This is a genomic window from Nocardia mikamii NBRC 108933 (genome assembly GCF_001613505.1).
GTDB lineage: Bacteria > Actinomycetota > Actinomycetes > Mycobacteriales > Mycobacteriaceae > Nocardia > Nocardia mikamii.
Window position 1 is genome coordinate 228,720 of sequence record NZ_BDCM01000014.1, and the last position, 57,671, is coordinate 286,390.

Annotated in this window: 52 protein-coding genes, 1 pseudogene and 1 riboswitch (2 of these 54 cut by a window edge); of the genes and pseudogenes, 22 read left to right on the plus strand and 31 right to left on the minus strand. The window is 68.3% G+C overall.

All coding sequences use genetic code 11. The features are described from left to right. Both smc and NMI01S_RS22610 read right to left on the minus strand, forming a co-directional pair. Positions 1–2,793, minus strand: partial view of a chromosome segregation protein SMC gene (smc, locus tag NMI01S_RS22605; RefSeq protein WP_063000269.1) — the 5' portion only. The gene continues 816 nt to the left of window position 1, outside the view; the window shows 2,793 of its 3,609 coding nt (coding positions 1–2,793); its start codon is at positions 2,791–2,793; its stop codon lies beyond the left edge, outside the window. Between the two features lie 192 nt (positions 2,794–2,985). Next, positions 2,986–3,225 carry a hypothetical protein gene (locus tag NMI01S_RS22610; RefSeq protein WP_157126312.1) on the minus strand — a complete coding sequence of 80 codons (240 nt, stop codon included), beginning with the start codon at positions 3,223–3,225 and terminating at the stop codon, positions 2,986–2,988. A 210-nt stretch (positions 3,226–3,435) separates the two neighbouring features. Here NMI01S_RS22610 and NMI01S_RS22615 point away from each other — a divergent pair, with 210 nt between their 5' ends. Together NMI01S_RS22615 and NMI01S_RS22620 are read left to right on the plus strand one after the other, a co-directional pair. After that, positions 3,436–4,668 (plus strand): acyl-CoA dehydrogenase family protein, encoded by a 1,233-nt coding sequence (locus tag NMI01S_RS22615; RefSeq protein ID WP_063000273.1) that lies wholly within the window; start codon positions 3,436–3,438, stop codon positions 4,666–4,668. A gap of 3 nt (positions 4,669–4,671) precedes the next feature. After that, a complete protein-coding gene (locus NMI01S_RS22620) occupies positions 4,672–5,796 on the plus strand; it encodes an acyl-CoA dehydrogenase family protein (RefSeq protein WP_063000275.1) in 1,125 nt (374 codons plus the stop codon). A gap of 177 nt (positions 5,797–5,973) precedes the next feature. Here NMI01S_RS22620 and thpD read toward each other — a convergent pair whose 3' ends face one another. The 6 genes from thpD to NMI01S_RS22650 form a co-directional block, all read right to left on the minus strand. After that, entirely contained in the window at positions 5,974–6,855 is an 882-nt protein-coding gene (gene thpD / locus NMI01S_RS22625) for an ectoine hydroxylase (protein WP_063000278.1), read from the minus strand. 27 nt (positions 6,856–6,882) lie between these two features. After that, complete coding sequence (locus tag NMI01S_RS22630) at positions 6,883–7,275, minus strand: ectoine synthase (RefSeq protein WP_030513045.1); 393 nt, start codon at positions 7,273–7,275, stop codon at positions 6,883–6,885. 2 nt (positions 7,276–7,277) lie between these two features. Continuing rightward, on the minus strand, positions 7,278–8,540 hold the full coding sequence (gene ectB, locus NMI01S_RS22635) for a diaminobutyrate--2-oxoglutarate transaminase (RefSeq protein ID WP_063000280.1): 1,263 nt from the start codon (positions 8,538–8,540) through the stop codon (positions 7,278–7,280). Positions 8,541–8,552: 12 nt separating this feature from the next. Then, positions 8,553–9,002 carry a diaminobutyrate acetyltransferase gene (gene ectA, locus NMI01S_RS22640; RefSeq protein WP_063065010.1) on the minus strand — a complete coding sequence of 150 codons (450 nt, stop codon included), beginning with the start codon at positions 9,000–9,002 and terminating at the stop codon, positions 8,553–8,555. Between the two features lie 169 nt (positions 9,003–9,171). Continuing rightward, a complete protein-coding gene (locus tag NMI01S_RS22645; RefSeq protein ID WP_245716980.1) occupies positions 9,172–10,155 on the minus strand; it encodes a HAMP domain-containing sensor histidine kinase in 984 nt (327 codons plus the stop codon). Positions 10,156–10,195: 40 nt separating this feature from the next. Next, on the minus strand, positions 10,196–10,906 hold the full coding sequence (locus NMI01S_RS22650) for a response regulator transcription factor (RefSeq protein WP_036503729.1): 711 nt from the start codon (positions 10,904–10,906) through the stop codon (positions 10,196–10,198). A 355-nt stretch (positions 10,907–11,261) separates the two neighbouring features. Here NMI01S_RS22650 and NMI01S_RS22655 point away from each other — a divergent pair, with 355 nt between their 5' ends. Continuing rightward, positions 11,262–12,494, plus strand: coding sequence for a L,D-transpeptidase (locus NMI01S_RS22655; RefSeq protein ID WP_063000284.1), 1,233 nt, complete (start codon positions 11,262–11,264; stop codon positions 12,492–12,494). A gap of 49 nt (positions 12,495–12,543) precedes the next feature. On the opposite strand, the gene NMI01S_RS22660 is transcribed toward NMI01S_RS22655, so the two are convergent. From NMI01S_RS22660 to NMI01S_RS34330, 4 genes are read right to left on the minus strand one after another with little or no spacing between them, the layout of a single operon-like run. After that, entirely contained in the window at positions 12,544–13,452 is a 909-nt protein-coding gene (locus NMI01S_RS22660) for a potassium-transporting ATPase subunit C (RefSeq protein WP_063000957.1), read from the minus strand. A gap of 16 nt (positions 13,453–13,468) precedes the next feature. Continuing rightward, positions 13,469–15,622, minus strand: a complete 2,154-nt coding sequence (gene kdpB / locus NMI01S_RS22665) for a potassium-transporting ATPase subunit KdpB (protein ID WP_063000285.1) — start codon at positions 15,620–15,622, stop codon at positions 13,469–13,471. Position 15,623: 1 nt separating this feature from the next. Further along, the gene (gene kdpA, locus NMI01S_RS22670; RefSeq protein ID WP_063000287.1) at positions 15,624–17,294 is read right to left on the minus strand and encodes a potassium-transporting ATPase subunit KdpA; all 1,671 of its coding nucleotides are present in this window, start codon (positions 17,292–17,294) and stop codon (positions 15,624–15,626) included. Next, positions 17,295–17,468, minus strand: coding sequence for a potassium-transporting ATPase subunit F (locus NMI01S_RS34330; protein ID WP_084513179.1), 174 nt, complete (start codon positions 17,466–17,468; stop codon positions 17,295–17,297). Positions 17,469–17,753: 285 nt separating this feature from the next. On the opposite strand from NMI01S_RS34330, the gene NMI01S_RS35005 reads away from it, so the two are divergent. The 8 genes from NMI01S_RS35005 to NMI01S_RS22705 all read left to right on the plus strand — a co-directional run bounded on the left by NMI01S_RS35005 (position 17,754) and on the right by NMI01S_RS22705 (position 24,772). Continuing rightward, entirely contained in the window at positions 17,754–17,900 is a 147-nt protein-coding gene (locus NMI01S_RS35005) for a hypothetical protein (protein WP_157126313.1), read from the plus strand. After that, a complete protein-coding gene (locus NMI01S_RS22675) occupies positions 17,897–20,419 on the plus strand; it encodes a DUF4118 domain-containing protein (RefSeq protein WP_063000289.1) in 2,523 nt (840 codons plus the stop codon). The genes NMI01S_RS35005 and NMI01S_RS22675 overlap by 4 nt, the downstream gene beginning before the upstream one ends. Before the next feature lie 67 nt (positions 20,420–20,486). Next, positions 20,487–21,194: a response regulator gene (locus tag NMI01S_RS22680; protein ID WP_063000291.1), complete on the plus strand. Its 708-nt coding sequence runs from the start codon at positions 20,487–20,489 to the stop codon at positions 21,192–21,194. A 117-nt stretch (positions 21,195–21,311) separates the two neighbouring features. Further along, positions 21,312–21,830 (plus strand): OsmC family protein, encoded by a 519-nt coding sequence (locus NMI01S_RS22685; RefSeq protein ID WP_084513180.1) that lies wholly within the window; start codon positions 21,312–21,314, stop codon positions 21,828–21,830. Then, positions 21,827–22,108: an acylphosphatase gene (locus tag NMI01S_RS22690; RefSeq protein ID WP_063000293.1), complete on the plus strand. Its 282-nt coding sequence runs from the start codon at positions 21,827–21,829 to the stop codon at positions 22,106–22,108. The genes NMI01S_RS22685 and NMI01S_RS22690 overlap by 4 nt, the downstream gene beginning before the upstream one ends. 24 nt (positions 22,109–22,132) lie before the next feature. Continuing rightward, positions 22,133–23,116: a hypothetical protein gene (locus NMI01S_RS22695; protein ID WP_245716981.1), complete on the plus strand. Its 984-nt coding sequence runs from the start codon at positions 22,133–22,135 to the stop codon at positions 23,114–23,116. After that, entirely contained in the window at positions 23,117–24,283 is a 1,167-nt protein-coding gene (locus tag NMI01S_RS22700; protein WP_039779855.1) for a glutathionylspermidine synthase family protein, read from the plus strand. 36 nt (positions 24,284–24,319) lie between these two features. Continuing rightward, the gene (locus NMI01S_RS22705) at positions 24,320–24,772 is read left to right on the plus strand and encodes a DUF350 domain-containing protein (protein WP_063000295.1); all 453 of its coding nucleotides are present in this window, start codon (positions 24,320–24,322) and stop codon (positions 24,770–24,772) included. Between the two features lie 12 nt (positions 24,773–24,784). Here NMI01S_RS22705 and NMI01S_RS22710 read toward each other — a convergent pair. From NMI01S_RS22710 to NMI01S_RS22740, 7 genes and pseudogenes are all read right to left on the minus strand, one after another. After that, a pseudogene (locus NMI01S_RS22710) lies at positions 24,785–25,810 on the minus strand (PHP domain-containing protein). Beyond that, positions 25,810–26,391: a dihydrofolate reductase family protein gene (locus NMI01S_RS35660; protein WP_063000961.1), complete on the minus strand. Its 582-nt coding sequence runs from the start codon at positions 26,389–26,391 to the stop codon at positions 25,810–25,812. The pseudogene NMI01S_RS22710 and the gene NMI01S_RS35660 overlap by 1 nt, the downstream one beginning before the upstream one ends. Before the next feature lie 63 nt (positions 26,392–26,454). Then, positions 26,455–27,312, minus strand: coding sequence for a bifunctional DNA-formamidopyrimidine glycosylase/DNA-(apurinic or apyrimidinic site) lyase (mutM, locus tag NMI01S_RS22720; RefSeq protein ID WP_063000296.1), 858 nt, complete (start codon positions 27,310–27,312; stop codon positions 26,455–26,457). Next, positions 27,312–28,067, minus strand: a complete 756-nt coding sequence (gene rnc / locus NMI01S_RS22725; protein ID WP_063000297.1) for a ribonuclease III — start codon at positions 28,065–28,067, stop codon at positions 27,312–27,314. The genes mutM and rnc overlap by 1 nt, the downstream gene beginning before the upstream one ends. 23 nt (positions 28,068–28,090) lie before the next feature. Next, the gene (gene rpmF, locus NMI01S_RS22730; RefSeq protein ID WP_030513024.1) at positions 28,091–28,273 is read right to left on the minus strand and encodes a 50S ribosomal protein L32; all 183 of its coding nucleotides are present in this window, start codon (positions 28,271–28,273) and stop codon (positions 28,091–28,093) included. A gap of 2 nt (positions 28,274–28,275) precedes the next feature. Continuing rightward, a complete protein-coding gene (locus NMI01S_RS22735) occupies positions 28,276–28,935 on the minus strand; it encodes a YceD family protein (protein WP_063000298.1) in 660 nt (219 codons plus the stop codon). A gap of 94 nt (positions 28,936–29,029) precedes the next feature. After that, positions 29,030–29,776 carry a DivIVA domain-containing protein gene (locus NMI01S_RS22740; RefSeq protein WP_063000299.1) on the minus strand — a complete coding sequence of 249 codons (747 nt, stop codon included), beginning with the start codon at positions 29,774–29,776 and terminating at the stop codon, positions 29,030–29,032. 258 nt (positions 29,777–30,034) lie between these two features. Between NMI01S_RS22740 and NMI01S_RS22745 the strand changes: the two genes are divergently transcribed. The 3 genes from NMI01S_RS22745 to coaD all read left to right on the plus strand — a co-directional run bounded on the left by NMI01S_RS22745 (position 30,035) and on the right by coaD (position 32,359). Next, positions 30,035–30,544 (plus strand): GtrA family protein, encoded by a 510-nt coding sequence (locus tag NMI01S_RS22745; RefSeq protein ID WP_369689929.1) that lies wholly within the window; start codon positions 30,035–30,037, stop codon positions 30,542–30,544. A 273-nt stretch (positions 30,545–30,817) separates the two neighbouring features. Beyond that, complete coding sequence (locus tag NMI01S_RS22750) at positions 30,818–31,828, plus strand: PDDEXK family nuclease (protein WP_245716982.1); 1,011 nt, start codon at positions 30,818–30,820, stop codon at positions 31,826–31,828. A 45-nt stretch (positions 31,829–31,873) separates the two neighbouring features. Then, positions 31,874–32,359 carry a pantetheine-phosphate adenylyltransferase gene (gene coaD / locus NMI01S_RS22755; RefSeq protein WP_030513019.1) on the plus strand — a complete coding sequence of 162 codons (486 nt, stop codon included), beginning with the start codon at positions 31,874–31,876 and terminating at the stop codon, positions 32,357–32,359. 36 nt (positions 32,360–32,395) lie between these two features. On the opposite strand, the gene rsmD is transcribed toward coaD, so the two are convergent. Both rsmD and NMI01S_RS22765 read right to left on the minus strand, forming a co-directional pair. Then, positions 32,396–32,953 carry a 16S rRNA (guanine(966)-N(2))-methyltransferase RsmD gene (gene rsmD, locus NMI01S_RS22760; protein WP_063000300.1) on the minus strand — a complete coding sequence of 186 codons (558 nt, stop codon included), beginning with the start codon at positions 32,951–32,953 and terminating at the stop codon, positions 32,396–32,398. 168 nt (positions 32,954–33,121) lie between these two features. Next, positions 33,122–36,526 carry a pyruvate carboxylase gene (locus tag NMI01S_RS22765; protein WP_063000302.1) on the minus strand — a complete coding sequence of 1,135 codons (3,405 nt, stop codon included), beginning with the start codon at positions 36,524–36,526 and terminating at the stop codon, positions 33,122–33,124. Between the two features lie 213 nt (positions 36,527–36,739). Then, positions 36,740–36,957: riboswitch (cobalamin riboswitch) on the plus strand. A gap of 136 nt (positions 36,958–37,093) precedes the next feature. Between NMI01S_RS22765 and metE the strand changes: the two genes are divergently transcribed. Both metE and NMI01S_RS22775 read left to right on the plus strand, forming a co-directional pair. Continuing rightward, positions 37,094–39,364, plus strand: a complete 2,271-nt coding sequence (gene metE, locus NMI01S_RS22770) for a 5-methyltetrahydropteroyltriglutamate--homocysteine S-methyltransferase (protein ID WP_174554562.1) — start codon at positions 37,094–37,096, stop codon at positions 39,362–39,364. Positions 39,365–39,649: 285 nt separating this feature from the next. Then, positions 39,650–41,071 (plus strand): short-chain fatty acyl-CoA regulator family protein, encoded by a 1,422-nt coding sequence (locus tag NMI01S_RS22775; protein ID WP_174554563.1) that lies wholly within the window; start codon positions 39,650–39,652, stop codon positions 41,069–41,071. On the opposite strand, the gene recG is transcribed toward NMI01S_RS22775, so the two are convergent. Both recG and NMI01S_RS22785 read right to left on the minus strand, forming a co-directional pair. Next, entirely contained in the window at positions 41,072–43,363 is a 2,292-nt protein-coding gene (gene recG, locus NMI01S_RS22780; protein WP_063000304.1) for an ATP-dependent DNA helicase RecG, read from the minus strand. Beyond that, a complete protein-coding gene (locus NMI01S_RS22785; RefSeq protein ID WP_063920820.1) occupies positions 43,364–45,244 on the minus strand; it encodes a DAK2 domain-containing protein in 1,881 nt (626 codons plus the stop codon). It abuts the gene before it with no gap. Between the two features lie 323 nt (positions 45,245–45,567). On the opposite strand from NMI01S_RS22785, the gene rpmB reads away from it, so the two are divergent. Both rpmB and NMI01S_RS22795 read left to right on the plus strand, forming a co-directional pair. After that, a complete protein-coding gene (gene rpmB / locus NMI01S_RS22790; protein WP_011210730.1) occupies positions 45,568–45,759 on the plus strand; it encodes a 50S ribosomal protein L28 in 192 nt (63 codons plus the stop codon). Positions 45,760–45,850: 91 nt separating this feature from the next. Beyond that, positions 45,851–46,405, plus strand: coding sequence for a GNAT family N-acetyltransferase (locus tag NMI01S_RS22795; RefSeq protein ID WP_063000973.1), 555 nt, complete (start codon positions 45,851–45,853; stop codon positions 46,403–46,405). Here the strand turns inward: NMI01S_RS22795 and NMI01S_RS22800 are convergent. The 3 genes from NMI01S_RS22800 to NMI01S_RS22810 form a co-directional block, all read right to left on the minus strand. After that, on the minus strand, positions 46,389–46,667 hold the full coding sequence (locus NMI01S_RS22800) for a hypothetical protein (RefSeq protein WP_063000306.1): 279 nt from the start codon (positions 46,665–46,667) through the stop codon (positions 46,389–46,391). The two genes, NMI01S_RS22795 and NMI01S_RS22800, sit on opposite strands and share 17 nt — an antisense overlap. Positions 46,668–46,705: 38 nt before the next feature. After that, complete coding sequence (locus tag NMI01S_RS22805) at positions 46,706–47,383, minus strand: uracil-DNA glycosylase (RefSeq protein ID WP_036503772.1); 678 nt, start codon at positions 47,381–47,383, stop codon at positions 46,706–46,708. A gap of 74 nt (positions 47,384–47,457) precedes the next feature. Then, positions 47,458–48,414 (minus strand): thiamine-phosphate kinase, encoded by a 957-nt coding sequence (locus tag NMI01S_RS22810; RefSeq protein ID WP_084513183.1) that lies wholly within the window; start codon positions 48,412–48,414, stop codon positions 47,458–47,460. A 238-nt stretch (positions 48,415–48,652) separates the two neighbouring features. Here NMI01S_RS22810 and NMI01S_RS22815 point away from each other — a divergent pair, with 238 nt between their 5' ends. Beyond that, positions 48,653–49,420, plus strand: a complete 768-nt coding sequence (locus tag NMI01S_RS22815) for a DUF3515 domain-containing protein (RefSeq protein WP_063000310.1) — start codon at positions 48,653–48,655, stop codon at positions 49,418–49,420. Between the two features lie 198 nt (positions 49,421–49,618). Here the strand turns inward: NMI01S_RS22815 and NMI01S_RS22820 are convergent, their stop codons facing one another. Next, on the minus strand, positions 49,619–50,737 hold the full coding sequence (locus NMI01S_RS22820) for a D-alanine--D-alanine ligase family protein (RefSeq protein ID WP_063000312.1): 1,119 nt from the start codon (positions 50,735–50,737) through the stop codon (positions 49,619–49,621). 34 nt (positions 50,738–50,771) lie between these two features. Beyond that, on the minus strand, positions 50,772–51,767 hold the full coding sequence (locus NMI01S_RS22825; RefSeq protein WP_063000314.1) for an NAD(P)H-dependent glycerol-3-phosphate dehydrogenase: 996 nt from the start codon (positions 51,765–51,767) through the stop codon (positions 50,772–50,774). Between the two features lie 137 nt (positions 51,768–51,904). On the opposite strand from NMI01S_RS22825, the gene cofC reads away from it, so the two are divergent. The 3 genes from cofC (at position 51,905) to NMI01S_RS22840 (ending at position 56,018) form a co-directional block, all read left to right on the plus strand. After that, the gene (gene cofC / locus NMI01S_RS22830; RefSeq protein WP_063000316.1) at positions 51,905–52,684 is read left to right on the plus strand and encodes a 2-phospho-L-lactate guanylyltransferase; all 780 of its coding nucleotides are present in this window, start codon (positions 51,905–51,907) and stop codon (positions 52,682–52,684) included. Positions 52,685–52,755: 71 nt separating this feature from the next. Continuing rightward, positions 52,756–54,972: an RNA degradosome polyphosphate kinase gene (locus NMI01S_RS22835; protein ID WP_063000318.1), complete on the plus strand. Its 2,217-nt coding sequence runs from the start codon at positions 52,756–52,758 to the stop codon at positions 54,970–54,972. A gap of 83 nt (positions 54,973–55,055) precedes the next feature. After that, the gene (locus NMI01S_RS22840) at positions 55,056–56,018 is read left to right on the plus strand and encodes an NUDIX hydrolase (protein ID WP_084513220.1); all 963 of its coding nucleotides are present in this window, start codon (positions 55,056–55,058) and stop codon (positions 56,016–56,018) included. Positions 56,019–56,115: 97 nt separating this feature from the next. Here NMI01S_RS22840 and NMI01S_RS22845 read toward each other — a convergent pair whose 3' ends face one another. From NMI01S_RS22845 to leuC, 3 genes are all read right to left on the minus strand, one after another. Next, the gene (locus NMI01S_RS22845) at positions 56,116–56,766 is read right to left on the minus strand and encodes an HU family DNA-binding protein (protein WP_063000320.1); all 651 of its coding nucleotides are present in this window, start codon (positions 56,764–56,766) and stop codon (positions 56,116–56,118) included. Between the two features lie 156 nt (positions 56,767–56,922). After that, the gene (gene leuD, locus NMI01S_RS22850) at positions 56,923–57,531 is read right to left on the minus strand and encodes a 3-isopropylmalate dehydratase small subunit (protein ID WP_063000322.1); all 609 of its coding nucleotides are present in this window, start codon (positions 57,529–57,531) and stop codon (positions 56,923–56,925) included. Between the two features lie 36 nt (positions 57,532–57,567). Beyond that, on the minus strand, positions 57,568–57,671 hold the final stretch of the coding sequence (gene leuC / locus NMI01S_RS22855; protein ID WP_063000324.1) for a 3-isopropylmalate dehydratase large subunit. 1,321 nt of this gene lie beyond the right edge of the window; the window shows 104 of its 1,425 coding nt (coding positions 1,322–1,425); its start codon lies off the right edge, out of view — the gene reads right to left on this strand; the stop codon is at positions 57,568–57,570.

A 57,671-nucleotide genomic window follows, 5' to 3' on the forward strand; every position in this document is an offset into this window, starting at 1 on the left:
CTCGGCGATGGTGGTTTCCAATTGCTCGATGCGCAGCGCGGATTGGGCTCGCGCGACCTCGTCGCGATGCACGGCGTCGGTCAGCTGTGTGAGTTGCGTGCTCAGCGCCCGCACCCGCTCCTTGATCTGATCCACCTGGCCGGCGCATTCGGTCCGCCGCCGGACCAGCTCGTCGCGCCGCGCGGCCGCCTCACCCACCACGGTTTCCAGTTCGGCGGCGATCCGCTCGGCCGATTCGGCGACCACCGCCGCCACCTCGGCGGCACGGCGGCGGGCGGCCTGGGCCCGTTCGGCGCGGGCGCGGGTCTCGCGTTCGGCGCGTGCCGCCCGGCGCAGCGAATCCGCTCTACCCCGGACCGATTCCGCGCGCTCCTCGGCGGTGCGCACCGACAGCCGGGCCTCCACCTCCATGGCGCGCGCCTCGGCCAGCGCCGCGGCGGCCTGTTCGCGCTCCTGCCCGGCGGTATCGGTGCCCGCGTCGGCGTCGGAATCCAGATCGGACTGTTCGGATTCGGCATGACGCAGCCGGCCCTCGAGTTCGGCCAGGGCCGTCAGGTTCTCGTCGCGCGCGGATTCGGCCTCGGCGCGCTGGGCCAGCAGCCGCTCGTATTCGGAATGGGCGCTGCGCGCGGTCGCACCGAGGCGGCCCAGCCGATCGTAGATCGCGACCAGCGCCTGATCGGATTCGTGCAATGCCAGCAACGCCTGGTCGACGGCCTGTTTGCGATCATTCTGCTCGGCGAGCGCGCCCGACAGCGCGGCCTCGACCTCCTCGGCCTGCCGCTGCCACGACACCAGTTCCGCCGCGGCGGCATCGATGTCGGCCTGCACCTCGATCTGGCTGGGCGCCCGGTCCGAACCGCCGAGCACCCAGCCCGAACCGCTCAGATCGCCGTCGCGAGTCACCACCCGCAGTTCCGGTCGGCCGGAAAGGATGTCGGCCGCCTGCGTCAGATCGTCGACGACCACGGTGCCGGCGGACAGCGCCGCGACCGCACCACGCAGCGGGTCCGGGCAATCGATCACCTCCGCGAGCGGGCGCACCCCCGCGGGCAGGTCACCGATCTCGCTGCGGGGCTGCGCCGCACCGCCGTAGACGACGGCCGCGCGGCCGCCGTCGGCGTCCTTGAGCGCCCGCACCGCCGCCTGCGCGGTCGGGTGCGCATCCGCGGCGATGGCGTCGGCCAGCGGACCGAGCGCGGCGGCCACGGCGGCCTCGAATCCGCTGTGTACCCGCACCATTCCCGAGAGCCGGCCCTGTAATCCGTCGGCGCGGTTGTCCAGCAGCCAGGCGCCGCCGTCCTTGCGGGCCAGGCCCATGGTCAGCGCTTCGATGCGAGCGGTCAGCGAGGCGACCTTCTTCCCGGCCTCGCGGTCGCCTTCGCGCAGTTCGGTCACCCGCGCGTCGGCCAGTTCCAGAGCCTGGGCGGCGTGTTCGTAGGCAGCGTCGAGACCTTCCTCACCGGCGTCGAGTTCGCTCAATTCGCTTTGCACGGACTCGAATTCGGCCTCGGCGGCATCACCGCGCTGCCGGGCCGCGGCCAGCGCCTCCGACAGGCGGGCGATATCGCCGTCGGCCGATTGGGCGCGGTGGCGCAGGGTATCGACCTGCCCTGCGAGGCGGGCCAGGCCCTCGCGCCGATCGGCGATGGCGCGCACCGCGGCAAGGTGGGCCTGTTCGGCGGCCTTGGCGGCCTGCTCGCGGTCGAGCAATTGATCGCGGGCGGCCTCCAGCGTCGCCGTGGCCACCTCGACCGCCTCGAGCAGTTCGGCCTCCTCGGCCTGCACCCGGTCCGCCTCGGCCTCGAGTTGTTCGGGGTCGCGGCCGGTACCGGTGGGCTGTTCGATGGTGAGGTTGCGGGCCCGATCCCGGGCGATTCGAATGGTCGCGTTGACCCGCTCCACCAGCGCCGACAGCTGGAACCAGGTCTGCGCGGCCGCCTCGGCGCCGGGCGTGAGCCGCGAGAGCTGGAATTCCTGCTGCGCCAGCGCCGCATTGGCGGCATCCAATTCGGCCTGCACGGTGATCTGCTGTTCGCGGGCGAAGGCTTCCTTGCTCTGCTGACTTTCCAGTTCGCGCCGGCGCGCCACCAGATCGTCGGCGGCCAATCGCAGCCGGGCATCGCGCAGTTCGGATTGGACGGTGGCCGCGCGCCGGGCCACCTCGGCCTGGCGGCCCAGCGGTTTGAGCTGGCGGCGCAATTCGGTGGTGAGGTCGGTCAGGCGAGCCAGATTGGCCTGCATCGCATCGAGTTTGCGCACCGCTTTCTCTTTGCGCTTGCGATGTTTGAGCACACCCGCGGCCTCTTCGATGAAGGCGCGGCGGTCCTCGGGTCGCGATTCCAGAATCGCCGAGAGCTGGCCCTGGCCGACGATGACGTGCATTTCCCGGCCGATACCGGAGTCGGACAGCAGTTCCTGGACATCCATCAACCGGCAGGAGTTGCCGTTGATCTCGTATTCACCGGCGCCGTCGCGGAACATCCGGCGGGTGATCGAGACCTCGGAGTAGTCGATGGGCAGCGCGCCGTCGGAATTGTCGATGGTCAGTGTGACTTCGGCGCGGCCCAGCGGCGCCCGCCCGGCGGTACCGGCGAAGATGACGTCCTGCATCTTCCCGCCCCGCAGCGCCTTGGCGCCCTGCTCCCCCATCACCCAGGTCAGCGCGTCGACGACGTTCGATTTGCCGGACCCGTTCGGCCCCACCACACAGGTGATGCCGGGCTCGAGCCGCAGCGTCGTCGCGGACGCGAAGGATTTGAATCCCTTCAGCGTCAGACTCTTCAGGTGCACAGTCGGTCAGGCTACCCGGTCGGGGTGCGTTGCCGGTCGGATGCCGGGCGAACGTGTTCGCCCGGCATCCGCCGAATAGGGCCCGGAATCAGGCGGCGGTGACGCGGCGTGCGGGAGTCGGCCGCGACCGGACTTCCGATCAGCGGTGCCACGGTCACCGGGCCGCGCCGTTGTTCGAGGTGATGTCGACGATCAGCTTCTGCCCTGAACCGATCCGATGGAGTAACCGGCGATCTTGTTCGCCACCACGGACCCCTGGCCGGTGACGGTGTTCTGCCCGGGCGCGATCGCCAGTCTCGTGACACCACCGGTGTCGATCGACGGCAGCGGCATCGGAGCTGCCGAGGCGACGCCGCCGGCGACCGCGAAGGTGGCGGCGGCGAGCAACGCGACCAGCACGGCCGGTATCACCCGGACGAACACACGAAGCACTCGAGATGCGTACATGAGGGTCCATCTTTCCGCACACGAGGCTCCGAAACGCAAGTCCCCGCATGTATTTCGGGTACCCACGGGCCCGGCCGCTCGTGCGGCGGACCGTCTCGGCACACTGCCCGCTATCTCGATAAGTTAACGACCATTTGCGCTCGACCCGGAGTAAATGAGAAGGTAGAGGCCCGTTTATCGCACAAGGAGTTCTTCGTGAATCTGGACTGGTCGCCCACCGATCTGGCGTTTCGCGACGAGGTGCGGCGCTTCCTGGACGAGAATTTGACCCCGGAACTACGTCGCGCCGGTCAGCTCGCCACCAGCGTGTACCCGGATCACGAGGCCAGCATGCAGTGGCAGCACATCCTGCACGCCCGCGGCTGGGCGGCGCCGGCCTGGCCGGTCGCCCACGGCGGCTGTGACTGGAGCATGACGCAGCACTACATCTTCGATCGTGAATCCACCCTCGCGGGCGCGCCCGCACTCTCGCCGATGGGTATCCGGATGGTCGCGCACGCGATCATCGCCTTCGGCACCCCGGAGCAGAAGGACTACTTCCTGCCGCGCATCCTCACCGGCGAGGTGTTCTTCTGCCAGGGCTATTCCGAACCCGAGGCGGGCTCCGATCTGGCCTCGCTGACCATGGCCGCGGTCTCCGACGGCGACGATCTGGTCTGCACCGGTTCCAAGATCTGGACCACCCACGCCACCGAGGCCAACTGGATCTTCGCCCTGGTCCGCACCTCGAAACTGGAACGCAAACAGCAGGGCATCACCTTCGTGCTGATCCCGATGGACACTCCCGGCATCGAGATCCGCCCCCTGGTCATGACCTCCGGCGAGCAGGTGCAGAACCAGGTGTTCTTCGATGGTGTCCGGGTGTCGAAGACCAACGTCATCGGCCGCATCGACGAGGGCTGGACGGTCGCCAAACACCTGCTGAACTTCGAGCGCGGCGGTTCGGCCTACGGCCCGGCGCTGCAGGTGCTGGCCGAATCGCTGGCCGAGCACGCGGCCGGACAGCCCGGTTTCGCCGGCGGCAGCCTGCTCGACGAGCCCGCCTTCGCGGCGAAACTGGCCGACGCGCGGATCCGGGCCGATGTCCTCGAGATCCTGGAGTACCGCACCATGTCGGCCATTTCGCGCGGTAAGGATCCGGGTCCGGCCGCGTCCACGATCAAGATCCTGGGGACCGAATTGAGCCAGCGGCTCACCGAATTGGCCTTCGAAGCCGCCGGCCCGCGCGGGCGCGCCTATCAACCGCACGCCGCCATGCCGGGTGGTCCGGTCGCCGACTTCGTCGCGCCCGCCGACGGATATCTCAGCGGCGAACCGTGGCAGGCCGTCGCGCCGCTGCGGTACTTCAACGACCGCGCGGGCTCGATCTACGCGGGCAGCAACGAGATTCAGCGCAACATCATCGCCAAGGCAACCCTGGGACTGTGAGAGATGGACTTCGAATTCACTGCCGAACAGCAACTGCTCCGTGACACGGTCACCGAATTTCTCGCCGCCCGTTACGATTTGGAGAAAAGCCGGGCCGCGGCGCGGGTCGGCGCCGGCCACCAGCCGGAAATCTGGCGCGGCTTCGCCGAGGAGGTCGGCATTCTGGGCGCGAGCCTGCCCGAGAGTGTCGGCGGATTCGACGGCGGCGCCATCGAGACCATGATCATCGCCGAGGCGCTCGGCGGTGCCCTGGTCGTCGAACCCTATGTCGACACCGCCGTCCTGGGCGGCGGACTGCTGCGCCGCGCCGGCGGCGCGCGGGCCGAGGAACTGTTGCGCGGCATCGTCGACGGCTCGGTGATCACGGCCTTCGCCGCCCTGGAGGCCGGCTCCGGGTACGACCCCGCACGCGTGGCCACCACCGCCCGCCGCGATGGCGACGGCTGGGTCCTCGACGGCGCCAAGGGGGTGGTGACCACGGCACCGCTGGCCACCCACCTGCTGGTGACCGCGCGCACCTCGGAGGCGGCAGGTCTGTCGCTGTTCGTCGTGCCGGCCGACGCGGCCGGTCTCACGCAGCACCCCTACCGCACCATCGACGAACGCCGGGCGGCCGATCTGGTCCTCGACGGCGTCCAGGTCGGCGCCGACGCGCTGCTCGGTGACGAGGGCACGGCCGACGAGTCGGTCGAACGGGCCATCGACGAGGCGATCGCCGCCATCTGCGCCGAGGCCGTGGGCGGAATGCGGCGGGTACTCGCCGACACCGTCGAATACAGCAAGCAGCGCCGCCAGTTCGGCGTGCCGATCGCCAGTTTCCAGGTACTGCAGCACCGCATGGTCGATATGCACCTGGAGCTCGAACAGGCCGTGGCCGCGACCTATCTGGTGACGCTGAAACTCGACGCCGAACCGAAGGTCCGCGCCCGGGCCGCCGCGGCGGCCAAGGCCACCGTCGCCCGCGCCGCCGGCTTCATCGGCCAGCACGCGGTCCAACTGCACGGCGCGATGGGCATGACCGAGGAACTCGCGATCGGGCATTTCTTCAAGCGGCTCACCGCGATTCGCACCGAATGGGGTTCCGCGGACCAGCACATCGCCCGCTACGCCGCGCTGACGCGGGCCTGAGCGGCGCACGATCGCCGGGGCGCGGTCCCATACCGCCGCCGCCCCGGACATGTTTTCGGCCGGAATCCGTTTCGGATTCCGGCCGAAAACGCGCCGGGGATGCCGGGCTCGCCCCGCCACCGTCGGGAGCGAACCCGCGCGATCATCGGTCCCGACGTGATCGGGTCACCCCCCCGCTCAGCGCAGAGGGGTGAAATCGCGCGAGGCGATATAGGTCGGCCGCTGATGCAGGGCCGAATACGGTTCTTCGAGAGTGTTCTCCACGCTGTTGAACACCAGGAAGACGTTCGAGCGCGCGAACGGCGTGATGTTGTTCGACGAACCGTGCATGATGTTGGAATCGAACAGCAGCGCCGAACCGCGTGCGCCGGTGAACTGCGCGATGCCGTACTTGTCGGCCAGCTGGGCCAGATCCTCCTGTGCGGGCACACCGATCTGCTGCTCGCGCAACGATTCCCGGTAGTGCTCGTCGGGAGTCTCGCCCTGGCACGGCATGAACTGCCGGTGCGAGCCCGGCAGCAGCATCAGACTGCCGTTGAACGGATAGTTGTCGGTCAGCGCGATCGACAGGCTCACCGCACGCGGTGAGGGCATCCCGTCCTCGGCGTGCCAGGTCTCGAAATCCGAATGCCAGTAGAACCCGGCACCCTCGAAACCGGGCATGTAGTTCACCCGGCTCTGATGGATGTAGACCTCGGAACCGAGAATCTGGCGAGCCATCCCGACGATCCGCTCGTCACGCACCAGCTCCGCCACCACGGCGCTGATCTTGTGCACCTCGAAGATCGAACGAACGCTGTTCGACTTCTTCTCGATGATCACCCGCTCGTCGGCACGCAACACCGGATCGGCGGCCAGCCGATCGATGTCGGTGGCGATATCGGCCACCTCCATCGGAGTCAGCAACTCGTCGATGATCGCGTACCCATCGGCATCGAAATTCTGCAGCTCCGGCGAGGTGACCGTGCCCCACACCGTGGGATCGGTGCGCTCCACCGGCGGTACCGCTACGGCAGTTCTGGTCCGGTAGCGGTCGATTCGACTCTCCGCCAACGTCATCGCGGCGTCGTCCTCCTAACTACATCACTACTCGCCTACGGCCACCAGCGGGTAGACGCCGTTCTCGTCGTGAACTTCCTTGCCCGTGACCGGAGGATTGAACACACACAGCATCCGCATCAGGGTGCGGGTCTCGACCCGATGCCGCTCGTGTCCGTTGAGCAGGTACATCGTTCCCGGCGCCAGGTCGTAGGTGACGTCGTTGGTCAGGTCCGTGAGCGTGCCCTCGCCCTCCACCAGCCACACCGCTTCGACGTGGTTCTGGTAGTGGAACTCGTGCACGGTGTTCGGCTGGATCGTCGTCTCGTGGAAGGAGAAACCCACCCCGTCGCCGCCGAGGATGATCCGCTTGCTGCGCCAGTCCTCGGCCGCGACGTCGCGGTCGGTTCCGGTGATCTCGGCAGTGGTTCGCACGATCATGGTCAGTTGCCTCCTCGGGCCATGTCCACCGCCCGGTCCAGGATGCCCAGGCCGTGGTCGAGTTCGTCGTCGGTAATGGTCAGCGGCGGCAGCAGCTTGACCACCTGGTCCTCGGCGCCGGAGGTCTCCACCAGCAGGCCCTCTTCGAAGGCGATGCTGCTGACCTTGCCCGCCTCCGAGGCGTCGTCGAACACCAGTCCCTGCACCAGCCCGCGTCCGCGGGTCGAGACACCCTCGAAGTTCTCCGAGAGGGCCTCGAACGACTTTCGGATCTTCTCGCCCTTGGCGGCGGTGGACTCCTCCAGCCGGTGGTCGGTCCAGTAGTGCTCGAGCGCCACGCGGGCGGTCACGAACGCCGGGTTGTTGCCGCGGAAGGTGCCGTTGTGCTCACCGGGCGCCCACTGGTCCAGCTCGCGCTTCATCAGCACCAGCGCCAGCGGCATGCCGTAACCACCGATCGACTTCGACAGGGTGACGATGTCGGGGGTGATGCCGGCGATCTCGAAGGAGAAGAACGGTCCGGTCCGGCCGCAGCCCATCTGCACATCGTCGACGATGAGCAGAATTCCGCGCGCGGCGCACAGCTCCGACAGGTGCCGCAGCCACTGCGCCCGAGCGACGTTCACGCCGCCCTCGCCCTGCACGGTTTCCACGATCACCGCCGCGGGCTTGTCCACACCGGAGGAATTGTCATCGAGGACCCGCTCCATCCACGCCAGATCGTCGGTGCCTTCCAGATACCCGTCGTAGGGCATCGGATTCACGTGGTTCAACGGTACTCCCGCGCCCGCGCGCTTGGTGGCGTTACCGGTCACCGAGAGCGCACCGAGGGTCATGCCGTGGAATGCGTTGGTGAAATTCAGAATCGACGTGCGGCCGGTCACCTTGCGGGCCAGTTTCAGCGCCGATTCCACCGCGTTCGCACCGGTGGGACCGGGGAACTGGACCTTGTAGTCGAGGCCGCGCGGATCCAGCAGAACGTTGTTGATCGTCTCCAGCAATTCGCGCTTCGCGACGGTCGACATATCGAGTCCGTGCGTAATTCCGTCACGTGCGATGTAATCGATCAATGCTTCTTTGAGAACGGGGTTGTTGTGCCCGTAGTTGAGCGCTCCCGCGCCCGCGAAGAAATCGAGGTAATCACGTCCGCTACCGTCGCGCAGCCAGGCGCCGGAGGCGGTGTCGAACAGCGTGGGCCACGAGCGGCAATATCCACGGACATTCGATTCGAGCGATTCGAAAACGGTCATCTCAGCGGTGGTCATCGATGATCCTTCCTATCGTTTTGCGTCACCCTGCAGTGGCGCGATCCGGTACAGGTCCTCCGATTCGTGCCCGTCCGGAAAATCTTCTGGCTCGAACAACGTTTCTCGCGTCATTTCCGCGTCACGGCGCCGGGCCAGTGACGCGAACATTGCCAGCGAGGCTTCGTTGTCCGGCGAAACGGTTGTCTCCAACTTCGAAACACCTTGGTCGGCAACGTCTTCGACGAGCCGATCCAGCATTGCAACGCCCACTCCGCGGCCGCGGAAGGCGTGATCGACGGCTACCTGCCAGATGAACAGTGTGTCCGGCGATTCCGGGCGCAGATATCCGGTGACGAATCCTGCTATCTCCGAGTCGATTTCGGCCACGACGGTGGTCGAGGCGAAGTCACGGCTCCACAGCAGATACGCGTAACTCGAATTGGCGTCGAGCACTTGGGAATCCACTGCGATTCGCCACATCCGCGCTCCGTCGTCCACCCGCGGCCGACGAATCAGCGTCTGGGAGGAAACGTGCCGACGGCCGTTCGACTCGTCGGTTGCCGGAGAACTGAACGACATACTCCGCGTTCGGGTCTGCATCACCTCTTCAGAATTGCCCGCGAACGTTGAGGTCTATCGTGCGACTACTTTACGGTTGTGTTACAGAAGTATGATCGGTGAATTTCGTCACGGTGGGCAGCCACACCATGAATCGGGCGCCTCCGCCGGGACGGTCGTCACATTTCACGCGGCCCCCGTGGGCGGCAACGGTTTCGGCCACCAAAGCCAATCCGATACCGGTGCCCGAACGTTTCCCGCGGCGCACCGTCACGAATCTTTCGAAGATGCGTTGCCGATCCTGTGGCGCCACTCCCGGGCCGGCGTCGTCGACCGTGATCACCATTTCGTCCTCGGCGCGCGCGACCCCCACCGCGATCACCCCGCCGCCGTGCCGCTGCGCATTCTCGAGCAAATTCACCAGCGCTCGCTCGAGTTCGAGCTTTCGCCCGGTCACGATTCCGTCGTCGGCGACGGTCAGCAGTTCCGGTGAATAGTGCATTTCCGCGAGGGTGTGGGTGAGCAGTTCGCGCACCGACAGCGGTTCGGCGTCGGCGCCGTGCATGCGCGCCTCGGCCCGGGCCAGCGCCAGCAGATCGTCGAGCAACCTGCGCAGATGGTCGAGTTCGGCGCGGACCAGTTCCAGCGCTCGCCGCGACCGTTCCGGAAGTTGATCCTCGTAGCGAGACATCACCCCGACGCTGGTGGTGAGCGTGGTCAGCGGGGTGCGCAGTTCGTGACTCACATCACCCACCAGCCGCCGTTCGCGATCGATGCGGTTCTGCAGCGAGTCGACCATGGTGTTGAACGCGTCCACGGTGGGAGCCAGATCGGGGTCGTCGGTATCGGGCAACCGGGTGCCGAGCTCACCGGAGGCGATCTTGGCCGCGGTGCCCGTGACCTGGCGCAACGGTTCCAGCAAACGGTGCGACAACCAGATTCCGAAGATGGCGCCGATCACGGTGCCGCCGAGCGCGCAGGCCAGCGCGGTGCGCCATCCGCCGCCGTCGAGCTTCGCGATCAGCACCGCCAGCAGTGCCGAGACCAGCCCCGTGACGGTGAAAGCGACGATCACGCGACCGCGCAGAATCTGGCGGCGGGGCAGGCGCGGAAATCTAGCGCTGCACATCGAGGCGGTAGCCGAGCCCGCGCACGGTTACCACGATCGCCGGCTCCGACGGGTCGCGCTCGATCTTGGTCCGCAGCCGCCGGACGTGCACGTCCACGATCCGCTCGTCCCCGAAGAACCCACGGTCCCAGACCCGTTCGAGCAGGACGCTGCGCGACAGCACCCGGCCGGGGGTCTCGGCCAGTTCGCACAGCAACCGGAATTCGGTGAGGGTGAGGTGCAACTCCTCGTCGCCGCGGTGGACGGTGCCGCCGTCGGCCGAAAGCACCAGCGGCGCTTCGGGATAGGCGTCGAGCACGATCTCCTGCGGGGCCGGCGGCTCCACGGTTTGCTGGGCGCGGCGGCGCAGGGCCCGCATCCGGGCGGTGATCTCCTTGATTTCGAACGGCTTGGTGACGAAGTCGTCGGCGCCGGCCTCCAGCGCGGCCACCACGTCGTGGGTGTCGTCCCGCGCGCTGACCACGATGATCGGCACGTCGTGATCGCGACGAATCTCACGAATACAGGTGAATCCGTCCATCTCCCCCAGCATCAGATCCACGATCATCACATCCGGTGCGCCGTTGTCACGCAGATGTTCGAGCGCATCCTCGGCCTCCTCGGCCTCGGCGACGTCGTAGCCCTCGTCCTCCATGGCCAGTCGCAGCGCACTGCGAACCCGGTCGTCGTCCTCTACGATCATCAAATTTGCACTCATCGCTACACCTCGTCCAGCTGCGCGTCATCGGAGCGTGGTTCCCCGACCCGTCCGTTCGTCAGCAGTGCGAGCGGCCGCGCAGCCTGTGGTCTCGCACCGTTCTCTCATAACCACACATCCCTAACAGACATCGGTGGCGGACCACCCACGCCGGACACGCCGGCCGATCGGTCCTCGAGCGCCCACTGGGCACACAACAGTAACTGGAGTACCCGGGACCACGATGCGTAAACACGGGGCAACACCACCGAGGTGCAAGCACCTGAAAAAGCCCCGTAAACTACGTACCGAGACAGTAAGGCGATTGGTGCGCTGCGAGGGCTTGCTCAGGCGCACGTCGAACGCAGGAGACACCATGTCCACTCGCCGCTGCCGATTCAGTGCCGCGCTGGGAGCTATCGCCCTGGTGACGACGCTGATGGCCGCGTGCTCGTCATCCCCGGAGCCGGCGTCGAATCCGACGCGCGGCACCCCGGGGCCCGCCGCGCCGGCCATTGCGATGGTCCCGGCCACGGGTAGTGCCGACGTCGATCCGCTCGGCACCATCGAGGTGAGCGCAACCGACGGCATCCTCACGGATGTGACGTTGACCAACGAAGAAGGCAAACCGGTCGACGGCACGCTCAACCCGGAGCGCACCGCGTGGAAGCCGAAGGTTCCACTCGGTTACGGCCACAACTACACCATGACCGCCAAGGGCATCACCGTCACCGGACTCAGCGGTCCGATGACCTCGTCCTTCACCACGCTCACTCCCAGCAACCAGGTCAAGGCGTATCTGACCACCACCGGCGGGCAGCCGCTGGCCGAGGGCGGAACCTACGGCGTGGGCACCGTGATCGTCGCCCATTTCGACGAGGCGGTCGGTGATCGCGCGGCGGCCGAGAAGCGTCTCTCGGTGACGACGGAACCGCAGGTCCAGGGTTCGTGGTACTGGCTCGACGACAAGAACGCGCACTGGCGGCCCCAGCAGTACTGGCAGCCCGGCACCAAGGTCACCGTCGCGGCGAACATCTTCGGCGCGCAGCTGGGGCCCGGCCTGTTCGGCCAGGAGGACTCGAAGACCAGCTTCACCATCGGCGACTCGCACGTATCCATCGCCGACGACAACACCCACGAAGTGCAGGTGTTCGAGAACGGCAAACTGATCCGCACCATGCCCACCTCGATGGGCCGCGGCGGCAGCGAGCAGGTCGGCGGTAAGACGATCTACTTCAACACCCCCGCGGGCATCTACACCGTGATGGGCAAGGGCAATCCGGTGATCATGGATTCCTCGAGTTACGGCCTGCCGGTGAACTCGCGCCTGGGTTACAAGGAGGCGATCGGCTGGGCCACCCAGATCAGCGGCGACGGGATCTATCTGCACCAGCTCGACTCCACGGTGTGGGCGCAGGGTAATACCGACACCTCGCACGGCTGTCTGAACCTGAACCTCGACAATGCCCGCTGGTTCTACAACTTCGCGATCCCCGGCGATGTGGTCGAGGTCCGCAACACCAGCGGTCCGCCGCTGCCCTCGTGGAACAACGGCGACTGGATCGTGCCGTGGGATCAGTGGGTGGCCGGCAGCGCGCTGCATTCCTGATCGCCACCGCACCGATCGCCACGGCACGCCGTCTCGGCGGCGCCGAGATTCAGCGCCGCGTCGGGTAGCGCTGGTCCAGCTCGAGATTCACGCCGAGGACGTCGACCCGGGGTTCGCCCAGGAAGCCCAGGTCGCGCCCGTCGGTGTGCGCCGCCACCACGGCTGCGACCTGCTCGGCCGGGATACCCCGCGCGGCCGCCACCCGCGCGCTCTGGATCTGTGCGTAGCGCGGCGAGATATGCGGATCCAGTCCGGATCCGGATGCGGTGACCGCGTCGGAGGGCACCGGGGTGTCGGCCGGCGCGTCACCGCGGACGGGGACCATCAGCCCGGCCGAATAGTCCGTCCCGGGCTGGGCACAGTCCACCCGGACGCCGCGGTAGGCGTCCTGAAACGGCACCGCCGGGCACGCCTCGTTCACGCTGACGACCTTCGTGGGCGCGGTGACCTGCCCGTGGCCGTCACGGGGACCGAAGACCGCCAGCACCGCACCGACCCCGCCGGGCGTGCAGAACGGTCGTGCGCCGGAGACGCCCTCGCGTTCGCCGATCTGTTTGCTGCGCGTGCAGACCGTGGTCAGCAAACCGGTCTTCGTCTGCGACGGGTCGGCTGCCAGGGTGTCGACGACGTCCTCGGGACCTTTGTTGCCGAAGCCGGTGTTGGTGGGGTCGTAGCCGTCGGGGCGGCTACCGTCGGCGGGCACGGAATTCGACGGCCGGGTCTGAAAGTACTGCGGCAGCGCCGTGCCGTTGCCGTCGGTGAACGCCTGACCGATGAGACTGCTACCCACCAGTTTTCCGTCGCGGTGGACGAGCGAGCCCTCGGCCCTGTCGTGCAGGCCCGGCAGCTGGGCGACCGCGAAAACGGCCAGCGGATAGGCGATTCCGGTGATCACCGTCAGCACGAGCAGTGCCCGCACCGCGGCCAGATGCTGGCGGAACCAGGTGGTGTATCGCATCGAGAACGAAGGCATATCAGGACATCCCAGGCAGGAATCGGACGACAAGGTCGATGAGTTTGATGCCGATGAACGGGGCGACGATGCCGCCCGCTCCGTACAGGGCGAGGTTGCGGCTCAACAGTTTCGACGCGCTCGACGGACGATAGTCGACCCCGCGCAACGCCAGCGGGATCAGCGCCACGATGACGATCGCGTTGAAGATCACCGCGGACAGGATCGCCGACTGCGGACTGTGCAACCGCATCACGTTGAGCACGTCCAGGCCGGGGAACAACGCCACGAACAGCGCCGGAATGATCGCGAAGTACTTGGCGATGTCGTTGGCGATGGAGAAGGTCGTCAGCGCGCCCCGGGTGATCAGCAACTGTTTGCCGATCTCGACGATCTCGATCAACTTGGTCGGATCCGAATCCAGATCGACCATGTTGCCGGCTTCCTTGGCCGCCGACGTCCCGGTGTTCATCGCGACGCCGACGTCGGCCTGCGCCAGGGCCGGCGCGTCGTTGGTGCCGTCGCCGGTCATGGCGACCAGGCGTCCGCCGGCCTGTTCGCTCTTGATCAGCGCCAGCTTGTCCTCGGGGGTGGCCTCGGCCAGGAAGTCGTCGACCCCGGCCTCGTCCGCGATCGCCTTGGCGGTCAGCGGGTTGTCGCCGGTGATCATGACCGTGCGAATTCCCATGCGGCGCATCTCGTCGAAGCGTTCCCGCATGCCCTTCTTCACGACATCCTTCAGGTGAACCACGCCCAGTAGCCGGGCCCGCCCGTCGAGCAGTTCGCCGACCACCAGCGGTGTGCCACCGGAGGCCGAGATACCGTCCACGGTCCGCCCGACCTCCTCCGGCACCGAACCACCGTGAGCCCGAACCCATTCCGTGACCGCACTCGCGGCGCCCTTGCGCAACTGATGCCCGTCCCGCAGATTTACGCCGGACATCCGGGTCTGGGCGGTGAACTCCACCCAGTTCGCGTCCGCGAGCTCACCTGGGGTGCGTTCGCGTTTGCCGTACGCGGATTTCGCGAACACCACGATCGAGCGGCCCTCGGGTGTCTCGTCGGCGAGGCTGGAAAGCTGTGCGGCGTCGGCCATCTCGTCCTCGGTGACGCCCGGCATGGCGACGAAGCCCGCGGCCTGCCGGTTGCCGAGGGTGATGGTGCCGGTCTTGTCGAGCAGCAGCGTGTTCACATCGCCGGCGGCCTCGACCGCGCGACCCGACATCGCCAGCACATTGCGCTGGACGAGCCGGTCCATTCCCGCGATGCCGATCGCCGACAGTAGTGCGCCGATCGTGGTCGGGATGAGACAGACCAGCAGCGACACCATGACGATGCCGGTGACACCGTGCGCGTTCAGCGCCGCGCTGTCGCCGACTCCCGGATTGTTCGCCTTGGCGAAGATCGCCGGCGGCTGCAGCGTCACGACCGCGAACACGAAGATGATCGTCAACGCGGCCAGCAGGATGTTCAGCGCGATCTCGTTGGGTGTTTTCTGCCGGCTGGCGCCCTCGACCAGGGCGATCATCTTGTCGATGAAACTGCCGCCCGGCTCCTGGGTGATCTCGACGACGATGCGGTCCGAGAGCACGGTGGTGCCGCCGGTGACCGCGGACCGGTCGCCGCCGGATTCGCGGATCACCGGCGCCGATTCCCCGGTGATCGCCGATTCGTCGACCGAGGCGATGCCCTCCACGACGTCACCGTCACCCGGAACCACCTGCCCGGCCTCGACCACCACATAGTCGCCGCGCCGCAGTTCGGGTGCGGGAACCCTTTCCTCGAGCGGCGCCTCGGCGCCCGGATGCCAGTTGACCAGTCGCCGGGCGACGGTGTCGGTCTTGGCCTTTCGCAACGTGTCGGCCTGCGCCTTCCCTCGGCCCTCGGCGACCGCCTCGGCCAGGTTGGCGAAGATCACCGTCAGCCACAGCCAGATCACGATCGCCCAGGCGAAGACCGTGGGGTGGGCGACGGCGAGGATCGTGGACCAGAGTGCGCCGATCTCCACGATCAGCATCACCGGATTGCGCCACAGTGTGCGCGGATCCAGTTTGCGCAGGGCCTCGGGCAGCGACCGGGCCAGCATCGCCGGATCGAACATGCCACGGCCGCCTCGGCGCGCGGACGGTTCGGCGCGGCGTAGATCCGCCCCGGAATCAGTTGTCGCAGCGGTCATTTCAGTGGATTCCTTCGGCGAGCGGCCCGAGCGCCAGCATGGGCAGGAAGGTGAGGGCGACCAGGATCAGCGTCACGCCGGCGACCATGCCGACGAACTGCGGCCGGTGCGTCGGCAACGTGCCGAGCGATTCCGGCGTATGCCCCTGGCCGGCCAGCGATCCGGCCAGCGCGAGAACCAGGATGATGGGAACGAATCGGCCGAACACCATCGCCAGGCCGAGGGCGGTATTCCACCAGACGGTGTTGCCGCTGAGCCCGGCGAAAGCCGACCCGTTGTTGTTGGCGGCCGAGGTGAAGGCGTAGAGCACCTCCGACAGGCCGTGCGGACCGGAATTCGCCATGGCCGCGCGCTCGCCCGGCAACGCCATCGCGAGCGCGGTGCCCACCAGCACGATCAGCGGACTGACCAGGAAATACGATGCGGCGAACTTGATTTCGCGCGGGGTGATCTTCTTGCCGAGATATTCCGGTGTGCGCCCGACCATCAGTCCGGCGACGAAGACGGTGATCACGGCCAGGATCAACATGCCGTACAGGCCCGACCCGACACCGCCGGGCGCGACCTCACCCAGCTGCATGTTCACCATCGTCATCAGGCCGCCGAGGCTGGTGTAGGAATCGTGGGCGGAGTCGACGGCGCCGGTGGAGGTCAGCGTCGTGGACGTGGCGAATGTCGCGGAATCCGCTACGCCGAACCGTGTTTCGACGCCCTCGAGCGCCGAGCCGACCGCCGACGGCACGGTGCCGTGATGGCGCAGTTGCAGGAAGTTGGTCAGCGTCACGCTGATCAGCGCGAGTACGCCCATCACCGACGCGATCGCACAACCCTGCCTGGTGCTTCCCACCATGCGGCCGAAGGTGCGCGGCAGCGAGAAGGCGATCAGCAGGATCAGGAAGATCTCGACCCAGTTGGTCCAGGCCGTCGGGTTTTCGAAGGGGTGCGCGGAGTTGACGTTGAAGAAGCCGCCACCGTTGGTGCCCAGCTCCTTGATGCTTTCCTGCGAGGCGACCGGCCCGCCCGGAATCGTCTGCGTCGCACCGGTGATCGTCTGCGCCACCTGATCGTGCAGGTGGAAGTTCTGGATCGCGCCGCCGGCGATCAGCACGATCGCGAACACGAACGCGATGGGCAGCAGGATCCGGAGGGTGCCGCGCACCAGGTCGACCCAGAAGTTGCCGAGGTCGCCGGTGTGGCGGCGAGCGAATCCGCGCACCAGCGCGACCGCGACCGCCATCCCGACCGCGGCCGAGACGAAGTTCTGCACGGCCAGGCCCGCCATCTGGACCAGATGTCCCTGAGTCGACTCACCGGCGTAGTTCTGCCAGTTGGTGTTGGTGACGAAGCTGATCGCGGTATTCCACGCCAGCGCCGCGGTCATCTCGGTTCCGGGCTCGCGCAGATGCAGCGGCAGGTGGCCCTGGATCAGCTGCAGGAAGAACAGCGCCAGCACGCTCATCGCGGAGAAGGCCAGCACGCTGCGGGCGTAGACGCCCCAGGTCTGCTCCACGCCGGGCTGGACCCCGATGGCGCGATAGACGATGCGTTCGGCCGGCGAGTGTTTCGTGCCCGAATACACCCGGTACATGTAGTCGCCGAGCGGGATGTGGACCGCCGCGAGCGCGATGATCAGGGTCGCCACGAAGACGACCCCGGCAGTGGTTGTGCTCACCTAGAACCTTTCCGGGAACAGCAGCGCCGCGACCATGTAGACAGCGACGCCGAGCGCCAGGATCAGACCGACGATGTTCGCGATCACAGCCGTTCCACCCCCCGTTGGAGCAGGCCGAGCAGGGCGAAGATCGCCACGGTCACGACGGTGAACACCGCGACAGACATAGTGCATACCTCTCTGTTGACGGCATCCGGAAGCGAATGCGCCGCAGTGAGTCAAGCTCGCGAAACGACCGATTTCGACGGCGTTGACGGCTTCTTAGCGGTCGCGGCGACGGCATTGACGGGGTGCTTACAGGCCGTCGCGGTCCCGCTGCCGCGCCGTCAAGGTCGCCCGCGAGCCCGTCAAGGAGTCGTAAAGATCGGCGACCGGCCCCGCGTGGCGGTGCACAGTGTGTTGTCCGGTCCGCACAGTCGACCGGCACAACGGCAATCACCGGGTCGTGAGGAGAAGACAGTGCCGGATTTCGCGGTCGCGGCGATGGTGATCATCGTCTTCGTCAGCTGCGCGCTGAGCCTGCGCGTGGCCGGCGGGCGAACCCCCCGGGCCCTCCGGGTTTCGCGCCGTCCACGTCGTCCGAATCGCGCGATGATGGACCTGTGAAGCGCGGACAACTACGCATCTACCTCGGGGCCGCGCCCGGCGTGGGAAAGACCTACGCCATGCTCGGCGAGGCGCACCGGCGATTGGGCCGTGGCCGCGACGTGGTCGCCGCGGTGGTGGAGACGCACGGGCGCGGCAAGACCGCGGAACTGCTCGAGGGCATCGAACGCATACCGCCGGCGATGCGCACCTACCGCGGCACGACGTTGCCCGAACTGGATATCGACGCGGTATTGCGGCGGGCGCCGGCCGTGGCGTTGGTGGACGAACTCGCGCATACGAACGTGCCGGGATCGAAGAACGAGAAGCGCTGGCAGGACGTCCACGAACTGCTCGACGCCGGTATCGACGTCATCTCCACGGTCAACGTCCAGCACCTGGACAGCCTCAACGACGTCGTCGAGCAGATCACCGGCGTCGTGCAGCGCGAAACCGTGCCGGATTGGGTGGTGCGCGGCGCCGATCAGGTCGAACTGGTCGACATCACGCCGGAGGCGTTGCGGCGCAGGCTTTCTCACGGCAACGTCTACGCCGCCGACAAGGTCGACGCGGCGCTGCGCAACTACTTCCGGCCCGGAAATCTCACCGCGTTGCGCGAACTGGCCCTGTTGTGGCTGGCCGATCAGGTCGACGCCGCGCTGGCCAAATACCGGGCCGATCACAAGATCACCGCGACCTGGGAGGCGCGCGAACGCGTGGTCGTCGCGGTGACCGGCGGCCCGGAATCGGAGACGATCGTGCGGCGAGCGAGCCGCATCGCCACCAAATCCAGCGCCGAGCTGGTCGTCGTGCACGTGGTGCGCGGCGACGGACTGGCCGGAGTGTCGGCGCAACGGCTGCATCGGCTGCGTGAGCTGGCGGCCGGGCTCGGTTCCAGCCTGCACACGGTGACCGGCGAGAACGTCCCCAACGCCCTGCTGGATTTCGCCCGGCAGGTCAACGCCACCCAGCTGGTGGTGGGCACTTCCCGGCGCTCGCGCTGGGCGCGCATCCTCGACCAGGGCATCGGCGCGACCGTGGTGCAGCGCTCGGGCAGTATCGACGTCCACATGGTCACCCACGAGGAGGCGCAACGAGGGCTGCGCTGGTCGGCCCTGCTGCGGCGGCAGCGGCCGACGGTGTCGTGGCTGGCGGCGCTGGTGGTGCCCACCCTGATCACCCTGGTCTGCTACCTGTGGCTGGATTCGCGCCTGGATCTGGCCGGTGAGAGCGCGATGTATTTCATCGGCGTGATCGCGGTCGCGCTGCTCGGCGGCGTCGCGCCGGCCGCGTTGTCGGCGGTATCGGGCGGGCTGCTGCTGAACTGGTTCTTCACCACCCCGCGGCATAGTCTCACCATCGCCGAACCCAACAATTTCCTGACCATCGTCGTGATGGCGGGGGTCGCGGTGGCGGTGGCGGCACTGGTCGACATCTCCGCCAATCGCACCCGCGAGGCACGCACCGCCTCCCGCGAAGCCGAGCTGCTGACCCTGTTCGCCGGGGCGATCCTGCACGGCGCCGACCTGCCCGATCTGCTCGAGCGGGCCCGCGAGATCTACCGGCAGCGCGCGGTGAGTTTCGTCAGCGACGCGGAGGTGATCGCCTGCGTCGGTCACGATCCGGCGCGCACACCCGGCGCCGCCGATACCGCGATCGGCGCCGGCGACGAGGAACACTGGCTGCTGCTCAGCGGGCGCGCGCTGACACCCGGAGACCGCCGGGTGCTCGCGGCGGTGGCCGGGCAGGCGGCCGGGCTCGTGCGCCAGCGCGAACTCGCCGACCAGGCCCAGGCCGCCGCGGGTGTGATGGCGACCGATCGGCTGCGCCGCGCGCTGTTGTCGGCGGTCAGCCACGACCTGCGCACGCCGCTGGCCGCGGCGAAGGCGGCGGTGTCGAGTCTGCGCAGTGAGGACGTGCAGTTCTCCCCCGCCGATACCGCCGAATTGCTGGAAACCATCGAGGAATCCACCGATCAGCTCACCGCGCTCGTCGGCAATCTGCTCGACTCCTCGCGGCTCGCGGCCGGCGCGGTGGAGCCCAACCTCAAACAGGTGTACCTGGAGGAGGTGGTCAACCGCGCGGTCGTCGGTGTCGGGATGGGGACCCGCGGTGTCCGCCAGGCGGCGATGGACCGGGTCAAGGTCGAGGTCGGCGAGGTCTCGGTCTACGCCGACAGCGGCCTGCTGGAACGGGTGCTGGCGAATCTGATCGACAACGCGCTGCGTTACTCGGCGCCGGCCGCGACGCCGGTCCCCGACACACCGGTGCGGGTTGGCGCCGAACGCGACGGCGACCGGGTATCCATCACAGTGGTCGATTACGGTCCGGGCGTTCCGACCGGACTCGAGGACCAGATGTTCGAACCGTTCCAACGATTGGGCGACCGCGACAATTCGACCGGCGTGGGCCTGGGCCTGTCGGTGGTTCGCGGATTCGTCGAGGCGATGGGTGGCACCGTCCACGCCGAGCCGACGCCGGGAGGTGGTCTGACCATGGTGATCGAGCTGCCGGCCGGCCATACACAGGAGGCGTCGTGAGCCACACTGCGCAGCCCGCGCGCGACGCCGACCGGGTGCGGGTGTCCCGCAGAACACAGGAGGCGTCGTGACATCGTCCGAACGACCGCCGGCCGCCGTCCGGGTGCTGGTCGTCGACGACGAACCGCAGATCCTGCGCGCGCTGCGGATCAACCTGTCGGTGCGCGGCTACGAGGTGATCACCGCGGCCACGGGCGCGGCGGCCCTGCGGGCGGCGGCGGAGAAGCATCCCGACGTGGTCGTGCTGGATCTGGGCCTGCCCGATATCGACGGCGTCGAGGTGCTGGCCGGAATTCGCGGCTGGAGTTCGATGCCGGTCATCGTGCTCTCGGCCCGCACCGATTCCTCGGACAAGGTGCAGGCCCTCGATACCGGAGCCGACGACTACGTCACCAAGCCGTTCGGTATGGACGAGCTGCTGGCCCGCCTGCGGGCGGCGGTGCGGCGTTCCGCCTCGGCGGCCGAGGAGTCCGCGCCGATTGTCGAAACCTCCTCGTTCACCGTCGATCTCGCGGCGAAGAAGGTCGTGCGCGGCGGCCGCGACGTGCACCTCACTCCGACCGAGTGGGGTGTGCTGGAGATGCTGGTGCGCAATCAGGGCAAGCTGGTGGGGCGCCGCGAACTGCTGCGCGAGGTGTGGGGGCCGACGTACGCGACCGAAACCCACTATCTGCGGGTGTATCTGGCGCAGCTGCGGCGCAAACTCGAAGACGATCCGTCCCAGCCGAAACATCTGCTGACCGAGGCCGGCATGGGGTACCGCTTCCAGGCCTGACCCGACCGCGTCCGAGCTGGGCAAATCCGGTGATATCGGACACAACCACCCATTCACGCCGTGGTGAAAGCCGGTGTGCGATGCGGCTGCGCCGGGCCCGATGGCAGGATCGACGGTATGTCCGAACAGACCGCCAACTCCGCCGCACCCACCGCCGCCGCCTCGGCGCAGCCCGCGACCGGCGCGGCCGCACCGCAGACCAAGGCACCGAAGCCGGTGACCGACCTGTGGGTGGAGCGGACCGGCACCCGCCGCTACACCGGGCGCAGTTCGCGCGGGGCGGAGGTGCTCATCGGCTCCGACGGCGTCGAGGGCGTGTTCACCCCCGGTGAGCTGCTGAAGATCGCGCTGGCCGCCTGCACCGGAATGAGTTCGGACTTCCCGCTGTCCAACCGGCTCGGCGAGAACTACGACACCACCATCCGCGTCTCCGGCGACGCCGACCGCGAGAACGAGGTGTATCCGGAGCTGAAGGAGGTCGTCGAGCTGGACCTGTCCGAACTCGACGAGGCCGGTCGTCAGCGATTGCTGGTCACCGTGCAGCGCGCCATCGACAAGGTGTGCACCGTGGGACGGACGCTGAAGGCGGGCACCACGGTGAACCTGACGTTCCAGATCGACAAGATCGACTCGTGAGCCCCGACCCCGTCCGGCTCAGCGCCTGGGTGCACGGCTACGTGCAGGGTGTCGGGTTCCGCTGGTGGACGCGCGCGCGGGCGCTGGAGCTCGGTGTGGTGGGCCACGCCCGCAATACCCGGGACGGGCGCGTGCACGTGGTGGCCGAGGGTCCGCGACCGGCGTGCGAGCGTTTGCTGGCATTGTTGCGGTCGGGTGACACTCCTGGTCGAGTCGATCTGGTTGTGGAAAACTGGGGCGCCGCCCTCGGCGGAATGACCGGGTTCGAGGAACGGTAGCGGCGGGGATACAGGAGTCGATCGTTGGCAACACATGAGCCGGGCGGGCCCGGGGATCGGGATTCGCACGACTCCCGCGACACCGGGTCCGCGGGGGACGACAGCACCGGCGGCGGCCCGGAGTCCGGACAGTCGAAGGGAATCGGGCCCTCGGATCCGACGGTGCGTTTCGGCGCACAGCCCGGCGACGAGGGCGGCGCATCCGAGGCGGAGCCGACGCGACGGCTGGGCGAACCGGACCCCACACTCCCGAATCCGCATATCGCGCCGACTCTTCCGGGCACACCCATTCTTCCCGGCTTCCCGGACCCCACCGCGCCGATTCCCGGCCTCGCCACCCCTGGCGTGCCGAACCCGCTGTCGGACAACGCTTTCGGCGCCGACGCCGGGGGCTCGACCGGATCCGAAGGGGAGAATCCCGGCGACGCAGGCGAATCCGGCAAGCCTCGGCGCATGCGCGGCAGCATGCAGCGGCAGGAGGCCGGCGTCACCCAGCCCCGGCCGCCGACGGTGGCCGAGGCACGAGCGCGCGACAAGGCCCGCAAACGCGCCGAAGAGGCCGAACGGGCCGCGGCCGAGGCCGCGGAAACCAAGCGGCGCAACCGCAAACGGCTGCTCATCGGCGGCGTGGCGGTCGCCGGCATCGCCGCCGTGGTCGGCACCGGCTATCTCGCCTACCAGGCCGCGCACCGCCCGGCGAATGTGACGGCCTACTGCATCACCGACGACAACGGGCAGCAGCAGGTGGTCCCCGACGACGACTGCGTACGGGCACAGTCCTACGCCAGCAGCGGCGGCTATTACGGCGGTGGCGGGCTCGGGCCCGGCATCTTCCTCTACAACGGCCACCAGTACCGCTACTACTACGGCGGCAACAACACCGTCGGGCGCGCGCCCGTCGGCGGCAGCACGGTCGCGCCGAAGAAGGCCACCGTCAGCACCAAGAGCGGGACCGTCGTACGAGGCGGTCTCGGCAGTAAATCCGGTTCCACCAGTGGAGGCTCCTAGATGCGTCGGATGCGCAACCGGCAACGTACCGGCTGGCAGAAGATCATCGCCGATCAAGGTCTGGTATTCGGCTCGCCCGGCCGCGATGCGAACGGACAGTCGCGCCCGTACTGGGACGAATCGGTGCACTACGAATTCGATCTCGACGAAATCCTCGCACTCGAGGCCCAGGTCGAAGTGCTGCATTCGATGTGCCTGCACGCGGTCGAGCAGATCGTGCTCACCGAGCGTTTCGCCGATTTCGGCCTGCCCGAATGGAGTTGGGAGCCGATCAAGAAGTCGTGGCAGCGCAGCGACCCCTACGTCTACGGACGGTTCGATCTGCGCTACGACGGCCGCGGACCGGCGAAACTGCTGGAGTACAACGCCGATACGCCGACCTCGCTGCTGGAAGCGGCCATCGTGCAGTGGCATTGGCTCACCGACGTCTACCCCGACGACGACCAGTGGAATTCGCTGCACGAACGCCTCGTCGAGCGCTGGGGCGAGCTGCTCGACCAGCTGCCCACCAACCAGTTGCACTTCACCTGGTCCTCGGCCGACGCCTCCGGCGAGGACAACGTGACCACCGCCTATATGCAGGAAACCGCCGCCGAGGCCGGGTTCGACACCATCGCGCTGCCGATCGAGGAGATCGGCTTCGACACCGAGCTGGAGCGTTTCGTCGATCTGGCCGAGGCGCCGATCGGTTCGATCTTCAAGCTGTACCCGTGGGAATGGGCCCTCGACGACGATTTCGGCAAGCGCGTGGTGAACTCGGTCCCCGAGACCGCCTGGGTCGAACCCCTGTGGAAGACGCTGCTGTCCAACAAGGCGCTGCTGGCGGTGCTGTGGGAGATGTATCCCGGGCATCCGAATCTGCTGCCCGCCTACCTCGACGATCCGCACGAACTCACCGAGTACATCCGCAAACCGAAGCTGGGTCGTGAGGGCGCCAATATGACCATCGTCGGCGCCGGGATGGAAACCTCGACCGGCGGCGTGTACGGCGAGGAGGGGTTCGTCTACCAACTCCTCGATCCGCTACCGGATTTCGACGGCCTGCGCCCGGTGCTCGGCGCCTGGATCGTCGGCGACACCTCCGCCGGTCTCGGCATTCGCGAATCGCCCGGCCTGATCACCGACGACGGCGCCACCTTCGTTCCGCATCGCATTCCGACCAAGTAGCATTCAGCGACTCGATCAACATCACCGGAGGAACCTGTGTCGTCCACCCTCGCGCTCGAATCAGGGTATTGGAGCTCCGTCGGTCACGGCGTCGGCGCGATCGCGCTGTACGCGGTGCTGGGTCTGGCCCTGATGCTGATCGGCTTCCAGGCCATCGACAGCTCGACGCCCGGACCGCTGCGCAAGATGGTCGCCGCCGGGAATCCGAACGCGGTCGTCATCGCCTCCGCGGGCATGGTGAGTATGGCGTTGATCGTGGTGCTGGCGATCTACTCCTCCGGCGGTCGGCTCACCGAGGGCCTCATCGCCACCGGGATCTACGGGCTGGTGGGCATCATCGCGCAGGTGGTTTCCATCCGGCTGCTGGAATGGCTGGTCGGCCTGCACATCGGCGATCTGCTGAAATCGCCCACCTACCAAGTTCAGTCGCTGCTGGTGGCCGCCGCACACCTGGCGATCGGCATGGTCGTCGCGTTCGCGATCCTGTGACGATCACCGGCGTCACCGCGCGGTGAACGCCAGGAGTTCGCTCAGCGGAAGGCTGTTGATGATGCGATCGGCCGGGACCCCGTTCGCCACGGCACGTTCGCAGCCGTAGCCCTGCCAGTCCAGCTGGCCCGGAGCGTGCGCGTCGGTATCGATGCTGAACTGGCAGCCCATCTCCACGGCCAGGCGCAGCAACCGGCTCGGCGGATCGAGACGTTCGGGGCGGCTGTTGATTTCCACGGCCGTCCCGTAGCGGCGGCAGGCCTCGAAGACGAGTTCGGCGTCGAACGACGATTCCGGCCGGATGCCACGATTACCGGCGACCAACCGTCCCGTGCAGTGGCCGAGCACATCGACGTTCGGGTTCGCCACCGCGTACACCATGCGTTTGGTCATGGTGTCGGAGTCGGCGCGCAGATTCGAATGCACGCTGGCCACAACGACATCCAAGCGGGCGAGCAGGTCGGCCTCCTGGTCGAGGGTGCCGTCGTCGAGGATGTCGACCTCGATACCGGTGAGGATGCGAAACGGTGCCAGCCGCTCGTTGAGTTCGGCGACCACGTCCAACTAGCGGCGCAGCCGCTCCGCGGAGAGCCCGTTGGCGACCTTCAAGCGCGGCGAATGATCGGTCAGCGCACAGTATTCGTGGCCCAGCGCCTGCGCGGTCCGCATCATCTCCTCGATCGGACTGCCGCCGTCGGACCAGTCGGAGTGGGTGTGCAGATCGCCCCGCAGCAACGCGCGGACCTCGGCGCCCGCGGGTGCGATCGGCTGTGCGGCGGAACGCAATTCGGCCAGGCGCTGCGGCACGGCACCGGCCACGGCCTGCTCGATCACCGCGGCGGTCTTGGGTCCGATACCCGAAAGTTCCTGCCAGGCACCGGATTCGCGGTACCGATCGAAATCGGCGTCCGGCAGCTCGGCCACGACATCGGCCGCGCGCCGGTAGGCCTTGACTCGATGGGTCTGGGCGCGATCGCGTTCCATCCAGAACGCGATCTCGCGCAGCGCGGCCACCGGACCCGGAACGTGACCGTCCACTAGCGGATCCGGCTGTACTTGACGAACGCCACCCCGTCCTCGAACACGCGGCCCGTGAGGACCCGGAACAGCGCCGGCTCCGGCAGCCGCGGTCCCGCGCCGAACAGCGGGCGGCCGTGCCCCAGCACGATCGGATACAACTTCAGGAAGATCTGGTCGATCTCCGGCAGCAGCGCCTGAGCCAGTTCGCCGCCGCCGCACAACCAGATGCCCGACCCCTGCTCCTGTTTGAGTCCGCGCACGCGTCCCAGCGGGTCGGCGGAGATCAACTCGACGTCCCGGTCCGGAGCGCCCGGCAGGGTGCTCGACACGACGAACTGCCGCAGATGCGAATACGGGCTCGACGTGCCGGTCCGCACGCCGAAATCGTGGGTTTTGCGGCCCATCAGCACGGTGTCGAAGCTCTCGCCCGGACTGTCGATCCCGAGCGATTCCCGGATCTTGGTCGGCAGCGTCTCCGGATACTGCGCGGTGATGGCCGGGCCGTGGTCACCGCCGACCGGGAAGAAATCGACCGATCCGTCCGGGGTGGCGATATACCCGTCGATGGTCGAGGCCACGAAGTAGGTGAGCTTGCGCATCCGTTCTCCCTTCATGCGAAGTGGCGTCATCGGACACACCGCAAATTTAGCGCGTGCTCGCCGCTATCGCCGGGGCTTCGGCTGGCATCGCGGACAGGAGTAGGAGGAGCGGTTCATGAACTTCTCGCGGCGGATCGGGGCGCCGCAGCGACGGCACGGCTCGTCCTCACGGCCGTAGGCGGCCAGTGACCGCTCGAAGTATCCGGAATTGCCGTTGACGTTGACATACAGCGCGTCGAAGGAGGTGCCGCCCGCGTCGAGGGCTGCGCCCATCACCGCCTGCACCTCGCTCAGCAGCCGCCGCAGCGCGGGCCGGGTGAGCGCCGCGGCGGGGCGTTCGCCGTGGATGCGGGCTCGCCACAATGCCTCGTCGGCGTAGATGTTGCCGATGCCCGAGACCACCGTCTGATCCAGCAGCACGCGCTTGATCTCGGAGGATTTGGTCCGCATGCGCGCGACCACGGCCTCGGTGTCGAAATGGGGATCGAGCGGATCGCGCGCGATGTGGACGACCGACTCCGGCAGCTCCTCACCGTCGACCGTGACCAGCCGGTTCAGTGCCCAGCCCCCGAACGTGCGCTGATCGATGAAGCGCAGCTGCGTGCCGTTGTCGAGTCCGGCGACGATATGCGCGTGCTTCTCCAGCGGCGCCTGCGCGGACTGCACCAGCATCTGCCCGCTCATACCGAGGTGGACGACGAGTGCGGCATCGGGATCGTCGAAGGTCAGCCAGAGGAATTTGCCGCGGCGGCGGGCCGATTCGATCCGCAGGCCCGCCATCCGGGCGGCGAGATCGTCACCGCCGAGTTCGTGGCGGCGCACCGACCGCGGATGTTTGACCAGGACCGATTCCACGACGTGGCCGACGACGTGTTCGTCGAGTCCACGCCGCACCACCTCGACCTCGGGCAGTTCGGGCATCAGTCCCCGGCTTCGGCGGAACCGTCCGCGGTGAGCGCCTGCCAGGCGGCGCCGGCGGCCTTCTGCTCGGCTTCCTTCTTCGACCGGCCGACGCCCTGCCCGTAGGCCGTGCCGCCGATCACCGCGGTGGCGGTGAATTCCTTGTCGTGGTCCGGACCGGTCGAGGTGATCTCGTAGCTGGGCACGCCGATACCGCGTTCCGCGGTGAGCTCCTGCAGGCTGGTCTTCCAGTCCAGGCCGGCGCCCATCCGGGGACCGCGTTCGAGCAGTGCGGCGAACAGGCGCAGCACGACTCCGCGCGCGACCTCGATGCCGTGTTGCAGATGGACCGCGCCCAGCAGCGATTCCATCCCGTCGGCGAGGATGCTCGCCTTGTCCCGACCGCCGGTGAGCTCCTCGCCCTTACCGAGCAGCAGATGACGGCCGAGGCCGCCCTCACCCAGGCCGCGCGCGACCTCGGCCAGGGCGTGCATATTCACCACACTGGCACGCAGCTTGGCGAGCTCACCCTCGGATTTCTCCGGATGCTCGAGGTACAGGCGCTCGGTGATGCTCAGACCGAGGACCGAATCGCCCAGGAACTCCAGGCGTTCGTTGGTCGGCAGACCACCGTTCTCGTAGGCGTACGAACGGTGGGTGAGCGCCAGCCGGAGCAGATCCGGACGCACCTCCACGCCGAGCGCTTCCAGGAGGCTGGCGTGGTCAGCGGCATCGCCCGCTGCGGGTGCGGCCGCTTCGTCCTTACCGGCGGTCACTTCGCGGCTACCCGATCGGCAGATCAGATGGCCGAGGTGACCTGGCGGCCCTTGTAGGTGCCGCAGTTGGGGCACGCGATGTGCGGAAGGGTCTTCTGACCGCACGCCCGGTTCGGGCAGGTGATCAGGGTCGGCGCGGTGGCCTTCCACTGGCTGCGCCGCGAGTGGGTGTTGGCACGAGACATCCGGCGCTTCGGAACGGCCACGACTACTTCTCCTCTGTCGTCGAACTTGCCGCACCATGGCGGTCGGCAAGAGATCGGTCTACGTCTGATGGGGCGTCGGAGACGCCGGTGCCGGGGGTTTCGCTCGCGAATTTCGCAAGCCCCGCCCAGCGAGGGTCCAGTATCTCATGCGTGTGATCCGGACCCGCAATCGCCATCCGGACACCGCATTCCGGGCACAGCCCGGCGCAATCGGGTTCGCACAGCGGTTGCAGCGGCAATTCCAGGCCGACGGCGTCGGTGACCACCGGCTCGACGTCGATCATGTCGTCGACGAGCCGGTAGACCTCGTCTTCCTCGGTGGTCTGCTCGGTCGCGCTGTCCGGATAGGCGAACAATTCGGTGATCTCGAGTTCCAGATCATCGGTGAACGACTCCAGGCAGCGCGAGCACTCCCCCTCGATCGGCGCCGACACCGAACCGGTGACCAGCACACCCTCCGAGACCGCCTGCAGGGTCAGATCGAGATCGATCTCGGCACCGGCCGGGATCGCGATCAGGTCCAAGCCGATCTTCGCGGGGGCGGTGACGACCCGATGCACCTGCCGGATCGAGCCCGGGGCGCGCCCCAGACTGCGGGTGTCCAGCACGAAATCCGCGTCCGTCTGACGACGACGCGAACCGGGACCGGACTGGGCGGACATGGGACACTCACTCACGTTTCGAGGGGGTTTGGGCAACCACTCCACAGTACGCGAACTGCGCCGATCCCCCCAAATCCCGGAACCAGCGCGCGGATCAGCGCCGGAAATCGGCGGCGTAGTCCGGAATACCGGTCCCCGACCGCAATTGCTGACGACCCCGGCCGACCGTCCGCAGCGTCGAGTGCAGAGTTTCCTCGAAATCGGCGAGCTGGGAATCGACGTACTGGTCGCACTCCTCGCGCAGCCGGTCGGCCTCGGTCTGGGCGCCATCGATCAATCGCGCGGATTCCGCATGCGCGGCCCGCACCACCTCGGTCTGCGACACGAGGCGTTCCTGTTCGGCCTGCCCCTCGGCCACCGACCGGTCGTAGGAGGCCTGACCCGCCGCGATCATCCGCTCCGATTCGGTGCGGGCGCGGCCGGTGAGCGCCTCGTACTCGGCCTTGCCGTCGGTCACGATGCGGTCGGCCTCGGCCTGCGCGGTGGCGACCAGGTGATCGGCGTGCGCGCGGGCCTCGGCGACCATCCGGTCGGCGTGCGCCTTGGCGTCGGCGAGCAGCCGGTCGGCCTCCTCGCGGGCGCCGGCGACGGTCTGTTCGGCCTGGTCGTTGGCGCCGGTCACCGTCGCCTCGGCGGAATTGCGGGCGTCGGAGACGATCTTGTCGCGGTGGTCGAGCACGTCCTGGGCGTCGTCGAGTTCGCCGGGCAGCGCCTCACGCACATCGTCGAGCAGTTCCAGCACCTCACCGCGGGGCACGATGCAGTTGCGGGTCGGCGGGATACCCCGCGCCTCTTCGACGATCGCGACCAGTTCGTCGAGTGCCTCGAATACGCGATACATCCTGCTGACCCCACTCTCGTGCCGAACTACTGCTCTCGGCCCCAGTGTGCCCGCATCCCGCGTGTCTGCCCAGATCACCATCGGTGTGTCGGGCGGTGTTTCCTATCCCACACAAATCAAGTGGAGGAAATCTCTCCGCTTGGTGCTATCTTTTCTACCGAGCGGTAGACCAGCCGGAACCCGTCGCCAACGGGCGTCCGGCACTGTGCGATCGGAACGACAATGGTTGTCCTTTATCCGGCACCTCCGGGTATGTGGGTGAACCCACAGCCCGATCCGGGTGTATCCATCGTGCACAGCGAATTGCTGGCCGAGACGCCGGAGCCGCAGCAAACCCCGCCTCACATCCGCGGCCTGGCCTCCCGCTTCGCCGGCTATCTGCGCGGCGACCACTGGCTGCCGCAACTCGTCCGCTTCGCACTGGTCGGCGGTTTCAGCAATATCGGCTACTTTCTGCTGTTCCTGGCCTGCTACAGCGGCGGGCCGCAGCTCGCCAACCTGACCGGATCCATCGTCAGCACGGCTCTGGCCAACGAACTGCACCGCCGCCTCACCTTCCACGCCGCCGACCGGGTCGGCTGGCTCGCCGCCCAACTCGAGGGCGGTGGACTGGCGCTGGCCGGACTCGCCATCACCTCGGGGGCGCTGGCAATCCTCGATATCGCGGCGCCCGGACTCGACGACGTCACCGAGGCGATCGCCGTCATCGGCATCACCGCCGGAGTCGGCGCGCTGCGCTTCCTCACCCTGCGGCTCTGGGTGTTCTGATCGCCCCGCGTGCTCACGCACGGGGTGCGGCTGCAATCTGGTCATGTGAGCAAGGAACCGAGCCTCTGTACCCCACGTCCTAACTCAGCAAACGTCGTTGCGAGTTCTCATCGTGGGAGGTTCGGCAATGCACCATCGTTCGGGGAACCACTGCCCGGGAAGACCCACCCTCTGGCGCGCAGGTCTGCGCTCGGCCGCGTCCCCGCGCCCTCGGGTACCGATCCCCTGCCCACTGCCCCGCCCGCGCCGCACCCGTCCACACCAGGACCCGCAGTGACCCACGACAGCGGGTGTGCCGAAATCCTGTGCGGCCCATGGCGGCAGGCCGGCGCCGGGGGGCTGCATCGGCGTCGTGACGTGGTGTCGATCGGGGTCAGCGACGACGAGATCCGGCGGCGGTGTGCGATCGGAAGTTGGCGGCGGGTGCGGCGCGGGGCGTACGCGGAGGCCTCGGTACTCGCCGAACTGGACGGCGTGGCGCGGCACCGGCTGGCGGTGGCGGCGGTGCTGCCGGAGATGGCGGCCGACGCCGTGGCCAGCCATCAATCGGCGGCGGTACTGCTGGGTGCGCCGATGTCCCCGGCGCTGCTGGACCGCGTGCACGTGACGCGCAATCGACGCCACGGCGGGCGCATCAAGCCGAATCTGACGGTGCATTGCGCACCGGTCCCCGTCGTGGCCGAACGGGACGGGCTGCTGGTCACCAGTCCCGCCCGTACCGTCGTCGATCTGGCGCGCACGCTTCCGTTCGAATCCGCGGTCGTCGTCGGCGACGCCCTCGCCCGCGAATTCGGCGTCACCGCAGCGGCATTGGCGCACGAACTGGCCCGCGCCCGCGGCCGGCGCGGCGTCGACGGTGCCCGGCACGTGATCGGTTTCCTCGATCCGCGCAGCGCCGGAGTGGACCACTCCCGGATCCGCGTGCGGCTGCGGCTGCTCGGATTCCCGCCGGCTGCCGCGGGTGGAGTGATCCATGCCGACGACGGGAGGGTGCTGGGGACGGCGGATCTGTACCTGGGCCGGACCGGCGTGGTGCTCGAGATCGACGGGCACCGGACGAGAAGAGCCCGCGTACACGACGGGCCATCCCGCCGAGCGCCGGATGTGGTGTTGCGCCGCTACGGATTTCGGTCGATCCGCACCACCTGGCGCGAGGTGAGCACCGGAATCGCCGCGGAGCGCGTGCACGCCGCGCTGAACCGGGCGCGCGAGCAGCGTCCCCGTGGCTACATCCGCCCCGCTCCGCTTCCGGCCCCGACGCCGCTGCGGCTGCGTGCGCTGTGACGACCACGATCGGCTGGGCCTGCCGGGACCTGTTAGCGTCGCTGCATGGCTGGAGCACTGTGCCCCGGGTCCTTCGATCCGGTGACCAACGGGCATATCGACGTCATCTCCCGCGCGGCCGCGCAGTTCGACGAGGTGGTCGTGACCGTGATGATCAACAAGAGCAAGCAGGGCATGTTCAGCGTCGACGAGCGGATCGAGATGTTGCGCGAGGCGACCGCCGATCTGCCGAACGTGCGGATCGAATCCTGGTACGGACTGCTGGTCGATTTCGCTCGCGAACAGGGCATCACCGCCATGGTCAAGGGCCTGCGCGATGCCACCGATCTCGGGTACGAGATGCAGATGGCCCAGATGAACAAACACCTCTCGGGCGTCGACACCTACTTCCTGGCCACCAACCCGGCGCTGAGCTTCCTGTCCAGTTCCCTGGTCAAGGAGGTCGCGACCTTCGGCGGCGACGTCACCGGCATGCTGCCGCCGGCCGTGCACAAACGCCTGCTGGCTCGCATCGCCGAACGTCGCGGCTGAGGGGTCGCCGCGAAACGACCGTCGGCCGAGCCGGGATCACCCGTGGTATTCCGCCAGGTCGACGCGGGTTTCGCCGTATCGGCGCGATTTCAACGCCGAATAGCCTGCGGGCCATGCCGTTTCCGGTGATCGCGCCGACCGCTCGACGACGATCAGCGCGTCCCCGTACAGCCAGCCGTTGGCCGCCAACGCCCGCAGGTCGGTCTCGACAGCGGCGTCGGCGACCGCGTAGGGCGGGTCGGACAGCACCAGGTCGTACGGCTCGGCCGGTGCTGTCGCCAGTACGGAAGCGACTGTGCCCGATCGCATTTCGGCGCCGGGCACATCCAGATCCGTGATATTTCCGCGAATCACCGCGGCCGCCTTGCGATCGGATTCGACCAGCAGGGCATGGGACGCGCCGCGCGACAGTGCCTCCAGGCCGAGGGCCCCGGAACCGGCGTAGAGGTCGAGCACTCGGATGCCGTCGAAATCCAGGCGCGCGGTGAGCGCGTTGAACAGCGCTTCCCGCACCCGGTCCGAGGTGGGCCTGGTTCCCGCGGGCGGAACCCGCAGCCGCCGACCACCCGCCGTGCCCGCGACGATCCGGGTCACCGCGATCCCTCCGCCACGGCAAGGCGGGGGCGCGGGACCGTGCGGGCGGGTCGGCCCCGCCCGCACGACGACATCGACCGGTCCGCCGGCATGCGATACGCGCGAGCCGGTCCGTGACCGATCACGGCCGGCCCCCGCACCGCGCCCGAATGTGGCCGACCGGCACCGTCATTCGGCCGCGGTCTCGTTCGTGCGCAGTTCCACCAGTAGGTCGCCACCTTCCACCTGCTGCACCGTGCCGATCGCGACGCGGGCGACGACGCCGGCGCGGGGTGCGGTGATGGCGGCTTCCATCTTCATCGCCTCGATCGTGCCGACCGTGTCACCGGCGGCGACCGTGTCACCTTCGCCGACGGTCAGCGTGACGACACCGGCGAAGGGGGCGGCGATGTGGCCTGCGTTGTTCTTGTCGGCCTTCTCCGCCACCGGGACCTCGCTGGCGATCGAGCGGTCGCGCACCTGTACCGGGCGCAGCTGCCCGTTGAGGATGCACATGACCGTGCGCATACCCCGCTCGTCCGGCTCGGAGATCGCCTCCAGACCGATCAGCAGGGTGACGCCCTTCTCCAGTTCGACGCGGTGTTCCTCGCCGTGGCGCAATCCGTAGAAGAACTGATTCGCCGACAAGCCGGTGGTGTCGCCGTACTTCTCCCGGTGCGCCAGGAATTCCGCGGTGGGTGCGGGAAACAGCAACCGGTTCAGCGTCTCTCGGCGCTGCTGCGACGTTCCGTCCAGCGCCGCGGCGTCTTCCGCGGTCAACGGAACTTCCGGCTTCGCCGGGCCGCGGCCCTCGAGGGCACGGCTGCGGAAGGGTTCGGGCCAGCCACCGGCCGGGGTGCCGAGTTCGCCGCGCAGGAAACCGATGACCGAGTCCGGGATGTCGTAGCGCGCCGGATCGGTGGCGAAATCGTCCACGTCCACACCGGATCCGACGAGCGACAGGGCGAGATCACCGACGACCTTCGAGGACGGGGTGACCTTGACCAGCCGGCCCAGCAGGCGGTCGGCGGACGCGTATTTCGCCTCGACCTCCTCGAACCGGTCGCCCAGCCCGAGCGCGATGGCCTGCTGCCGCAGATTCGACAGCTGCCCGCCCGGAATCTCGTGGTGATACACCCGGCCCGTCGGCCCCGGCAACCCGGACTCGAAGGGCGCGTACACCTTGCGCAACGCCTCCCAGTACGGCTCGAGGTCGCACACGGCGTCGAGGTTCAGACCGGTGTCGTAGGGCGAATGCGCGGCCGCGGCGACGATCGCCGACAGTGCGGGCTGGCTCGTGGTGCCGGCCATCGGTGCGCTCGCCCCGTCCACGGCGTCGGCGCCGGCCTGCCAGGCGGCCAGATAGGTGGCGAGCTGACCGCCGGGGGTGTCGTGGGTATGCACGTGCACCGGCAGATCGAAGTTGCTGCGCAGCGCCGTCACCAGCGTATGCGCGGCCGGCGCCCGCAGCAGTCCGGCCATGTCCTTGATCGCCAGCACGTGCGCACCGGCGTCGACGATCTGCTCGGCGAGCTTCAGGTAGTAGTCGAGGGTGTAGAGGTTCTCGTTCGGATTCGACAGGTCGCCGGTGTAGGACATCGCGACCTCGGCCAGCGCGGTCCCGGTCTCACGCACCGCGTCGATCGCCGGCCGCATCTGATCCACATTGTTGAGCGCGTCGAAGATCCGGAAGATGTCGATCCCGGTATCGGTGGCCTCCCGCACGAACGCCCGCGTCACCTGCTCCGGATACGGCGTGTAGCCGACGGTGTTGCGTCCGCGCAGCAGCATCTGCAGGCAGATGTTCGGAATCGCCTCCCGCAGGGCGGCCAGGCGCTCCCACGGATCCTCGTACAGGAACCGCAGCGCCACATCGTAGGTCGCGCCACCCCAGCACTCGACCGACAGCAGTTCCGGCGTCATCCGCGCCACGTGTCCGGCCACCGTCAGCAGTCCGCGTGTCCGCACCCGGGTGGCGAGCAGCGATTGATGGGCGTCGCGGAACGTGGTGTCGGTGACGCCGACGGCGGCGCGCTCACGCAGCCAGCGCGCGAACCCCTCGGGCCCCAGCTCGAGCAGGCGCTGACGGGTGCCGTCCGGCGGCGGCGCAGTCAGATCGATCACCGGCAGCTTGTCGTGCGGATAGACCGCCGTCGGCCGCTCACCGTGCGGCTTGTTCACCGTCACGTCGGCCAGATAGCGCAGGATGCGGGTGCCGCGGTCGGCCGAACCGCGCTGGGTCAGCAGCTCCGGACGCTCGTCGATGAACGAGGTGGTGATCCGCCCGGCCCGGAAGTCCGGATCGTCGAGCACCGCCTGTAGGAACGGGATGTTCGTGGCCACGCCACGGATGCGGAACTCCGCCACCGCGCGCCGGGCCCGCGCCACCGCCGCGCCGAAGTCGCGGCCGCGACAGGTCAGCTTCACCAGCATGGAGTCGAAGTGCGCGCCGACCTCGGCGCCGAGGTTCGCACCGCCGTCGAGGCGGATACCACCGCCGCCGGGCGAGCGGTAGGCGGTGATGCGTCCGGTGTCGGGGCGGAAGCCGTTGGCCGGATCCTCGGTCGTGATCCGGCACTGCAGCGCGGCACCGTGGATCGACACGCTGTCCTGGCTCAGCCCCAGATCCGCCAGCGACTCGCCGGCCGCGATGCGCAGCTGCGACTGCACGAGGTCGACGTCGGTGATCTCCTCGGTCACCGTGTGCTCGACCTGGATGCGCGGGTTCATCTCGATGAACACGTGACGGCCGCGCTCGTCGAGCAGGAACTCCACGGTGCCGGCGCAGGAGTACCCGATCTGCCGCGCGAAGGCCACCGCGTCCGCGCAAATACGTTCCCGCAGCGCGGGATCCAGATTCGGCGCGGGCGCCAGCTCGATCACCTTCTGGTGCCGCCGCTGCAGCGAACAGTCGCGCTCGAACAGATGCATGACGTTGCCGTGCTGATCGGCCAGGATCTGCACCTCGATATGACGCGGGTTGATCACCGCCTGCTCGAGGAACACCGTCGCGTCCCCGAACGCCGACTCCGCCTCGCGCATGGCCGCCTCGATCGCCTCGCGCAGCTGCACCCGGTCCGCCACCCGGCGCATACCCCGGCCACCGCCACCGGCGACCGCCTTCACGAACACCGGGAACTCCATCTGCTCCGAAGCACGCAGCAACTCCTCGACATCGGCCGAGGGCGCGCTGGAGTTCAGCACCGGAAGCCCGGCGGCCTTCGCCGCCGCGATGGCCCGGGCCTTGTTACCGGTCAGTTCGAGCACCTCGGCCGAGGGACCGATGAAGGTGATGCCCTCCGCCGCACACGCCGCCGCGAGGTCCGGATTCTCCGACAGGAAGCCGTAGCCGGGGTAGACCGCATCGGCGCCGGCCGACTTGGCGGCGCTGATGATCTCGGGAATCGAGAGGTAGGCACGCACGGGATGTCCGGGGACACCGATTTGATACGACTCGTCGGCCTTGAGGCGATGCACCGAGTTGCGATCTTCGTAGGGGAAAACCGCCACGGTGCCGATGCCGAGCTCGTAGGCGGCACGGAAGGCACGGATGGCGATTTCCCCGCGGTTGGCGACCAGCACTTTGGAGAACATTCGATAAAGGTACCTGCCCGATGAGCGGGGCCGGACAGTGAATACGGCTTCGCAGCCATCCTCACAAACCGGATCGGCGAGTCTGCGAAGTTGTGTTCTTCCAGCGGAAACATAGGCGACCGCGCGGGCGGTGTTTCCCATGCCGCTCGCGGTGGATTACGCTCGGGAACGCAGCTGGTTCGCTGCCGTCGACGAGTTGGAGCCCCGAGCGTCGCGCGCAGCGTCGAAACCGGTCCTCGCGGGCCGGCGAGAGGGAACCCGGTGAGAATCCGGGACTGTCCCGCAGCGGTGAACAGGAACGACCGCCGTCATGAGCACTGGATCCATTCCGGGAAGCGACGGCCAGTAGGCGACATCCGGGGCCCCTCTCCGGACGGTCCGCACGACCGATGCCTGTGAGTCCGAAGACCTGCCGGTTGTGCCGGATACGCCGTATCCGGCGGCCACCGCCTCGTGGATCGGGCGGGCGGACCCGCGGCACACCGGAATACCCCGGTGCGGCAGTGTTTTTCGGGGCTTCGTCCGTCGTGCGGCGGTGACCTGTGGCTTCCACTCCTGGAGAACACCGTGACTGTCACAACGCATACTCGTTTCACCGCAACGGTTCTGGGCCTGCCGCGCATCGGGCCGCGGCGCGAACTCAAACGTGCCGTCGAAAGTTATTGGGCCGGCCGGATCGACGCCGCCGAACTGCGGGCCGTCGCCCGGCGGCTGCGTGCGCAGGGCTGGACCGCGGCGCGCGAGGCCGGCCTCGACGCGGTACCGGTGGGCACCTTCTCGTTCTACGACCAGATGCTCGATACCGCGGTCATGCTGGGCGCGCTGCCGCCTCGAGTCGCCGGCATCGCCGATCCGCTGGACCGCTATTTCGCCGCCGCGCGCGGCGCCGAGGGCGTCGAACCACTGGAGATGACCAAATGGTTCGACACCAACTACCACTATCTGGTGCCGGAAATCGGCCCGGACACCCGGTTCGCCCTCGATCCGTCGGCACTGCTCGGCCAGCTGCGCGAGGCGCGTGAGCTGGGCATCGCCGCCCGCCCGGTGGTGATCGGCCCGCTGACCTTCCTGGCCCTGTCCAAAGGTGTCGACGGCGTCGCGCCGATGGACCGGCTGGCCGAGCTGATCCCGCTGTACCGGGACCTGCTGGCCCGGCTGGCCGACGCGGGCGCCGCCTGGGTCCAGATCGACGAACCCGTGCTGGTGCGCGACCTCTCCGAGGCGGAAATGGGCACCGTCGGCACCACCTACGCCGCGTTGACCGACGGGGACCGGCGGCCGAGCATCCTGGTGGCCACCTACTTCGGCTCCCCGGGCCCGGCGCTGAGCGTGCTGGCCGCCACCCCCGTCGAGGGAGTGGCACTCGACTTCCGGTCCGGCACAACCATTTCCGAGGTCGCTGCCGTCCCCGCCCTGGCGGACAAACTGGTGGTGGCCGGCGTGGTGGACGGCCGCAACATCTGGCGCACGGACCTGGAAGCGGCGCTGAGCGAGCTGGCCACCCTGCTGGGTTCGGTCGGCGCGCTGGCGGTGTCGACCTCGAGTTCACTGCTGCATGTGCCGTATTCGCTGGACGCGGAGCCCGGTCTGGATCCGGTGTTGCGGTCGTGGCTGGCTTTCGGCGCCGAGAAGATCGAGGAGGTGCGGGTCCTGGCGCACGCGGTCGGCGCGGGCCCCGAGGCGGTCGCCGCGGAGCTCGACGCATCGCGCGCCGCGATCGAGAGCCGTCGCTGCGATTCGCGTCTGCACAACGAGGCGGTGCGGGCCCGGCTCGCCGGCCTCGGTGAGGATCAGGCGCGGCGGGCGCCGGCGCAGCGCCGCCGCGAGCTGCAGCGCGCACAGCTGCGCCTGCCGCTGCTGCCGACGACCACGATCGGCTCCTATCCGCAGACCACCGCGATCCGCACCGCCCGAGCGGACCTGCGCGCCGGCACGATCGACGACGCGCAATATCGCGAGCGGATGCGCGCCGAGATCGCGGATGTGATTGCGCTACAGGAGAATCTGGGGCTCGACGTCCTCGTGCACGGCGAACCCGAGCGCAACGACATGGTTCAGTACTTCGCCGAACAGCTCGACGGATTCGCCGCCACCGACAACGGCTGGGTGCAGTCCTACGGCACCCGCTGCGTGCGCCCGCCGATCCTCTACGGCGACGTCGTGCGCACCGCGCCGATGACCGTCGAGTGGAGCACCTACGCCCAATCGCTGACCGGCAAGCCGGTCAAGGGCATGCTGACCGGCCCGGTCACGATTCTGGCCTGGTCGTTCGTGCGCGACGATCAGCCGCTCGCCGACACCGCGCGGCAGGTGGCGCTGGCCATTCGCGACGAGACGGTGGATCTGGAGGCCGCCGGCATCCGCATCGTCCAGGTCGACGAACCCGCGCTGCGGGAGCTGCTGCCCCTGCGCCGCGATGATCAGCGCCAGTACCTGGACTGGGCCGTGGGCGCGTTCCGCCTGGCCACCGCCGGGGTCCGCGACGACACCCAGATCCACACCCATCTGTGCTACTCCGAATTCGGCGAGATCATCGGCGCCATCGCGGCATTGGATGCCGATGTCACGTCGGTGGAGGCGGCGCGCTCGCATATGGAGATCCTCGACGATCTCACCACCGCCGGATACGCGCTCGGCATCGGGCCCGGCGTCTACGACATCCACTCGCCGCGGGTGCCGAGCGTGAGCGAGATCGAGAACTCGCTGCGTGAAGCGATGAAAGCCGTTCCGGCGGAGCGGCTGTGGGTGAATCCGGACTGCGGGCTCAAGACCCGCGGCCGCGCCGAGGTGGAGGCGTCGCTGCGCAATATGGTCGAGGCGGCCGCCCTGGTGCGCTGATGCCGTTCGGTCGGCGACTCGCCCGGACGCGGGTCGCCGACCGGTCAGGCTGTCGGAAATCTGTCTCCGGCGCGCACCAGCAGGCTTTCCGGCAACCTTTTCCACCCGGTAGTTCACCACCTCCGAGCAGCACTTCCGCTATCGCCCACCCACTGGATCCGTCCCCATACTTCGCACGCTACGCATCACCGAAGTTGATCAAAACCGCTTGCAACAGCAGATTTTTGTACGCGCCGACTCGCGAAATTGCAATGATTGCGAAGATGTGAAGGTAGCATCTGCGGCGTGCGCAAGATGTATGCGGGTGCCCGGTTACGGCGGTTGCGCGAAGAACGACGGATGACCCAGGCCGCCCTGGCCAAGTCGTTGGAGCTTTCGCCCAGCTATCTCAATCAGCTCGAACGCGACCAGCGGCCCCTGACGATTCCCGTTCTCCTGAAGCTCAATTCGACCTTCGATCTGGATGTGCAATTCTTCGCCGCCGACTCCGACGCACGCCTGGTGTCGGACCTGCACGAGGTGCTGGTGGAGGCGGCCGGCGGTACCGCCCCGCCGGCCGCGGAGGTCGAAGATCTCGCCACCCGGCTGCCGGAGGTCGCCAAGACCATCGTCGCGATGCATCGCCGTCTGCGCGCCACGACCGATCAGCTCGATCTGTTGTCGTCGAAGGTCGCCGCCCCCGCCGGGGCGCCCGGCGTCCCGATGCCCTACGAGGATGTGCGTGACTTCTTCTACGACCATCACAACCACATCCCTCAACTGGATCTGGCCGCCGAACGACTGTTCGACGAATGCGGGCTGACCATCGGATCGATCGATCGCCAACTGGCCCGCGTGGCCGAGGAGCGAGCCGGAGTCACCGTTCTGGTCCGCGGCGACGGCGCCGATCCCGCCGTTCCGAAGCGGCGCTACGACCCCGAGACCCGCACCCTCATCCTCGCGCGCCGGCTGCGCCCCGGTCAGCGCGCATTCCAGATCGCCACCACGCTCGCCTTCCTGCTGCACGGCGATCTGCTCGACGAGGTCCTCGACGCGACCCCGTCGCTGGTCGGTGAATCGCGGGCCCTGGCCCGGGTCGGCCTGGCCAACTATTTCGCGGGCGCGGTGGTGCTGCCGTACGGGAGGTTCCTGCGGTCGGCCGAGGAACTGTCCTACGACATCGACCTGCTCTCCCTGCGTTTCGAGGTCGGCTTCGAAACGGTCTGTCACCGGCTGAGCACCCTGCAGCGGCAGGGGCAGCGCGGAGTGCCGTTCTTCTTCGTCCGCACCGACCGCGCGGGGAATATCTCGAAACGCCAGTCCGCCACCGCCTTTCACTTCTCCCGGGTGGGCGGCAGCTGTCCGCTGTGGGTGGTGCACGAGGCGTTCTCCCATCCCGGCCGGATCCTCACGCAGGTCGCGGCCATGCCGGACGGTCGCCGCTATCTGTGGATCGCGCGCACGACCTATCCCAGTCCGCACGGATTCGGCACCGCCACCAAGGAATTCGCGGTCGGGCTGGGCTGCGATATCGAATACGCCGATCGACTGGTGTATTCGCAAGGCCTGCAGCTCGACGAGCCGGCCGCGGCAGTGCCGATCGGCGCCGGATGCAAGGTGTGCGAGCGGCCCGCCTGCCCGCAGCGCGCGTTCCCGCAGATCGGCCGCCCGCTGGCGGTCACCGAGAACTCCAGCGTCGATCTGCCGTACCCGCCCGCGGTCCGCTGATCAGGACTTCGCCAGATATTCCAGCCGCTCGGAATCGACGGCGGCATGCATCATATTCGCCAATCCCGGATGGTCGGTCAGCCCCGGATCGGCGTCGACGACCTCCCGCGCCAGCACCTGGGCGGTGGTGATGACGTCGAGATCGTCGAGCAAGGAGAGCAGTTTCAGGCTGCGCGCGGTACCCGACTGCGCCGAACCCAGCACATCGCCCTCCCGGCGCTGCCGCAGATCGAGCACCGACAGTTCGAAACCGTCGAGCGTGCCGGCCACCGCCTCCAGCCGTGCCATGGCCGTACCCATCGGCGAGGTTTCGGTGATGAGCAGGCACAGACCGGGATGCTTGCCGCGGCCCACGCGGCCGCGCAGCTGATGCAGCTGGCTGACGCCGAACCGGTCGGCGTCCACGATGACCATGACGGTCGCGTTGGGCACATCGACGCCGACCTCGACGACGGTGGTGCAGACCAGCACATCGATATCGCCGTCGTTGAACGAGCGCATCACGCGATCCTTGTCGTCGGCCGGCAGCCGGCCGTGCAACAGTCCGAGACGCAGATCCGCCAGCGGCCCGGTGCGCAGCGTCTCGAAGACGTCGACCGCGGCGTGGGTGGTCGGCGCCTCGCCCGTGTCGTCGCCGGTTTGTGCGCGGCCCTTACCTTTCGACTTGGCGCCCTTCTTGGGTGCGCCGTCGTCCTCCTCGTCGCCGATGCGCGAGCACACCACATAGGCCTGCCGGCCCGCCGCCACCTCTTCCCGGATCCGCTCCCAGGCGCGCTCGACCCATGCCGGTTTCATTCGGGCCGGCACCACCCGGGTGGTGATGGGTGAGCGGCCGCGCGGCAGTTCGGTCAGGGTGGAGGTTTCCAGATCGCCGAGGGTGGTCATCGCGATGGTGCGCGGAATCGGCGTCGCGGTCATCACCAGCAGATGCGGGGTGATGCCGTCTTTCGCCTTGGCGCGCAACGCGTCTCGCTGCTCCACGCCGAAGCGGTGCTGTTCGTCGACGATCACCATGCCCAGATCGAAGAATTCGACCGCGTCCTGGATCAGCGCGTGCGTGCCGATCACGATGCCGGCCGTCCCGGTCACCACGTCCAGCAGTGCCGCCTTCTTCGCACTCGCCGACATCGAACCGGTCAGCAGCACTACCTTGGTGGCATGGTCGGCGGCGCCCAGTTCACCCGCGTCACCGAGATCGCCGAGCATCGACCGCAGCGACCGATAATGCTGGGCGGCAAGGACTTCCGTCGGCGCCAGCAGGGCACACTGCAGTCCGGCGTCGACCACCTGCAACATCGCGTGCAGGGCGACGATGGTCTTACCGGAACCGACCTCCCCCTGCAACAACCGGTGCATCGGATGCGGTCGCGACAGGTCTGCGGAGATCTCGGCGATCACCTTGTTCTGGCCGGCGGTCAACTCGAACGGCAGGCGCTGTTCGAATTCGGCGGCGATACCGTCGGAGCGCGGCGGGCACGGCCGGGCGGTGCGCCCGGCGGCGTCGTGGCGGCGCTGGGCCAGAACCAGCTGCAGCGCCAGCGCCTCGTCGAAGCGCAGCCGCCGGCGTGCCTGGTCGATATCGGATTTGCGTTCGGGCAGGTGGATCAGCCGCAGCGCGTCCGAGACGGGAAGCAGTTCGTGGTCTTGGCGAAGGTCCTGCGGCAGCGGATCATCGATCGGGTCCAGTTGGTCGAGCACCTGCCGCACACACGCCAGAATGTCCCAGCTCTGCACCTTCGCCGTCGCCGGATACACCGGGATGTACTCCCGTTCGAAGAACGAGATATCCACGCCCTCAGCGCCTTTCGCGCTCTCCGCCAGACCGCGGAGGGCGCCGCCGCCACGCACGGAGGTGAGACTGTCCACCGATTCGGCTGTTTCGGGCAGGATCAGATACGACGGATGCGACAGATTCCAGCGGTCCGGCCGCCACCAGTGCACGGTCCCCGACATCATGGCTCGAACACCCTGTTTGACAAGGTAATTCACCTTGTCGCCGTTGAAGAAGGTGATCTCCACCGGTTTCGCGGAGCCGGTGTCGAGTTCCACCTTGAGCAGTTTGCCGCGACGCTGGCGCATCGGCCGCAGTTCGGTCTTGCTCACCCGGCCCACCACCGTGATGTGGGCGCCCTCCTCGGGGGCCTCCTCGGTGAGCGGCTGGCCCTGAGTGGCGTAACGCAGCGGATAGTGCCGCAAGAGATCCTCGACGATATGCATATCGAAGGCGTCGGCCAGCGGTTCGGCCGCCTTCACCCCCAGCACGTGATCGAGCCGGTCGCTCAGTGTCGCCATCTACTCCACCCCGATCTGGACCAGGTCCACGGCCTGACCGCCGTCGTAGGTGACGACCTCCACGCCGGGAAATTCCGTGGTGATGTGTGCGGTGAGCTCGTCCGCCAACCCGGCCGGCGCCTGCGCGCCGAGCAGCAGCGTCACCAGTTCCCCGCCCAGGCCGAGCATGCGATCGAGCAGGGTGCGGGCGGCCAGGCGCAGGTCCGGATCGATGACGACCACGTCATGGCCCACGAGGCCGAGCCCGTCGCCCTGCTCGCACGTGCCGACGATGGTCAGCGCGCGTTCGGCGGCGACGCGGACCGCACCCCACCGGGTACTGGCGGCCGACTGGGACATCGTCAGCGCGTCGTCGACGGCCAGGCTGCCGCTGTCGTGCAGGGCGAGCGCCGCCAGCCCCTGCACCATGGAGCCGCTGGGCAGCATCATCACCTCACGCCACCCGTCCCGGGCGGCCATGCCGATCGCCACCAGCTCCGGCGCCGGCAACGCCCCGTTGGGCAGCACCAGCACTTCCCGCTGCGGCATCGCGCGAATGGCGGCGAGCAGTCGATCGGCGGTCACCGCGCCGGTGAGCACGACCGCACCGGCATCCTCGAACAACCGCACCGCCCCCGCGCCGGTGGCGATCGCGAGAATGCCTCGATCGGACTGTCCTTGCGCGGCAACGGAAGTACCGAACAAACCCTCGATCCGGATATTGCCCAGGGCTCCGGCGGCCAGACCCGCCTCCACCGCGGCGCCGGCATCGGCGCAATGCACGTGCGCCGACCAGCTGCCCTCGCCGTCGCCGACCACGACCACCGAATCCCCCAGCGCGGCAAGGGCATCACGCAGCCGGTCGATCCGCACCGGATCGGTCTCGACGATCCGGAACATGACCTCGTAGTGGGGCACGCTCGCCCGGTCGCGCCGGCCGGATTCCTTCCCGGCACGCCGCACGGCCTCCGTGCCGGACGCGCGCCGCGGCGACATCACCGGCAGCACAGCATCTTTCGAACCGTTCTGTGCACTCACGATGTGCGCGTAATCGGAATTCCCCCGCGGTACGGCGCGACTCGTCACGGGGCCGTCGCCCGCGATCACTTCCACCGGGGCGTTCCCCGGCCGCCCCGAAGGCGAATCCGCATGCACCGCGGTGTCGTTCGCATGCACGTCCGGCGGATCCGCATCGCCGGCAGCGTGACGCGCCGGTCCGGCCGCCGTCCGCGCGGGACCCGAAGCCGTCACCCGGTAGACCGGACGCGCGGGCGCGCTCCCGGTGCACACCTCCACCAGGGCGTCCAGCAGTACCAGCAGCCCGCGCGCCCCGGCATCGACCACACCGGCCGCACGCAGCACGACCAGTTGTGACGGTGTCTCCCCCAGTGCCTTCACCGCGCCGTCGGCGGCGGCGACGGCCACCGCGGCCACCGTCTCCTCCGCGCAGTCCTCGGCTCGGTCCGCGGCCGCTTCCAGCACGGTGAGCATGGTGCCCTCGACCGGCTCGCTCAGCGATTCCCGGACCAGGACCGCCGCCCGGCGCAACGCGGTGCGCAGCGTGGCCGCGGTGAGGTCGTCGCGATCGGCCGATTCGGCCAGCCCCCGCAGCACCTGCGACAGGATGATCCCCGAATTACCGCACGCCGCGGCGGTCGCGGCCCGGGCCATGGCGCCGAGCGGATCGGCGGCGGCGCCGGGCGGGCCGGCGGCGCCGTGCTCGTGTGTCGCCGCGAGTGCGGCGCGCATGGTGATGAGCAGATTGGTTCCGGTGTCGGAATCGGCCACCGGGAAGACGTTCAGCGCGTTGATCTCCTCGCGGTGCGCGAGCAGACGTTCCACACACAGCGCACCCCACTGCCGCAGTGCGGCCGCATCGAGCCTCTCCCGGACCCCGCGCACGTCACCGTCCTTCCCGCCACCGCGATCACACCGTCGAATCCGCCAGCCAGGGTAGTCGTCCGCACCGACACCCTCGACACGCGAAGCCGGGTAGGGACGCGGCTCCGGCGGCGGAGACGAGGCGGCCGCGCAGGGGTAGCCGAGGCGAGCCCCGGGGCGATTGGACATCGAATACGGCCGACCGCTACTCTTGCAGGGTTGCCTCACGCGGCCCCTGCCGGTTGCGTTCACCGGCGGTAGCGCCGGTAGGCATTGAGGATAAAGTTTCCGGACAGGCTGTCTCACCGACAGCGGTCCCCCATGACATGAAGGAGCTCGCGACTATGGCTGCCGTCTGCGACGTCTGCGCCAAGGGCCCCGGCTTCGGTAAGTCGGTTTCGCACTCGCACCGGCGCACCAACCGTCGCTGGAACCCGAACATCCAGACCGTTCGTGCCCAGGTTGCCCCCGGCAACACCCGCCGCATGAACGTCTGCACCTCCTGCCTGAAGGCCGGAAAGGTTGTTCGCGGCTGAGCTGCGTAGACATCTTCGACGCCCCGGCGCACCCACAGGGTGACCGGGGCGTTGTCATGTGGTCACCCGGCCGGGCACGCGGGACGGCAGGATGAACCCGCACCGCCCGCAGATCGTGACGGCGTCCACCGAATACGCCCGTGATCTCGCGATCTGCCATATCGAATCGTGGCGTGAGGCTTACCGCGGACTGGTGCCCGAGCACGTGCTCGCCGCCTTCGACGTCGACCGCCGCGCCGGCCGGTGGGCCGCTCTCATCGACTCGATCGACGAGAGCGCGGCGGCCGATCGAACGGCGCACGCCATCGTGCTGGCCGTCGACGACACCCGCGCCCCCGGCGACCGCGTCCTCGGATTCGCGCACGCCGGACCGCCTCGCGACGAACCGCGCGTCGCCGATCGGGAACTGTATGCGCTCTACGTCCGGGCCGACCGATACGGCACCGGCGTCGCACAGGAATTGCTGCGTGCGATTCTCCTCCCCGACACCGACACCGCGTTATGGGTGTTCGAGGAGAATCCACGCGCCCGGAATTTCTATCGAAAGTTCGGATTCGCCGCCGACGAGGCCCGCCGAATCGAACCGTTCTCCCTGGCGAGCGAGATCCGGATGATCGCCCGCCGCCCGATTACTGGGCGCCGTTGAAGCAGTCCAATCCACCCGTGGCGCTGATGCTCTGGAAGATGCACAGACCGCGCGCGTTGACATTGGACGACAGCGACGACGAACCCGTCTGCGGATCCCACAGGGCCAGCACCGGTCCCGCGTGCTGAGTGGTGGTGACCTCTTCCTGCGGGGTGGCCGGCTCCAGCGGCAGGCCGGCGGCCTGCGCCATCGCGGGTGCGCCGAGGACCGCCGCACCGGCGGCAACGGCGACTACGGCACCGCGCACGGATGTGATCTGCATGCATCTGCTCCTGTTTCGCTCGAACTGTTACGCCGCGGTCAGGGCAAGCGCCAATCGACCGGGGCGGCCCCCAATGTACCGAGCAATTCGTTGGTGCGGGAGAAAGGCCTCGATCCGAAGAAACCACGTGAGGCGGACAGCGGTGAGGGATGGGCGGATTCGATGGTCGGGACATCGCCGAGCATCGGCTTCAACGTCGAGGCGTCGCGGCCCCACAGGATCGCGACCAGGGGCTGCTCACGCGCCACGAGCGCGCGAATCGCCTGCTCGGTCACCGCTTCCCAGCCCTTGCCGCGATGCGAGGCGGGCTGGCCGGGCGAGACGGTCAGCACTCGGTTCAGCAGCAGCACACCCTGATCCGACCACGGCGACAGGTCGCCGCACGACGGGGTCGGATGGCCGAGATCACGCGAATATTCCGAGAAGATGTTGGCCAGGCTGCGCGGCACCGGCGAAACATCCGGCGCCACCGAGAAACTCAACCCCATGGCATGACCGGGAGTCGGATACGGATCCTGCCCGACGATCAGCACGCGCACCTTGTCGAAGGGACGGGTGAAGGCGCGTAAGACGTTCTCGCCCTTGGGAAAGTAGCCACGGCCGGCGGCATTCTCCGCCCGCAGGAATTCTCCCATCTCGGAGATCCGGTCCGTCACCGGTTCCAATGCCTCGGCCCAGCCCGTATCGATGATCTGCGGCAGTGGTTTCGCGCCCATGTCGGGACAAGATAGTCGCCACGGCTCGGCGTCGTCACGCCGCCCACCCGCCGTCGCATCGTCGCGCCGCACCGCTATTCACCCCCTCCGAACGACTCCCAGCCCAGCGGCCCCGACCACCGCGCTCCGTCGACGAAAACGCCCGAGCCGGTGCACACCCGGCCGATCGGCCGCCAGCCCGGCGGCACCACTGTGCCGGCCCCGAAGGTCGCGGCGAAGGCATGATCCTCACCGCCGGTGAGCACCCAGCCGAGCGGATCGGCATGCAGCGCGGTGGCGACCGGTGACAGGGCCGGATCCGCCACCGCCGCCGAGTCGACATCAACCGCCACACCGGAGGATTCGGCGATATGCGACAGATCGGCGAGCAGTCCGTCGGAGACGTCGGTCATCGCGGTGATCTCCGTAGCGTCCGGCAGCTCCAGCACGGCGGAATAGGGCGGTCGCGGAACACGATGGGCGGCAACCACATCGGCGAACAACTCGGCATCGGAACCGCTGTCCGCACCGGCCGACAGGGCCGCCAGCCCGGCCGCCGACCAGCCGAGCCGGCCGGCGACCGCGACGATATCGCCGTCGCGCGCCCCCGAGCGCAACACGGCCCGGCCGCGGGGGTCACCGAATGCGGTCACCGAGATCACCAGCTGCGGGCTGCGCACCACATCGCCCCCGGCGATCGGTGCCCCGGCCCGCCGGGCCTCCGCCCACATGCCGTCGGCCAATCCGTCGACGAACGTCACCGGCGTCTCGGCGGGGCAGCCCAGCGCCACCACGAACGCGCTGGGCGTGGCACCCATGGCGACCACGTCGGCGGCATTCTGCGCGATCGCCTTGGCCCCGATGTCCTGCGGCCGCGACCAGTCCAGCCGGAAATGCCGGTCCTGCACGAGCATGTCGGTGCTGACCACGTAGCGCCCCGCCGGCGCCGCGACCACCGCCGCATCGTCCCCCGGGCCCAGCTCGACGCCACCACCGAACGACCGCCCGGCGTTCATCCGTTCGATCAATGCGAATTCGCCCAGGTCGCGCACGGTGCGCGGGCCGCTCTCGGTGATGTCGCTCTCCTTCTCCAGACCCGGTCAGGTCACCGGGGACACCACACTCCGACGCTACCCTGTGCCTGGGCAGCGGCACCGGCCCGCCGCGGCCTCCTCTCGGACGCGGCGGCCGTGGGAGCGCGCCGACGGCCGTTCGATACCCTCGAACACGCATTTCCAGACAATCAGCCCGGCGCGACGCCCGCCCGGCACGAGTGGAGACGAATCCCGGATGAGTAGCGAGACGGACCGGCCGACAGCGGACACCCCGCAGCCCGACCGACCGGAGTCCGAGCCCGGCCGCCCGGCCGCGGCCGACCCGGAACCCGCTTCCGCCCGGTCCGAGAACTCCGCGCCGACCGTGGCCGAAACCCCCGAGACCGAGAAGACCGACGGCTCCGACCGCGACGCCTCGCCGGCCACCGCATCTGCCGCCGAGCACGCCTCCGACGACTCCGGCCAGCAGCCGCATCCGGCGCTGATCGCGACCGCTGTCGCACTTCCGGTCGCGCTGATCGTCGTCGTCCTCGTCATCGCGGCCATGTCGCGACAGTCCGCCGATCGTGAGCCGCTGGCGCTGGGCTCGGTACCGGCGCCCGCCGCGTCGAGCCAGGATTGCACCACCCTGCTGGCCGCGCTGCCGGAGTCACTCGGCGACGACTACACCAGATCCGAGCTCGCCCAGCCGGCTCCGCCTGCCACCGCGGCCTGGCAGCTGCTGGACGGCAGCGATCCGATCGTGCTGCGCTGCGGGCTGGACCGGCCCCTGGAATTCACCAAGGCGTCCGCCCTGCAGGTGGTCAACGGAGTCAACTGGTTCGAGGTGCGCGATCAGACCAGCGGCGTGACCTCCGGCACCTGGTATGCGGTGGATCGGGGCACGTATATCGCCGTCACCATGCCCGCCAAGGCGGGTCCCTCTCCGCTGCAGGAGATCTCGAACACGATCGCGAAGTCCGTGCCGGCGAAGCCGCTCGATCCGAACCCCGTTCCGAACTGAAAGCTGTTGCCGCACAGATCGAATCCGATCCCCGCCGCGCTCGGCCCGGCGGACCAGCGCATCCACGGCAGCGTGGCGCGGCCGGTCATCTTCCGATAACCCACCTCGGCGGACGCGACCGCGATGATCAGCAGCGCCGACCCGGGCGGAGTCTTCGCGACAATCACCGCACCCAGATCACGCCCACCGCACCGCCGCTCAGCGCAGTCCGGTGCCCCGGGTCAGTGCCGTCTCGATGAGGGTGGTGATCAGGGTGCGATTGTCGATTCCGGTGGCATCCCACATGCGCGGATACATGGAGATGGAGGTGAATCCGGGCAGAGTGTTGATCTCGTTGATCACCGGTCCGGATTCGGTGACGAAGAAGTCGACCCGCGCCAGCCCCTGGCAGTCCAGCGCCCGGAACGCCCGCACCGAGAGTTCCCGGATCTGTTGTGAGATATCGTCGTTCAGCTTGGCCGGGATGTCGAACTCGCACACGTCGTCGAGGTACTTGGTGTCGAAATCGTAGAATTGCGGTGCGCCGGAGGCGGTTTCGCTCTCGGAGAGCTCGTCGCCGGGCATCCGGATCTCGGCGATCACGCTGGCCTCCACCCGGCCGTCCGGGAATTCCAGTACGCCGCATTCGACTTCGCGTCCGACGATGGCGGCTTCCACGATCACCTTCGGATCGTGCAGGCGGGCCGCGGCGATCGCCGAATCGAGATCGATCCAGTCCTCGACCTTGGTGATGCCGATCGAGGAGCCCCCGCGCGCGGGTTTGACGAAGACGGGCAGGCCGAGCCGGTCGCGGTCGGCCTCGCTCACCGAATCGGTGCCGGGGCGCAGCACCACCTGCGTGCCGACCGGAAGTCCTTCCGCGGCAAGCAGTTTCTTGGTGAATTCCTTGTCCATTCCGGTGGCGCTGGCCAGCACGCCGGGACCGACGTAGGGCACACCCGCCAACTCCAGCAGCCCCTGCAGAGTGCCGTCCTCACCCCACGGCCCGTGCAGTACCGGGAACACCACGTCGACCACGCCCAGTACCGCTTCGGCGCCGTCGAGCGCGACCAGGGCGCCCGAGCGGCTCGGATCGGCGGCCAGGGTCAGCACGGTGCCGGCCGAGTCGACCGTGGGCAGCGCGCGTTCGCGGATGGCGAGTGCGCGCGCATCGGCGCCGCTGAGGACCCACGCGCCCTCGCGGGTGATGCCGATGGGCACCGCCTCGTAGCGTTCGGGATCCAGGTTGGTCAGCACCATGCCGGCCGAAACGCACGACACGGCGTGCTCGTTGCTGCGGCCACCGAACACCACCGCAACCCTGATCCGGTTTGTCATAGTCCGAACCGTACCCCGGCCGCACCGAAATCATTCATTCCGGTTTAATCCGCCGACCGAGTAATTGCCCGACGGCATCGGAAACCGAGAGCTCCTCGTGACAGACCCGATGCACCGCGGTGGTCAGCGGCATCTCCACATCGTGGGTCTCGGCCAGCGCCCGGATCGAAGTACACGACTTCACACCCTCCGCGACCTGCCCATGTGTCGCGTCCTGCGCGGCGCGCATCGAACCGCCGGCGCCCAGCACATGACCGAAGGACCGGTTGCGCGACAGCGGCGAGGTGCAGGTTGCCACCAGATCGCCCACCCCGGCCAGACCGGCCAGCGTGACCGGATTCGCACCCAGCGCCACTCCGAGCCGGATGATCTCGGCCAGCCCGCGGGTGATCAGACTGGCGACGGAATTGTCGCCCAGCCCCATGCCCGCGGCGATTCCGCACGCCAGCGCGATCACGTTCTTGCACGCGCCGCCGATCTCGCAGCCGATCACATCGGTATTGGTGTAGGGCCGGAAATAGCCGGTGGCGCAGGAATGCTGCACGGCCTCCGCACGCGCGGCGTCGGAGCAGGCGACCACCGAGGCGGCGGGCTGTTCGGCGGCGATCTCGCGAGCCAGGTTCGGGCCCGACAGCACCGCGATGCGCCCGGAATCCGCGCCGGTCACCTCCGCGATGACCTCGCTCATCCGCATCAACGTTCCGGTCTCGATGCCCTTGGCCAGACTCAGCAGCGTCGCATCCGAGCGGACGGCCGCGCGCCAGTGCGCGAGGTTGGGACGCAAGGACTGCGATGGAACGGCCAGCACGACGATGTCGGCGTCGTCGAGGGCCACCCGGTAATCGTCGGTCGCCGCGATCCCGTCGAGCCACACATCGGGTAGATAGGCGGGATTGCGATGTTCGGTCGCCACGGCCTTCGCGATCTCGGGCCGCCGCGCCCACATCGTGACCTCGGTACCCGCGTCGTTGAGCACTTTCGCGAATGCGGTACCCCAGGATCCCGCACCCATCACTGCCGCCCTCGTCATCGTTTCAATATGCCACTCGCCGCGACGCGAGTACCCGGTACTCGGCGGTTCGCGTGTTCGATCGGTCACCGCTCCCAGGCTGCGGGCCCCAGACCGCTTCGCGGCGGAGGGCACCCGGAACGTGCGACCATGAACGCATGCGTCCGGATGCCGTCCACGCCGTGATCGCGGTCAAGCACCTCGACCGAGCCAAGAGCCGACTCGCCGACCGATTGCCGGCCGGCGAACGCTCGCGGCTGGTGCTGGCCATGTTGTCGGATACGGTCGCCGCGACCCTGGCCGCCGGGCTGGGCTCGGTCACGGTGGTGACACCCGATCAGCGCGTCGCGACCGTCGTGCGCGAACTCGGTGCGGCGGTGCATCCGGACCCGTCCACGGCAGCTCCCGCCGATACCGCCCGGCCTCCCTCGGACAGCGACGGCCTGAACACCGCGCTGGCATCGGCCGCCGCCGCCGTCCGCGAGCGCCACGGCGCGGTCGATCTGCTTGCGCTGCAAGCCGATCTGCCGGCTGTGCATGCCGACGAGCTGCGGTCGATGCTTGCCGCCGCCCCCGTCATCGGGCGCTGCGTGGTCGTCGACCACACCGGCCGGGGCACCGCGGCCCTGCTGGTCCGCGCGGCCGGCCACACCCACGCGGCGGATTCGTTCGCCCCGTCGGCGGCGGCCGATGCCGCCGCCCTGCTGCCCCGCTTCGGGGCGGATTCCGCGCGCCGCCACCGGGAATCCGGCGCGGTGGAACTGGGCGGGCACTGGCCCGGTCTGCGACTGGACGTCGACACCGCCGAGGATCTCGACCGTGCGCTGTCGCTCGGGGTCGGCCCGGCCACCGCCGCGCTGGTGCGCGACATCGGCTGGCCGGTAGGTGTTCACGAGAACCTCATTCGGAGGTGTGCCGCACCGTCACATGTGTGCTAGATGATCGCCAGGCCCCTATGAGAGGCCGCACAACGGTGGTGTCGAGCGCGACACCACCCGAGCCGTAAGGAATGATCGTGAGCGTGAGCGACACGGAGACCGTCCCGCAGCAGCCCCGGCTACCGGCGGCCCCGCCGGCGGCCACGCCACCGCCCACCACGGCCGCCGCGGCACAGTTGCCCGTCGATCGCTACCTCAATCGAGAACTGAGCTGGCTGGATTTCAACGCCCGCGTGCTGGCCCTGGCCGAGGATCCTTCGGAACCGCTGCTGGAACGCGCCAAATTCCTCGCCATCTTCTCCTCGAACCTCGACGAGTTCTACATGGTGCGGGTGGCCGGCCTCAAACGCCGCGCCGAGGCCGGCCTCTCGGTCCGCTCCGCCGACGGCCTGTCCCCCACCGAACAGCTCACCCTCATCGCCGAGCGCACCCAGGAACTGGCCGGACGGCATGCGCGGGTCTTCCTCGACCAGGTGCGGCCCGCCCTGGCCGAGGACGGTATCGCCATCATCGGCTGGGCCGATCTGGACGACGACGAACGCAGCCGGCTGTCGGGATACTTCCTCGACCAGGTGTTCCCGGTGCTGACTCCGCTCGCGGTCGATCCCGCGCACCCGTTCCCCTACATCAGCGGCCTGAGCCTGAATCTGGCTGTCACGGTGAAGGATTCCGAGACCGGCGGGGAGCATTTCGCCCGCGTGAAGGTGCCCGACAACGTCGACCGGTTCGTCCGGGTGCGCCGCACCCTCACCGAAACCCCCGGCGCCCGCCGGGATTCCGACCTCACCGCTGTCCCCCGCCTGGCCGCCTTCCTGCCGATGGAAGATCTGATCGCCGCGCACCTCGATCAGCTCTTTCCGGGAATGGAAGTGGTGGAACACCATTCGTTCCGCATCACCCGCAACGCCGACTTCGAGGTCGACGAGGACCGCGACGAGGATCTGCTGCAGGCCCTCGAACGCGAACTCGCCCGCCGCCGCTTCGGATCGCCGGTGCGCCTGGAAGTTTCCGACGATATGACCGAGCACATGCTCGAGCTGCTGCTGCGCGAACTCGACGTCGACCCGGGCGATGTGATCCAGGTGCCGGGCCTGCTCGACCTGTCGTGCCTGTGGCAGGTCTACGGTGTCGACCGGCCGCTGCTCAAGGACGCGCCCTACGTTCCGGCCACCCCGCCCGCGTTCGGCGAAAGAGAAACGCCGCGAAACGTTTTCGCCGCCCTGCGCGAGGCCGACGTGCTGGTGCACCACCCCTACGATTCGTTCTCCACCAGCGTGCAGCGTTTCATCGAGCAGGCCGCGGCCGATCCGCAGGTGCTGGCCATCAAACAGACCCTCTACCGCACGTCCGGCGACTCTCCCATCGTCAACGCGCTCATCGATGCCGCCGAGGCCGGTAAACAGGTCGTCGCGCTGGTCGAGATCAAGGCCCGCTTCGACGAACAGGCCAACATCAAATGGGCACGCGCCCTGGAACAGGCGGGCGTGCACGTGGTCTACGGCCTCATCGGCCTCAAGACCCACTGCAAGACCTGTCTGGTGGTGCGCCGCGAAGGGGCCACCATCCGCCGCTACTGCCATATCGGGACCGGCAACTACAACCCGAAGACCGCGCGTCTCTACGAGGACGTCGGACTGCTCACCGCCGCACCGGAAATCGGCGCCGACCTCACCGACCTGTTCAACTCGCTGACCGGCTATTCGCGAAAGGCCAACTACCGCAATCTCCTGGTCGCGCCGAGCAGCGTGCGCTCGGGCATCGTGGAACGGATCCGGCGCGAAACCGAACTGGCCGCCCAGGGCGTGCCGGCGCGTATTCGCCTCAAGGCCAACGCGATCGTCGACGAACAGATCATCGACGCGCTCTACCGCGCGTCCCAGGCCGGGGTTCCGGTGCAGATCGTGGTGCGTGGCATCTGCGGGCTGCGCCCGGGTGTGCCCGGGATGAGCGACAACATCGAGGTGCGCTCGATTCTCGGCCGGTTCCTGGAACATTCGCGCATCCTGCATTTCCAGGCGCAGGACGAGTACTGGATCGGCAGCGCCGACATGATGCACCGCAATCTCGACCGGCGCGTGGAGGTCATGGCGCAGGTGAAGGATCCGAAGCTGCGCGAGCGGCTGGCGGTGGTGTTCGATTCCGCACTCGATCCCGCGACCCGGTGCTGGGTGCTGCAGCCCGATGGCAGCTGGGCGGCCCAGCCGAGCCCGGACGCCGAGGGTCGCGGCGTGCAGGTGCGTGACCATCAGGAGTTCCTCATGCGACTGCGGAGGCCGGACCAGCAGTGAAATCCTCGGCGACACGAGATTTCGATCGGTCCCCGGACGACGGTGACACCGCCCTCGATCGCCTCGGCGACGCCGGCGGGTCGATGAGCGACGGCAAGGTGGGTGCAGGTGAGAGCGGTTCGGACGACACCATCTCGGATCCGCGGGTGACCGCCAACATCATCGCCGCCGGCGCGGTGGTGTGGCGGCGGCCCCGCGACGGCGGACCGGTCGAGGTGGCGCTCGTCCACCGGCCGAAATACGACGATTGGTCGCTGCCCAAGGGAAAGCTCGATCCGGGCGAAACCGCAATGGTCGCGGCCGTGCGCGAAGTGGCCGAAGAAACCGGCCTGAACTGCCGTCTGGGGCGCTATCTCGGTCGGGTCACATACCCGGTGCCCGGACATCGCAAACTCAAACGGGTGAACTATTGGGCGGCCACTCCCGTCGACGGCGAGTTCGTCACCAATTCCGAAGTCGACCAGCTGCGCTGGCATCGGGTGGACCGGGTGATGGACCAACTGTCCTACCCGATGGATCGCCGGATCATCCGCAATTTCCTGCGCCTGCCGCCGGATACCGCGACCCTGGTGCTGGTGCGGCATGCGAAAGCGGGCCGTCGCGACCGATTCACCGGCCCCGACGACGAACGACCGCTGGAAAAGGCCGGTCGCGCACAGGTTCAGGTGCTGACGCCGAATCTGCTCGCCTTCGGCCCGGGCGCGGTGTACTCGGCGCCTCCGCTGCGCTGTGTGCAAACCGTCGCCCCGACCGCCGACGCCCTCGGCCTCGACATCGCCCGCGAGCCGCTGCTGTCGGAAAGCGGTTATGCCGCAGCACCGCAGGCCGGTGTGGATCGGCTGCGGGAACTGGTCTCCCCCGACGTCGTTCCGCTCGTGTGCAGTCAGGGCAAAGTCATTCCGGACCTGCTGCAACGCTGGGCCGGCGACGACGGTCTCACCCTGCCGCCGGCCCGGAACCGCAAGGGCAGCGTGTGGGTGCTGTCGGTCGCCGACGGGCGGCTGGTCGCCGCCGATCACCTCGATCGGTCTCTGCGTACCCACTGAATCCGAGAAAACACGGTCGAGTCCGAAAACGCATCGGCCCCGAAAACGCAATGACCCCGGACCCAAAGGACCGGGGTCATTGTCGTCGCGTCACTCGCTATCGCCGCGTGGTGCGCTTGGTTGCCGTGCGCTTGGCAGCGGTCTTCTTGGCAGGCGCCTTCTTGGCCGCGGTCTTGGCCGCGGTCGTCTTCTTCGCCGCGGTCTTCTTGGCTGTCGCCTTGGTGGCCGTGGTCTTCTTGGCCGGAGCCTTCTTGGCCGCGGTCGTCTTCTTCGCCGTGGTCACCTTCTTCGCGGGCGCCTTCGCGGCTGCCTTCTTGGCGGTCGTCTTCTTGGCCGGGGCCGCCTTCTTGGCCGTGGTCTTCTTCGCGGCGGTCTTCTTGGCCGTGGTCTTCTTGGCGGCCTTCTTCGCCGCACCCGACACCGGCGCTGCCACACCGCGTTTCACGGCCGGACCGGCCGCCGCGATCTTCTGCTTGCCCGAGATGATCGCCTTGAACTGCGCACCCGGGCGGAACGCGGGCACCGAAGTGGGCTTCACCTTCACCGTCTCGCCGGTGCGGGGATTACGCGCCACCCGTGCCGCCCGCTTGCGCTGTTCGAATACACCGAATCCGGTGATTGTGACGCTCTGACCCTTGTTCACCGCACGCACGATCGTGTCGACAATGTGCTCGACTGCCGCAGTGGCCGTGCGCCTGTCAGTACCCAACTTCTCGGTCAGAACATCGATCAGTTCCGCCTTGTTCATTGAATCCTCCGCAGACTAATGGCCCGTCGTCGGACCGACTAGGTACCACGGTAAACCCTGAATGGGCAAGAGTCTATGTGCCACGCCAAATTTCATGTGGCGTGGCACACGCGCAGCAACCTCGATTGGTTGCTCTCAGCTAACACTCGAGACTGTTCAGTCCCCGGAAATAGCCGCTGGAATGGTGGTCGGTTTCCAAGACGGCCTTGCCTTTTCGAACTGCTCGATGGCCTCTTCCTGCCGAAGTGTGAGTCCGATGTCGTCCAGACCTTCCAGCAGCCGCCACCGGGTGTAGTCGTCAATATCGAAGGGCAACACGGTGGTTCCAGCGGCCACAGTGCGTGCCTCGAGATCGACGATCAATTCCAGGCCGGGATGTTCTTCGATCAACTTCCAGAGCAATTCGACATCATGTTGTGACATCTGCGCGGCCACCAAGCCGCCCTTACCGGCGTTGCCCCGGAAGATGTCGGCGAAGCGGGAAGAGATCACCACTCGGAAGCCATAGTCCATCAATGCCCAAACCGCATGCTCTCGCGACGATCCCGTACCGAAATCCGGTCCCGCGACCAACACACTTCCCCGGTCGAACGGGCTGGTGTTGAGAATGAAGGCCGGATCCGAACGCCAGGCGGCGAACAGACCGTCCTCGAATCCCGTTCGGGTCACCCGTTTCAGATAGACCGCCGGGATGATCTGGTCGGTATCGACATTCGACCGGCGCAACGGCACGCCGATCCCCTTGTGCACCTTGAACGGTTCCATAGTTGCTCCTGTAGTCCTGGGGTGAATTCCGGCCGGTCAGTTCAGGTCCGCAGGCGCCGACAACCGGCCCCGCACCGCCGTCGCGGCCGCGACCTGCGGCGAAACCAGATGCGTGCGGCCGCCTTTACCCTGACGCCCCT

Coding starts and splice junctions, on each gene's coding strand:
- NMI01S_RS22630 (WP_030513045.1), bottom strand. CDS start 7,275: ATGATCGTGCGAACCACTGCCGAGATCACCGGAACCGACCGCGACGTC.
- NMI01S_RS22620 (WP_063000275.1), top strand. CDS start 4,672: ATGGACTTCGAATTCACTGCCGAACAGCAACTGCTCCGTGACACGGTC.
- NMI01S_RS22735 (WP_063000298.1), bottom strand. CDS start 28,935: ATGTCCGCCCAGTCCGGTCCCGGTTCGCGTCGTCGTCAGACGGACGCG.
- NMI01S_RS22800 (WP_063000306.1), bottom strand. CDS start 46,667: ATGCAGATCACATCCGTGCGCGGTGCCGTAGTCGCCGTTGCCGCCGGT.
- recG (WP_063000304.1), bottom strand. CDS start 43,363: ATGGCGACACTGAGCGACCGGCTCGATCACGTGCTGGGGGTGAAGGCG.
- coaD (WP_030513019.1), top strand. CDS start 31,874: ATGGCTGGAGCACTGTGCCCCGGGTCCTTCGATCCGGTGACCAACGGG.
- NMI01S_RS22765 (WP_063000302.1), bottom strand. CDS start 36,526: ATGTTCTCCAAAGTGCTGGTCGCCAACCGCGGGGAAATCGCCATCCGT.
- NMI01S_RS22845 (WP_063000320.1), bottom strand. CDS start 56,766: ATGAACAAGGCGGAACTGATCGATGTTCTGACCGAGAAGTTGGGTACT.
- kdpB (WP_063000285.1), bottom strand. CDS start 15,622: ATGACCGCTGCGACAACTGATTCCGGGGCGGATCTACGCCGCGCCGAA.
- leuD (WP_063000322.1), bottom strand. CDS start 57,531: ATGGAACCGTTCAAGGTGCACAAGGGGATCGGCGTGCCGTTGCGCCGG.
- mutM (WP_063000296.1), bottom strand. CDS start 27,312: ATGCCCGAACTGCCCGAGGTCGAGGTGGTGCGGCGTGGACTCGACGAA.
- NMI01S_RS22795 (WP_063000973.1), top strand. CDS start 45,851: ATGAACCCGCACCGCCCGCAGATCGTGACGGCGTCCACCGAATACGCC.
- thpD (WP_063000278.1), bottom strand. CDS start 6,855: ATGACGTTGGCGGAGAGTCGAATCGACCGCTACCGGACCAGAACTGCC.
- NMI01S_RS22840 (WP_084513220.1), top strand. CDS start 55,056: ATGAGCGACGGCAAGGTGGGTGCAGGTGAGAGCGGTTCGGACGACACC.
- NMI01S_RS22820 (WP_063000312.1), bottom strand. CDS start 50,737: ATGACAAACCGGATCAGGGTTGCGGTGGTGTTCGGTGGCCGCAGCAAC.
- cofC (WP_063000316.1), top strand. CDS start 51,905: ATGCGTCCGGATGCCGTCCACGCCGTGATCGCGGTCAAGCACCTCGAC.
- rpmB (WP_011210730.1), top strand. CDS start 45,568: ATGGCTGCCGTCTGCGACGTCTGCGCCAAGGGCCCCGGCTTCGGTAAG.
- NMI01S_RS22700 (WP_039779855.1), top strand. CDS start 23,117: ATGCGTCGGATGCGCAACCGGCAACGTACCGGCTGGCAGAAGATCATC.
- NMI01S_RS22835 (WP_063000318.1), top strand. CDS start 52,756: ATGATCGTGAGCGTGAGCGACACGGAGACCGTCCCGCAGCAGCCCCGG.
- ectA (WP_063065010.1), bottom strand. CDS start 9,002: ATGTGGCGAATCGCAGTGGATTCCCAAGTGCTCGACGCCAATTCGAGT.
- NMI01S_RS22805 (WP_036503772.1), bottom strand. CDS start 47,383: ATGGGCGCGAAACCACTGCCGCAGATCATCGATACGGGCTGGGCCGAG.
- ectB (WP_063000280.1), bottom strand. CDS start 8,540: ATGACCACCGCTGAGATGACCGTTTTCGAATCGCTCGAATCGAATGTC.
- NMI01S_RS22660 (WP_063000957.1), bottom strand. CDS start 13,452: ATGCGATACACCACCTGGTTCCGCCAGCATCTGGCCGCGGTGCGGGCA.
- NMI01S_RS22740 (WP_063000299.1), bottom strand. CDS start 29,776: ATGTATCGCGTATTCGAGGCACTCGACGAACTGGTCGCGATCGTCGAA.
- NMI01S_RS35660 (WP_063000961.1), bottom strand. CDS start 26,391: ATGCGCAAGCTCACCTACTTCGTGGCCTCGACCATCGACGGGTATATC.
- NMI01S_RS22685 (WP_084513180.1), top strand. CDS start 21,312: ATGTCCGAACAGACCGCCAACTCCGCCGCACCCACCGCCGCCGCCTCG.
- NMI01S_RS34330 (WP_084513179.1), bottom strand. CDS start 17,468: ATGCACTATGTCTGTCGCGGTGTTCACCGTCGTGACCGTGGCGATCTT.
- NMI01S_RS22825 (WP_063000314.1), bottom strand. CDS start 51,767: ATGACGAGGGCGGCAGTGATGGGTGCGGGATCCTGGGGTACCGCATTC.
- NMI01S_RS22655 (WP_063000284.1), top strand. CDS start 11,262: ATGTCCACTCGCCGCTGCCGATTCAGTGCCGCGCTGGGAGCTATCGCC.
- NMI01S_RS22815 (WP_063000310.1), top strand. CDS start 48,653: ATGAGTAGCGAGACGGACCGGCCGACAGCGGACACCCCGCAGCCCGAC.
- NMI01S_RS22650 (WP_036503729.1), bottom strand. CDS start 10,906: ATGAGTGCAAATTTGATGATCGTAGAGGACGACGACCGGGTTCGCAGT.